Below are 57671 nucleotides of genomic sequence, written 5' to 3'. Positions count from 1 at the left end.
TGCGTTCCATCAGGTCGCGCACCATCTCCGCGATCCGCTCGGGATCCTCCAGCGCGAACAGGAAACCGAAGGTCAGCTCCGGAGAGGAGATATAGGCGGGCACGAGCCGTAGGTTAGCCCATGGGTAACCGCTCGGTGTGACTTGTCCCACCGAGCGGTTTTGCGGATTGGATCAGTGGCGTTTGCCGGAGGGATCGGGCTCGGCGGTCTCGGCGTCGATGACATCGGCGTCCAGCACGACGCCGGTCTCCTGAGCCGGTGCAGTACCGGCCCCGTCCCGGCTCTCCCCCGGCGCACGCAGGTCCTCGTCCCCTCGCCCCTCGGCAGCGGCGTCACGCCGGGCCGCGGCGGCGGCCTCGTTCATCTCGATGGCGTCGGTAATCCATTCCCCGATCTCCCGGGTCACCTCCGAGACCGTGCCGGTGATGATGCTCGCGATATTGCCGACCCGGCGCGCCCCCGACGTGGTGAGTTCCTGGATGAGATCCTTGTTGGCCTCGAATTTGCCGATCATCACACGCCCGCTTCGGTAGGACTCTGCTGACGCATCACGATAACACCGGAGGCGGGCTGTTTCCGCAGCACAGCGGGCAGGAAGCGGGCGATCCGGGACTCCGTCAACCGCGGCGGCAGCGCCAGTTGGAAGATCTTGGCCCACACCGAACCGATCTGCTTGCCCAGCGGCCCGGTGTTGTAGGGGAGCCCGAACTTCTCGCACAGTGCGCGCACCTCCGGCGCGATCTCCGGATACCGGTTGGCCGGCAGATCCGGGAACAGGTGGTGCTCGATCTGGTGTGACAAATTGCCGGACATGATGTGGAACAGCGGGCTGCCGGAGATATTGGCCGAGCCGAGCATCTGCCGGACATACCATTCGCCGCGGGTCTCCTCGGCGGTCTCCTCTTCGGTGAACGTCTGCACACCGGACGGGAAGTGCCCGCAGAAGATGATCGAGTACGCCCACAGGTTGCGCACCAGGTTCGCCGTCGCGTTTCCGGCGAGCGTGGACAGGAACAGCGGACCGGTCAGCAACGGAAAGGCCACGTAGTCCTTGAGGACCTGCCGGCCCGATTTACGGAGCTGCCCCTTGATCAGCGGTTTGAGGTCGGACCAGCTGCGCTTGCCCTTGACGATGTTGTCCGCCTCCAGGTCGTGCAGCATCACGCCCCATTCGAAGAAGACCATCAGCAGGAACGCGTAGAGCGGGTTGCCCAGGTAGTACGGGTGCCAGTCCTGCCCCTCGTCGATCCGCAGCACGCCGTAACCGATATCGCGGTCACGACCGTGGATGTTGGTGTAGGTGTGGTGCATGTAGTTGTGCGAATGCTTCCACTGGTCCGCCGGGCAGACGTTATCCCATTCGAAGACCCGCGAGTTCAGGCCCGGCTCGCGCATCCAGTCGTACTGGCCGTGCATGACGTTGTGGCCGATCTCCATATTGTCGAGGATCTTCGACACGCTGAGCGCGGCCACGCCGGCCAGCCAGAACGGGGGCAGGAAGCCCAGGTACATCAGGCCACGCCCGGCGATCTCGAATCCGCGCTGCGCCTTGATGATGTCGTAGATGTACTGGCGGTCACGTTCGCCCAGATCGGCGACGATCCGGTCGCGCAGCGCGTCGAGCGTACGGCCGATCTCCTCGACCTGGTCGGGCGAGAGGACCAGCGGTCCGTCCTTGGTCTCGGTGAGGATGGTCATCTGTTTCTCCCCTTCGTCTCAGATTTCGATATCCACGTCGCCGACGGCGGCCTGGACGCAGAGCTGGATCGGCTGGTCGGGATCGGATTCGAGCTCCCCGGTGCGCAGGTTGCGGGTGCATCCGCTGCGCCGGACCGAGGTGCAGGAGAAGCAGATCCCCATTCGGCAGCCGAATTCCGGGCGCAGGCCGGCGCCCTCGGCCTGCTCCAGCAACGACGACCCGGTGTTCTCGGCAGTGACCCCGCTGGCGGAAAAAGTGGTGGCCCCCGCGACGTCCGCGCTGTCCACCGGCGCGGTGGTGGCCACGAACTCTTCGGTGTGCAGGCGTTCACTCAGCTCCGCGGCCGCGTAGACCTCGCGAACCGAGTCCATCAGCGGCGGCGGACCACACAGGTAGGTCTCCGCGCCGGCGAACCACGGCGCCACCCGTACGAGTTCGTCGCGGTCGAATCCGCGGCCGTCCTGTTCCGGGTACCGCAGCTCGACCGCGATATTCGGATGGGCGGCAGCGATTTCGGCGAGTTCGCCGCGATGGGGCACCAGTTCCGGCGACCGCGCGTAGTGCAGGAAGACCACCTCGCCGGAGTATCGCTCGTCGACGAGGGTGCGCAGCATGGACAGCACCGGCGTGATCCCGCTACCGCCACTGATCAGCAGCACCCGCTCGGGCCGCAGGTCCGGGAGGTGGAAGACCCCGGACGCCGGTTCGAGATCCACGATCATGCCGGGGCGCGCGTATTCGTGCAGGTAGCGCGATACCAGCCCGTGCGGGTGCACCCGCAGGGTGAGGTCGAGACGGCGGCGGCGATCGTGCTGGGAGTTCACCGGCGAATAGCAGCGCAGGTGCCGTACTCCGTCGATCACCACACCCAGCTGCAGGAACTGACCGGCTCGCAGGCCGCCCCACTGCCGGGTCGGGCGCAGGCTCAGCGAGATCGTCCCCGGCACCGAGCGGTCCACGGCGACGATCCGGGCCCGCATATCGCGAACGGTCAGCATCGGGCGTACCAGTTCCAGGTACCGGTCCACCGGATGCGGAGTGGTCAAGGTCTGCACCAGATCGAGGAGGGCCACCATGGGAGTTCTCCGTCCCTGTCTGTCGGTCACGTCACGAGGTCGAACTACTTTCGGTGTACGTCTGTACACTCAACTAGTGTGCCGGATACCCCGCTGGAGCTGTCAACCAGGAATCGGTGTGACGCGGACGACAAGAAAGAGATGAGGGAATGGTGAACGTCTGTATGCTCACTGAAATGACCGATCAGGGAGCGAGCCGCGTCGAGCGCAAAGAGCGCACCCGGCAGGCTCTGCTCGTCGGCACGCTGGCGCTGGCCGCCGAACGCGGTTTCGGCGCGCTCAGCCTGCGCGAGATCGCCCGGTCGGCCGGTATCGTCCCCACCGCCTTCTACCGGCATTTCGACTCACTCGACGACCTCGGCGCCACCCTGGTGGATGAGGGCGTACAAGCGCTGCGCCTGGCGCTGCGGCAGCTACGCCGCACCCCCGATGCCCGGCTCTCGGAAACGGTGCGGTTCGTTTTCGGTGAAGTCGCCCTGAAGCGAGAGCTGTACGGCTTCCTGATCCGGGAGCAGCGCGGCGGCAGCCCGGCGCTGCGGTCGGCCATCGCGCTCGAACTACAACTGATCGTGCGTGAGCTGGTGGCGGACCTATCCCGCGTCCCGGCCCTGGACGACTGGTCGCCGGGTGATCTCGAGGTCGCCGCCGACCTGCTGGTGTCCACCGTGATCGACGGGATCGCCGACTATGTGGGCGCCACCGCGCGCGCGGAACAACCGGTGATCGACCGCACCATCCAGCAGATCCGGCTCATCGCCCTCGGTATGGGCGCCTGGAAACCCTGAGCGTGCGGCCGCCGGGCCGGTGTCAGGCGACAGGTGCCTGCGCCGGCTCTTTGCTGCCCGAAGCGTCCGGAGCCGGTACGAACAGCAGGGCGGCGAGCCCGGCGCCCAGCACCACCAGCAGACCGCCGATACCGGCCCGGTCCGCCCCGAACCCCCAGACGAACAGGCCGAACAGGGTGGGTGCGAGGAACGAGGCGGCGCGCCCGGTCGTGGTGTAGAGGCCGAACAGCTGCCCCTCCCGCCCGGGTGGTGTCAGCCGGGCGAGGAATGACCGCGCCGACGCCTGCGCCGGGCCGACGAAGAGAGTCAGCGCCAGGCCGAAGATCCAGAACATCACGGAGCCCGACACCACCAGCAGCACCGCACCGCACACCACCGCGGACAGCAGCGATACCGCGATCACCCGTTTCGGCCCGACCGTATCGTCGAACCGGCCGGCCACGACCGCCCCGAGTGCCGCGACGACATTGGCCGCGATACCGAAGAGCAGCACATCGGACTCGCTGATCCCGTAGACCTGCACGGCCAGCACCGCGCCGAACGCGAAGACACCGGCCAGGCCGTCCCGGAAGATCGCGCTGGCCAGCAGGAACCAGATGATGGTGCGATCGAGCGCCCACAGTTCTTTCAGGTCGCGCCACAGCACCCGGTAGGAGCCGAGCAATCCCGCGCTCGCCGCCCCGGGATCGGCACGGGTGCGCGGCACCTCTGGCACCGCGAACAGCACCGGCAGCGCGAACACGCCGAACCAGACGGCGGCGAGCAGGACGACCACCCGGATGTTCAGCCCGTCCTCGGTGCTCACACCGAACAGCCCTCGTTCCGGGCCGTCGCCGGCGATGAACCCGAAATAGCAGATCAACAGCAGGAAGATGCCCCCGAAGTAGCCCATGGCCCAGCCGAATCCGGACACCCGGCCCAGCGTCGCCGGGGTGGACACCTGGCGCAGCATCGCGTTGTAGGGCACGGTCGCGAGCTCGAGGAACACCGACCCCAGCGCGAGCAACAGCAGCCCGAGCCACAGGTAGGAGTACTGGTCCCGGACGAAGAACATCGCCGCCGTCAGGACCACGACGACGGCGGTCATGATGCCGAGCGAACGTTTGCGATTCGCGGTCGCGTCGAAACGCTGGCCGGTGACCGGCGCGGTCAGCGCGACGACCAGTCCGGCGAGTCCGAGCGCCCACCCCAGCCAGGCGCTGGCGGAGACAGCACCCGGCAGATCCTCCCCGACGCTGTCGGTGAGGTACACCGCGAAGACGAAGGTGGTGATCACGGCGTTGAACGCGGCCGACCCCCAGTCCCACAACCCCCATGCGACCACCTGCCCGCGCCCCACCCGCGTGTCCGCCTCGCTCATACCGCGCACCCTAATGGATCCACGGCGCACGGGGCCGGGCTACTGCCGCCGGGCCGGTGACCGGGCCGCAGCCACGGTCGAAATACGGCGAGATAGCGGGTTGATCACGTCTGGGTCCGTCGAATGTACGGGCGCGGAACACAAACCCTATAGTCGGAGAATGTCTTTCGACTCGAAGTGCGCCATCAGGGACTCGAACCCCGAACCCGCTGATTAAGAGTCAGCTGCTCTGCCAATTGAGCTAATGGCGCGTGCTCCGCTGTGCGGTGCGGGACAGACATTAACAGGCTCGGGCCGCAGAAGTGAAATCGATATCCCGTCGGGCGGGTGTGAGCCGGCCGACACCGTAACGACCGGCGCCCGGAACCCTATGTGTAGGGGGCCGGTGACGCCGGAAGTGATCGTGGCGGTTGGGATCACCTCGGTACGGCTGGCAGAATGATGAACGTGGTCTCGACCGATCCCGCTGCCGTGGGTCGAGGTGAGCAGGTGATCGGTCGGATCCAAAGCCGTCGGTGCGTAGCGGGTGCACCGAGACTTGAAACGGGGTTGATATGCATATTCGTGATCGGCGCAGGCCGGTCCGCCGGCTCTTCGGACCGCTGGCGCTCGTCGCGCTGGTCGTACTGGCGCTGACCGGTTGTTCCTCGTCGGAGGCGTCGGACGGAACCGTCGCCATCGACCGCAACCCCCTCACGGAGCTCATCAAGCCCAAGCTCGTGGCGCCGGTCAAGGACGGGGACATCGGCATCTCGCCGGCCGCGGGGATGAAGTTCGAGATCACCGACGGTCTGTTCACCGACGTCGCCCTGCTCAACCCCGACGATCAGCCGGTGGCCGGGCAGCTGGCAGCCGACGGTCGCAGCTGGTCCACCACCGAACCCCTCGGCTACAGCAAGACCTACCGCCTGCAGGCCCGGGCCAACGGCCTGGGTGGCGCGTCGACCGCCGGTATGAGTTTCACCACAACCGCGCCCGGCAATGTCACCAAGCCGTACCTGGTGCCCGGCGAGGGTGAAGTGGTCGGCATCGGCCAGCCGGTGGCAGTCCAGTTCGACGAGAACATCCCCGATCGCAAGGCCGCCCAGGACGCCATCACCATCAAGACCGATCCACCGGTCGAGGGCGCCTTCTACTGGGTGAACAACCGTGAGGTCCGGTGGCGGCCCGAGCATTTCTGGACCCCGGGCACCAAGGTGACGATCGATGTGAACGTCTACGGCAAGGACCTGGGCAACGGGCTCTACGGCCAGGACGATATCCACTCCAACTTCGTCATCGGCGACGCGGTGGTCTTCAAGGCCGACGACAATACGAAGATGGTCACCGTCGAGAAGAACGGCCAGGTCGTCCGCACCATGCCGACCTCGATGGGTAAGGACGACACGCCCACCAACAACGGGGTGTACATCCTGGCGGACCGGCACGAGCACATCGTCATGGACTCCTCCACCTACGGTGTCGCGGTGAACTCGCCGGCCGGGTACCGCACCGATGTGGACTGGGCCACCCGGATGTCCTACAGCGGGATCTTCTTCCACTCGGCGCCGTGGTCGCTGGGTGCGCAGGGCAATACCAACACCAGCCACGGATGCCTCAATCTCAGTCCCGAGGACGCCCGGTGGGTCTACAACACCGCCAAACGCGGCGATATCGCCATTGTGACGAACACGGTCGGCCCGGTCCTGCCCGGAACGGACGGGCTCGGCGACTGGAACATTCCGTGGGCGGAATGGAAAGCGGGCAACGCCGCAATGTGACGGCCGTACCTGACGAGCCGGGTGCCGGGTCCCACTGGGGCCCGGCACCCGGCTTTTCAGCGGGCGGTTTCGTACAGCCGTCGCACGATGTCCTCGATATCGGGTTCCTCGATCGAGAGGTCGCGCACCTCCGCCCGGGCCGACACCTCGGCCAGCAACTGCGCGGCGGTGGTCGTCTCGGCGTCGAAGGCCAGCCGCTGCCGCATACCCTCCGCTTCGACCGAGACCAGTTCGGCACCCGCGAGTCCGTCGAAGGCCGGCGCGGGTACGGCGAGGTCGACGACCAGCACCCGCTGCGCGCCCACCGTAGCCCCGAGGCCGGGCAACGAGCCGTCGTAGGCCAATCGCCCGTGATCCACCACCAGCACTCGGTCGCAGAGTCGCTCGATATCGCCCATATCGTGGGTGGTCAGCACGAGGGTGGTGCCGCGTTCGGCGCGTTCGGTCCGCAGGAATTCGCGCAGGCGCTGTTTGGAGAGCACATCCAAGCCGATGGTGGGCTCGTCGAGAATGATCAACTCCGGAGAGTGCAGCAGCGCCGCGGCCACCTCGGCGCGCATCCGCTGTCCCAGCGACAACTGCCGGACCGGCGTATCGAGCGTATCGGCCATTTCCAGCTGTTCGACCAGTTCCGCGGTGCGCACCCGTCCGGCCGCGGGGTCGAGCCGGTGGATCGCGGCCAGGATCGTGAACGATTCCCGCAGCGGCAGATCCCACCACAGCTGAGAACGCTGTCCGAAGACGACGCCGATCCGGCTCGCCAGCTCCCGGCGCTGCCGGATGGGTTCCAGACCGCAGGTGCGCACCGAGCCGGAGGTCGGCACCAGGATGCCGGTGAGCATCTTGATCGTGGTCGACTTCCCGGCACCGTTGGCGCCGATATAGCCGACCGCCGCGCCGCGCTCGACCCGGAAGGTCATGGCGTCGACCGCGGTGACCACCTCGCGCCGCGAACGCAACCCCTTCCCGGTCCGGCGGGTGAAACACCTGGTCAGCCGGTCGACCTCAATGATCGTATCGCCATTTGTACCGCCGTACCCCATCTCAGCCACCGCCGCTCTGATAGTGCCTCGTCCCGATCCGCCACATCGCCCACGCCAGCACCCACACCCACGCCGCCGCGACCGGCGCGCACCAGGCGAGCCAGGACGGCATTCCGGCGGGGCCGGGCAGATCCAGTAGTGCCAGTGTCGGGAGGTAGGCGGTGAACGCCACCGGTATCGCGACGCAGAACAGCAATTTCAAGGGTGTGGGGAAGATCGACGCGGGTTGCGTCGCCGCGAAGGATCCACCGTAGGTGAAGCTGTTGGTCATCTCCGCCCCGTCGATGAGGAAGAACTGGCAGCCCGCGGCCACTACGAACAGACCGCCGAACAGGACGGTGCCGCTCACCACCGTCAACGCGATCAGCGCCACGGCCCCGGCCGACCAATCGATCTCGTTGCGTACCAGTCCGACGGTCAGCACCACCAGCGCGACCGTGGCCCGGGCCAGGCGGCGCAGGGAGAAATCGCTGGTGATCAATTGCAGCAGTACCGGCTGCGGGCGCAGATGGTAGATATCGAGCTGCCCGAGGCGGAGGAGATTCGGCAGCTTGTCCAGGTGCCCGAACACCAGCTGGGCCAGCGCGAAGGCCAGATTGCTCAGACCGAACAGCAGCAGCGCGGCGTCCAGGTCCAGCCCGCCCAGCACCTTCGCCTGATGGAAGATCACCCATACCTCGGCGAATTCGGCCAGCCCGACCAGGGTCGCCCCCGCCATATCGCTGGCGAAGGACAGCCGGTAGGTGCGCTGCGCCCGGATCCGGGACCGCAGCACCGCCGCATAGGGTGCGAATCGGTCACCGGCGGGAACGCGCCGGCTCGCCGGTGGATGCACAGCGGTCTCAACCACCCTGCACCTCCAGTTTCCGCCGGCCCGCGGCCAGCAGGACCCGGCCCGCCGCCAGGACGACCAGTAGCCAGCAGACCTGCGTGCCCACCAGTTCCGCCGCGTCCCAGCCCGCGACCCGGCCGGATAGCACATCCACCGGTACCTGCAGCATCGACGGGAACGGCGTGCACTCGGCGATACCGCGCAGCCGGTCCGGGAAGACGTGCACCGGGACGAACAATCCGGCGAGGAACGGGCCGCCGACCTGATAGAGCGTCCGCAGCCCCCGGGTCTCCACGACCCAGAATCCGGCGGTGGTGAGCACGAACAGGGACAGGAACGAAAGGGCTACGGCGAGAACGACACTGAACAGCCCGAGTAGATAGGACTCGGGAGTGCTGGGGAACACCAGCCCGAAGGTGAGTGCACCGACCAGCAGGCTCGGTATCCCGCGCGGGAGCAACGTGCACAGCGCCCGGCCGAGATCGGCGGCGAGATTACCCAGTTGCACATCGACCGGCCGCAAGAAATCGATCGCGATATCACCGGTGCGGATCCGTTCGGCCAATTCCAGTTCGGGGGCCATGAACTGCAGCGCGCCGAGCAGCCCCTGGGAGATCCAGACGTAGGCACCGATACTGCCCGCGTCGTATCCGCCGAACCCGCCGGTGGCGTCGATCGCGGCGACCATCACCGACGCGCGGACGAAACCGAACACGCAGTTGGTGAACAACCCACCGAACATGGCCAGCTTGTACCGCCATTGCCGGCGGAACCCGGCTACCAGGAGCCGCCGGTAGACACCGGCCGTGCCCCGGAGATCGACCGCAGTGGCCGACACGGTCACCCCCTACTTCGCGCGGACACAAAGGCCGCCAGCCTACCGCGCCGCTCCGGGCCGGAAAAGCGATTATCGAGTGGCCCTCACAATCGCGCGGCCAGCCGGGTGCCCTGCTCGATGGCCCGTTTCGCGTCGAGCTCGGCGGCAAGTTCGGCGCCACCGATCAGATGCGTCGGCACACCCGCGGTGTCGAGTTCCGATTCGAGCTCACGTACCGATTCCTGGCCGGCGCAGAGGATCACATTGTCGACCGGGATCGTCCGGGGCCGCTCACGCTTCGGGCCGAAGCTGATGTGCAGCCCCTCGTCGTCGATCCGCTCGTAGTTCACCCCGCCGATCTGCTCGACCCTTTTGGCCTTCAGCGCCGCCCGATGGACCCAGCCGCTCGTTTTCCCGAGCCCTTTTCCGAAGGCCGTGTCCTTGCGCTGCAACAGGACGACCTCGCGGGCCGCGGGCGCCGGGCGGGCGGCGCGTAACTGGCCGCGTAGTTGTTCGTCGTCGGTATCGACACCCCACTCCTCGCGCCACTCGGCCGGTTTCAGCGCCGGATGCCCGTCCACGACCAGGTATTCGCTCACATCGAAACCGATTCCACCGGCGCCGATCACCGCGACCCGCTTGCCCACCGGTCTGCCGTCCCGCACCAGTTCCGCATACGAGAGCACCATCGGATGGTCGACACCCGGGATATCGGGGATACGCGGCCGGACCCCTGTCGCCAGGACGACCTCGTCGTACCGCCGGTCGATCAGTTCGGCCGCGGTGACGCGGGTGTTCAGATGCACCTGTACACCGGTGAGATCCAATTTGCGGGTGAAATAGCGGATCGACTCGTCGAACTCCTCTTTGCCCGGAATCCGGCGCGCGATATCGAACTGCCCGCCGATCCGGTCGAGTGCCTCGAACAGGTCCACCCGGTGGCCGCGCTCGGCCAGATTCACCGCCGCCGAGAGCCCGGCCGGCCCGGCCCCGACCACCGCGATGCTCTTCACGCGCCGGGTGGGCAGCAGGGTCAGCTCGGTTTCCCGGCCGGCCCGCGGGTTCAGCAGGCACGACACCGTACGGTGCTGGAAGGCGTGGTCGAGGCAGGCCTGGTTGCAGGCGATACAGGTATTGATCTCGTCGGTGCGGCCGGTAGCTGCCTTGTCGGCCCATTCCGGGTCGGCCAGCAGCGGTCTGGCCATGGAGATGAGCTGGGCGTCGCCGCGGGTCAGGATCTCCTCGGCGATCTCGGGCATATTGATGCGGTTCGAGGCGCATACCGGGATCCCGACCGCCGCGGTGATCTTCGCGGTGAACTCGACGAAGGCCGCGCGCGGCACGGAGGTCACGATGGTGGGCACTCGCGCCTCGTGCCAGCCGATATCCGTATTGAGAATATCGACGCCCGCACTCTCCAATTCCCGGGCGAGCGCGATGATCTCATCGAAGGTCTGCCCGTTCTCCACCAATTCCGCCATCGACAAACGGAATAAGATCAGAAAATCCGCCCCGACCGCCGCCCGAGTGCGCCGCACGATTTCCACCGCGAGCCGCCGGCGATTCTCGGCGGAACCACCCCAGCGATCGGTTCGTTTATTCGTACGTGGTGCGAGGAATTGGTTTATGAAATAACCCTCCCCGCCCATGATTTCGACCCCGTCGTATCCCGCGAAGCGGGCGAGTTCGGCGCACCGGACGTAATCGTCGATGGTCCGTCGAATTCCACGGCCGGAAAGAGCGCGGGGGCGGAACGGATTGATCGGCGCCTTGATCGAGGAAGCGGACACACTGCCGGGGATGTAGGCGTAGCGCCCGGCGTGCAGGATCTGCAGCGCGATCCTGCCTCCGGCCTCGTGCACCGCGCGCGTGATCGCCCGATGGCGGTAGGCCTCGGCCCGGTTGGTCAGTTTCGCGCCGAACGGCAGCAGCCATCCGGTGCGATTAGGGGCATAACCACCGGTGATGATCAGGCCGACCCCACCGCGGGCGCGTTCGGCGAAATAGGCGGCCAGCCGGTTGGTATCCCAGGCCCGGTCTTCCAGACCGGTGTGCATGGACCCCATGACCACCCTGTTGCGCAGTGTGGTGTGCCCGACCTCGAGCGGGGTGAACAGCTGCGGATAACTCGGCGTCGAGTACATCGCGGGCCCTCTTTCCGATATCGGTCCGGCCCCGCGGCGACCCGGCCGCCGGGCCTCCATGACCTCATCACACCATTTCGCCGCGGCGCCGTTCCACCCCCGGAGCACACCACCGCGGGAAAGCCGGTCACCGACGGGGTCGGCGCACCCCGGTGCCACCCACCCGACCACCCCGTTTTCCCATCACGGAACCATCACGAGCACCTGAATCCACCGTTACCGATCAGAAATTTTGTGGCCTGCGCCACAAGAGTTTTAGAACCATTTCCCCAGGTCGTCGCGAAGATGCAACGTGTTCATTTCCCACTTCAAGATCGCACTTAAGATTTTCTCAGGCTGCATTTACCTTCTGTTCACCTACTGTGACCATTCTGAGATCCGGTCATAAACGACCTGAAGTTCGGCTAGTCCGCGATGTTGTGGACACAGGGTTGGAAACAACCGCGAAAACGCGCCGGCGCGACAACCACATACGGTATCGCGATAGTCGAACTCGAGTCCACTCGACTTCACCACAGCGTGGAGTTCCTGCGGGCGCGGCGGACCGGGAAACCACCCGGTAACCGCGATATGCGCCATCCGGACCCGGACCAGCCTGCGTTCGGTGTCACACAAAAGAACCCGACAACAGCACAGTCATGTTTTCCGGTCGCGGGCCACCTGCCCGCACCGAAGATCCGTGCTGCCCGAACCGGGCCGGATCCCGAGACCGAACAAGGAACCGAATCCGATCATGCCTTCCCACAGTTTCACCAGCCTGCGCCGTCGTACCAAGCGTGAAGCCTTCGGCTTCGCCCTCGCCACGGCCGGTATCGTCGCCGTCACCGCCTCCTCCGCGGTCTCCATGGCCGACGACAGCTCCCCCAGCCGAGTTGCCATGGTCGCCGAGCAGGCGCCCGCCCCCGTGACCAACGAAGCGGCCGCTATCGCCGCGCCCGCGGCCGAGGCCGAGGCCGAGATCATCCCGGCTCCGGCGCCCGCCCCCGAGGCGCTTTTCGCCCCGGCCCCCGCCCCAGAGGCGGCACCCGTACCGGCGCCCGCCCCGGTCTACCCCAACAACCTGGACGGCTGGATCCAGGAGGCCATGGACATCATGGCCGCGAACGGCATCCCCGGCAGCTTCGACGGCATCAAGCGCAACATCCTGCGGGAGTCCTCGGGTGACCCGGGCGCCATCAACCTGTGGGACTCCAACGCCATGATGGGCATCCCCTCCAAGGGCCTGCTCCAGGTGATCGACCCCACCTTCGCCGCGTACCACGTGCCCGGCACCCCGTTCGATGTGTGGAACCCGGTCTCCAACATCGCTGCGGCCTGCAACTATGCCGCCCACCGGTACGGCTCCATGGACAACGTCAACAGCGCGTACTGAGTTGTCCGCCCGCCTCCGGCGGGGCGGGACGGGGCCCCCGTGATCCCGGCCACGATGTACACCCTCCGCAGCGACGGTGAGGTGAACGGGGCCGGTACGGACCCGGAGAAAATTCCATGATCGGCGGGGTGGCGCAACGGAGCGCCGGCCGCGGCGGATCCCCGGATGACGGGACCACGGTGAGGGTCCCGGACAGTCCGGCCCGGGACAACGTTGTCCCAGGCCACGGCCGCTACCCCCGCAGATCGTCCGCGCCGCGCAACGACGCACGGTCGCGGCGACCCGCCGAATCGGCGGGGAACCACAATGAAGTGGGTGCGCGATGCCGTCCGATCCGGGCGGCATCGCGCATTTCCGTCTCGGGCCCCGGCCCCGCGGCGGGCGGCGGAGGCGAACACCGTTCTCCTGATACCGGATTCCGCGGACCTTCTACACTTGCTCATGGCCGATTACGCGCATTCCCCGGCCGCGGAGGCCGGCCGGGCCGCCAAGGCGCGGCAGCTGGCCGGCTATCTGTGGGAACGGGACATCTCGGGTTCCGAACTGCTCGGTATCTCCGCCGCGGTGCGGCGCAAGCTCGCCCGGGCGGCGGGCGCCAATCCACCCGGTACCGAGGAGACCTGGCGTTCGGTGGCGCGTCTGCTGGACGAGAAGGCCGCCTGGGCGGCGCGGCATCCCGGCCATCCGGCGGCCGCGCGACACCATACCGACGAGAAGTTGCTCTGGGTGAAGCCACCGGTCACCCCCTGGTGACCACCGCCCACTCTCCCGCAGACGCCGCGGCCCCACGTGACCGTGCAGGTCACGTGGGGCGCGTGCCGGACGAGCCGGGGGGAGCAGTGCACCGGCGCCCGGGTCTCACCACCAGCCGGTGGCCGTCCCGATCTGCCGCTCCAACTCCGGAGCCAGAGTCCGGGCATAACTCGCGCTGAGATGGTGTTCGTCGTGGTAGACGAGCACATTGCCCTCCACCACCCGGCAGATCTCGGGTCCGCACACCGAATCGGTGAGATCCAGCACTCGCATATTCGGGAACGCCGCGGCATGCACCAGTGCCGGGTTCACCGGTGCCAGCGCGGTCGCACGCTGCATACCGCAGGTGGCGCTGTCACCCCCGGCGGCCAGGCAGTCCACGGCGCTGTAGCGGATACCGGTCGGGCTGCGCAGCCACGGGGTGTCGCGGATGGCGAGCACGTTCAGGTGGCGTTCGGCCAGCGCCGCCCACACATCCAGGTACTCGGCCGGGACCACATCGCCGCCGCTGGGCCAGACGGGCGCGGTGGCGGTGGTGAACACCCAATCCGGCGGGTCGGACGCGAGCAGATCGATCACCTGCCGGGACCAGTCGCGGCAATCGGAGATGTCCAGGCCGCGGTACTGGGCGTCGTCGCGGATGTTCAGCGAACAACCCATTTTCAGATAGACGACGACCTTGATGTCGTGTACCTGGGCCAACGCGTCCATGGCGGGCATCCAGTGCTCGGCGTGGGAGTTACCGACCATGGCGATGGTGCGCGACCCGTTGGGGTCACCGTAGGTACAGGCGACGACCTCTTTGTTGAACCAGTCGGAGATACAGCCGTCGCGGGTGGGGGCCGGTAGATCGTTGGACGCCTCCAGGATGGACGGACGCAGTTTCGCCAGGGGCACCGCCGCCCCGGCGAACAGCGCCTCCGCACCCGGGTACTCGTTCACCGGTAGCGCTTCCACCGGTTCGGTGGGTGTGCGGGCCATCACCACCTGCCACGAAATGCAGGAGCCGAGGACGAGCGCGCCCACCAGGCTCACCGCCACGGCGGGGATACGACGCTGCCAGGCCGGGGTCACCGTGGTCCGCCCGGAACGCAACCGCAGCGGCTCCTCGACGAATTTGTTGGTCAGCACCGCCAGCACCAGCGACGCCGAGATGACCAGCAGGCCACCACCGAGACCGGCATGCGGTTTCCCGGTCTGTACCAGGTAATAGATGAGGAGCGGCCAATGCCACAGGTACAGCGAATAGGCGATCGAACCCAGCTCCACCATCGGGCGGGAGGCGAGCAGCCGGGAGACGACCGACCGCCAGCCGCTCTCGGTACGGACACCGGCGACGATCAGCGCCACCGCCGCGCCCACCGGGAACAGCGCGGCCGGCCCCGGGAACTGGCGGGCGCCGTCGAAGAGCACCCCGCAGACGAGAACCGCCGTGAGTCCGGCGGCGGCGACGAGTGTCAGCAGGACGCGCGCTGCCCGGACCCCGGCGATCCGCACCCAGGGCAGCACGGCGGCCAGCAGCGCACCGGTCAGCAGCTCCCAGGCCCGGGCGCCGCTGTCGTAGTAGGTCCATTCCTGCGACCTGGTCATCCATACGGCCGCGTAGACGAAGGAGCCGGTACCGAGCACCAGCGCCGATACCGCGATCGTCGGGCGCACCGCCGAGGCCCGGCCCAGCCGTACGCATACCCAGCCGATCACCGCCAGCAGCACCGCGATGGCGAGATAGAACTGACCCTGTACCGCCATCGACCACATGTGCTGCAGCGGGCTGACCGAGGGATCCGCGGCCAGATAGCTTTCGGAGGCCTGCGCCAGATACCAGTTCTGGTAATAGAAGGCGGTGGCGATGGTCTGACCGGACATATTGCCCCAGGTCGAGTACGGCCGGTACAGCACGGTGACGACCGCCACCAGGGCCAGCACCACCATCAGGGCGGGGAGCAGCCGGCGCGCGGTACGCACCGCCGTCTGCCGCAGTCCCACCGCGCCGGTCCGTTCCACCTGGCGCAGCAGCATGCCGGTGTAGAAGAAGCCCGAGAGGACCAGGAAGATATCGACGCCGCCGGAGACTTTGCCGTACCACACGTGGAACGCGACGACCAGGGCGATCGCTATCCCGCGCAGGCCGTCCAGATCCAGCCGGTAATCGGCGGGGCGGGCCGCGGCGGCGGGAGGTGGCGCGGACGGGCCACCGGTGACGTCACTGTCCTTGATTCGCAACAACTGCTTTCTCCGACCTATCTCTTTCTCCGGCCGACCCGGGAGGAGTCGAGTAACAGCAGCGGAGTACGAGCCTCGGACATAGCAGAATCCCTATCACAATGTGTCGTCCACGGCGAAACCTCCCCGTACGGCGCGAGAACTTCGCCACTGCGGCGCGGTACGCCACAGCATCCGGGGAGTACCCAACCCGGTGTCCGTTTTCCCCTGTCTTATCCAGGCCATACGAGTTGACAATCGACCCGCCCCTCACAACAGTGGAAGCCGCGCGTTCTCGTCGAACGCAGATCCACTCCCCAGCAGACATAGAGGAATTCATGAACGTACGCCAGCTCTATGTCAGCGCCGCCGCCGCGGGGCTGACTCTTCTGGCCGCTCCCGCCGCGAGCGCCGCCGGCCCGATCGGACTGCCTTCGCTGGCAGGCACCGGTTCCTCCGCGGCCGACGCCGTGCTGGGCGCGACCGGGTCGGCCCAGCTGACGCAGACCGGTTCGGCCGGCGGCGCCTTCAAGAACTGTGACGAAGCACGCGCCGCGGGCCGGGCGCCGATCTTCCGCGGCGAGCCCGGTTTCGCCCCTCACCTGGATCCCGACGGCGACGGGTTCGCTTGCCCCACCGTCTGATCCGCGGGCACTGCGCACGAACACCCGGTGACAGAGCTGCTGTCACCGGGTGTTCTGTATTCCGGGCCGATACCCGGATCAGCGCAGGATCTTGAACAGCAGCGCACCGGCCACCAGCACGCCGACACCGATCAGGGTGTATTTCACCTTCGGCTCGTTCACCTTCGCCAGCGCCAACTGCTTGGTCCCCTCCGCGATCCGCTGCGGATCGGCCCGCACGGCGATCTCGTCGAGAGTGCTGGCCAACCGCTCCCGCGCGGCCTCGATCTCCTGCTCGATCCGCTCGGTATCCTTTGCCACCTTCACGCCTCCTGTAACTGGTCTGCCGCGCTCGTAGGCGGCCGATGTTCCACCCCTGGGCCGCTGTCGTCCGCGGATCGGCCGGGGCCCGGGCTCGAGTGTATCCGCGCCCAGCACACTCGCCGGTTGTTCATCCCCGCCCGCGATCCGCCCGGTGCGCGGTCTCCGGACACGGCCGGGCGGCACGCCGCAGGCGGCGGGTACCCGCCGGATCGCCGCGACGAGTACGCGGCCGGGAACCCGGCGAGTCGATTACGGTAGCGAGGGTGACCGACAACCAGCGACTCTCCCCCGGCGACCCGGCACCCGATTTCACCCTCCCCGATGCCGACGGTAACGCGGTATCGCTCGCCGACTACCGCGGCCGCAAGGTCGTGGTGTACTTCTACCCCGCCGCGAGCACCCCCGGCTGCACGAAACAGGCCTGCGATTTCCGGGACAGCCTCGGCGAACTGAACTCCGCCGGTCTCGAGGTGATCGGTATCTCTCCCGACAAACCGGCCAAGCTCGCCAAGTTCCGGGACACCGAGAAGTTGAACTTCCCGCTGCTGTCCGACCCCGATCGCAGTGTGCTCACCGAATGGGGCGCCTTCGGCGAGAAGACCATGTACGGCAAGACGGTGACCGGCGTCATCCGCTCGACCTTCCTCGTCGACGCCGAGGGGAAGATCGAAGTGGCGCAGTACAACGTCCGCGCGACCGGGCACGTCGCCAAACTGCGCCGCGATCTCTCGGTCTGATCCGCGACCACCCGGGCACGGCCCCGGGTGGTCACTCGTAGGAGGCGATCAGCTGCTCGTAGCCGTCGAGCAGTAGCCCCAGCCCGGTATCGAAGAACAGTGTCGCCCACTGCTGATCGTCCTGTTCGAAGGCCTGGGCCCGCACAGCCGCGGTGAGGGCGGGGAACCGGCCGGGGTCCAGCCGATCGATGATCCCCCAGTCACCTTCGGACCCTTCTTCTTCCGCCTTGATCTCCGCGGCGAGCCGGGCCCGGCCGATGATGTACAGCGACAGATTCATCACCAGCTGTAGTTTCAGCGCCTCGGGTATCCGGGTCTGTCCCAGCGCGGCCAGACCCGCCTCCAGCCAGGCCATATTGTTGGGCCCCAGCGGCGGCGCGCCCATCCGTACGTGCAGCCAGGCGGTGTGCCGGCTGATAACCCGGTACTCCTCGCGCGCCCACAACTCCAGCGCTTCGCGCCAGGGGGTTCCCGGGGGAATCTCCGGCGGCCTGCCGATCACCCGGTCCAATGCGACCTCGAGCAGTGTCGCCTTGCTGTCCACATAGCGGTACAGCGACATCGCTGTGAAGCCGAGCCGCTCGGCGACCTTGTTCATCGAGAGGGCTTCGAACCCTTCTTCGTCGGCGAGTTCGATGGCGGTGTCGACGATCTGTTCAAGGCTCAGTCCGCGCCGGGGCCCGCGGGTGCCGGCCGGCGCCAGCCCCCACATCAGTGCGACGGCCCTGGACAGCGGCGGGCTGTCGGGGCCCACGGCCCATGGCCCCCCGGTGCTCTTCCCGCGTGGTGTCTCCGACGGGTGCGGCCCGTCCTCGCCTGCGCCGACTCTCGCCATCGACTTCCTTCCCATTGCGGTCCGCGGCAGCGGGCACCGTCACCCGCGCACCGCCCTCGGCCGGCCCGACCGGTGGCGGCGTCCTCGAGCACCTACTACACCACCCGGAGCACCGCGCCTTGCGCTCCGCCCTGAACTGTGTACCCTTTAAACAGAATTTATGCCGTATACAGTTTATGCGACATACAGTTTTCGGAACGGAGTCCGCCAATGACCGCCCCACCCGCCATCTCGCTCGCCGGCCTCACCAAAACCTTCGGCGACCATCACGTCCTCGCCGGTATCGACCTCGATATCGCTCCCGGATCGGTGTTCTCCCTGCTCGGTCCCAACGGTGCCGGGAAGACCACGATGGTGCGCATCCTCGCCACCCTGTCCGCCCCGGACACCGGAACGATCCGGGTGGCCGGCCACGATGTGGTCCGCGAACCCGACCGCGTCCGCGCGGCCATCGGAGTCACCGGCCAGTACGCCGCCCTGGACAAAGTGCTCACCGGCACCGAGAACATGTATATGGTCGGGCGCCTGCTGCACCTGGGCAGATCCGCTACCCGGGCCCGCACCGCCGAACTACTCGAGCGCTTCGACCTCACCGACGCCGCGGACCGTCCCGCGAACACCTACTCCGGCGGTATGGGCCGGCGTCTCGACCTGGCCATGAGCCTGATGGGACGCCCGGAGGTGGTCTTCCTGGACGAGCCCACCACCGGCCTCGACCCTCGCAGCCGCCGCGAGCTGTGGACGGTGATCCGGGAACTGGTGGACGACGGCGTCACCGTCTTCCTCACCACCCAGTACCTCGAGGAGGCCGACCGGCTCGCCGACCGAATCGCGGTCCTGCACGAGGGCCGCATCGTCGCGGACGGCACTCCGGCCGAACTCAAACGGCTCACCCCCGGCGGGCATATCCGCTTCCGCTTCGCCGGCCTCACGGACCTGACGGCCGCCGCCCGGGCCACCGGCCATCCCGAAATCGACCCCGCCGAACTGACCCTGCAGATCCCCTCGGACGGCTCGGTCGCCCACCTCAAACATCTACTCGACCGGTTCACCGAACTCGACCTCACCGTCGAAGAACTCAGCGTGCACATGCCCGACCTCGACGATGTGTTCTTCGCACTCACCAACCGGCCCGCCGCACCGCTCCCGGCCGTCTCCTGACCTTCCCGTATCGCACAGAAAGCCACGCTCGTGACCACTCTCGCCCACTCCGCGCAGGACGCGGCCACCATGACCGCCCGCAATATGCGCCATACGCTGCGCAGTCCGGACTCGCTGATCAGCACACTGGCGCTGCCGATCATGATCCTGCTGATGTTCGTCTACGTTTTCGGCGGCGCCATGAACGTCGGCGACAGCACCTTCGTCGACTACGTGGTTCCCGGGATTATTCTGTTGTGCGCCAGTTTCGGCGCGTCCACCACCGCGGTCGGTGTTTCGGTCGACATCACCGAAGGGATCGTCGACCGGTTCTCCACCATGGCCATCAGCCGTTCCGCGTTCCTCACCGGGCACATCACCGAGAGCCTGCTGCGCAATATGGCCGCCACCACGGTCGTGGTCGGCGTCGCACTGGCCATCGGTTTCCGGCCCACCGCCGACCCGCTGCGCTGGCTCGCCGCCGCCGGGGTACTCGCCCTCGTAGTCCTGGCGCTGTCCTGGACGTCGGCCTGCTTCGGGTTGATCGCCAGTAGCCCGGAAGCCGCCAACGGATTCACCATCTTCGCGATGTTCATCCCCTACATCAGCAGTGCGTTCGTGCCGCCGGAGACCATGCCGAGCTGGCTGCGCGGGTTCGCCGAACACCAGCCCGTCACACCGGTCATCGAAACCCTGCGGGGGCTCCTCGTCGGCACCCCGATCGGCAACAGCGCGGTACTCGCGCTCGTCTGGTGGGGCGCGATCGCGGCGGTGTCCTATATCGCGGCCCTGGTCCTGTACCGCAGGCGCACCCGGAGTTGATCGTTCTTCCCGCCGGTCCGGGCGGCCGGGACAAGTGTTGCGCGGCCCGGATCGGCGGTGTTGCGGGTGTGAGACATGACAGACTCGCCGTCACAGTTCCATACTCTGCACCATGGTGCTCCCGCTACCGCTAGCCTGGGACAGGTGAACGTACGGACGGAGGCCAGGGCCAAACGGCGTCCGGACCCTGCGCTGGAGCTCCAGGACGACCCGCAAGAGCTGATGCCACGCCGGCGTCCGACCCAGGAACGCAGCAAGCGGAAATTCGACGCGCTGCTGCAGGCATCGCGCGAATTACTGGTGGAAGTGGGTTTCGAATCGTTCACCTGCGAAGAAGTCGCGGCCCGGGCCGAAGTCCCCATCGGCACGCTCTACCAGTTCTTCGCCAATAAATATGTGATCGTCTGCGAACTGAACCGGCAGGACCTGGTGGCGGTATCGCAGGAGCTGGCCGATTTCCACGGCGAGATCCCGTCCCTGGACTGGCTGCGGCATATGAACCAGTTCGTCGATCATCTGGCCAACCTCTGGATGACCGACCCGTCCCGGCGTGAAGTGTGGCTGGCCATGCAGTCCACGCCGTCCACCCGGGCCACCGGCGCCATCCACGAGAAGGAATTCGCCGAGGTCGTCTCGCAGATGCTGCGCCCGCTCACTCCGCGCACGCCGCGGGCCCGGCGCACCATGATGGCCGAGGTGCTGGTGCACGTGGTCTATTCGATGATGAATTTCTCGGTGCAGGACGAGCAGAGCCACGCCGACGCGGTGGCCGAGCTCAAACGGCTCATGGTCGCCTATCTCCTGGTCGCGGAGAAGGAATCCCGCACCGCCAGCCAGCGCTGAGCCCGACCCGTAGAGCATTTCACCGCCGAAGCCGACGTTGTCGCGATACCGTCCGGCTCCGGCACTGCGCCGCGGTAGAACCGGCCGGGGCGCGGGGTCTTCACGGTCCGGTCACCGATGCGGGGACACGAACAACCCGGAGCCAGGGGCGGGGCCGAGGGCCGATGAGACTACCGCCACCCGATCATCGTCCGGGAATAACCCGGCGCGGATCGTCCCGGTAGTTCTCCTCGTCGAACAACACCCACTCAGTGACGGCGATCTCGTACAAGCGCGACGCGCCCTCCGGCATAGCCTCGAGAACAGGAGCTGCATTCGGCCAGCGAACCCCGAAGGCCCGCGCCCAGTCCTCGATCCCTTCGCCGCGCAGCTCCTCCGCACGCCCCGAAAACGACACACCGCGCGCAGTCTGCCCGAGTTCGTGCAATGGAATATCGACGATGGCACCGGCCACAAGGGCGTTGCGGCGGATATTCCGGGAGTGTTCGCGGTCCCTGCGCGATAGAAACCACAACCTGTCCGGGCGGAACGCGGCGAGATACCAGACGCTGCACATGCGAGGCGTCCTGTCTTCGTCGACAGTGGACAGCTGCATCAGCTTTCCACTGGCGACGTACTGCTCCAGCAGTTCCCGTTCGTTCACTACGCCTTCACCGCTTCCAGTGCTGGCCGCGCCTGCTCCCGCCACACGGAAACGGCCCGACTGCTTACCCCCCGTAGGTCCGCATCGAACCGACGTGCTCGACCGATGACGCTGGTCGCCAGATAGGTTCGGTCGCTGGTGACAGCGTGCGTCGCGACCGCGCATGCCTCGTCCACCTCACCGGCTGTGAGCAGGGCAGATGCGTATTCCAGGCGAACCAGGCAAGGTTCGGTGGTCTCTGAGGGGTCGTACATGGACAGCGCCCGGTGTGCTGCGACGGATGTCTGATCGGCGCGTCCGAAAAGGGAATGGCCGATCGCCTCGTAAAACGCCAACTTCTCCGGCCGGAAGGAAAAGATCCCGAACTCGATCTCGTCAGGACTCGCGCTGTCGAGAGCGGTCGCAGCAGTGGCAATACACCGCCGGAACTCGTCCTCGTCACCCGTCACTGCATGCGCTCGGGCAGCCATACCCCACAACCACGCCGCCGCAGCGCCTGACATCGGTTTCTGATCCAGCCGAGGCGACAGCACAGCCAGGGCACCGATCGGGTCGGCGCTGTAGGTCGGCAGGTACGCCAGCCCAGCCAGGGCGATGTCCTCCGAATAGCGGTCACCGATGTCTTGGAAGGCATGTATCGCGGTCATGTACCAGTGACGTGCCTCGTCAAAATGACCCTCGTTGAATAGGATCTCGCCCACCACATTGGACAGCCGTCCTGCCACACGCACAAGCCGTATCTGGTTGTAGGTGGCCTGCCGCTCCGACAGACACGTCCGTACAGCGCGGAAATTGTCTACTGCCGACGCAAGGAGAGTCCGCGGCGGAACCTGCACAACCCGTCTCCCGAGATCCGATGCCAGTGTGTCGAAATAGTCGAGTCGCCGTTCACTGACCGATGTCACATCGAGAGCCGCAGTCATCCGGCCGGGCTCGTGCATCAACGAATCCGTAACCTGGCCGGCCACCCCGACCCGATGTACGCAAGAAGATCGCGCCGCCGCATATCGTCCTCAACCTCCGGCTCAGCTGAATCCAGGTACTGGCCTCTACCTGTCGCGTCTTCGAACCGCTCGACAGCGCGAGGCTCGGCCTGCGTCAGCGCCTCGTCGAGCAGTCGGCGGCTGGAAGCGTGAAGCGTTTTCGTTCGCCCCTGCTCCCAAAGCAGAACAGTTCGCTTCGTTACGCCCACCACTCGGGCGAACTCTGTCGGGCTCAGCCGCAGAGACTCACGGAGGGCGCGTATGTCCTGCGCTGTCCAGTCGATCCCCACCATAGCCCCGCTCCTTGCACCCCAGACGGCTTGAACCGAAATTACCCGTTTCTAACCATTACAGGGCTGTTATTCCCCAATCCGCAACCAGCACTCTGAATTGCATGACAGAGATCCCGACGCTACCGGCCAGGGCTCCGACCAACCGGGCCATGGCCGCCACCCTGCGGCTGTGGCGCGAAAGCGAACGCTACGACCATGCCACCGTCGAAGAAGTTCTGGAGGGGCTACGAGCTCTCTGTTCGCCGTTGACTGTCGAGCAAGAAGCCACGGCGCACGGCGAGGTGTGGCATGCCCGCTGACCTTACGACGCTTCGGCGCATCGCCGGGAAACTGCACGGAGACAACGAGCGGATGGTGCGGCTGCGGCGCGAATTCGCTACCACGATCAAGGCCCTGCGGTCGGCGCCGACCGAGGAGGTGCGTCATGTCTGCTGAACCGAAGCGCGCGATCGTGCTACGCCACGCCGACGCCGACCGTCAGGATATCGAGCGACTTACTCAGCGGCACCGCCTCCATGTTGTCTACACCGCGGTCACTGACACGGCAGTGCCGCGGCTGGCCGTGATGATCGCGGTCGAGCATGTGCTCGACCATCGCGCACAGGTAGTGGTTGTGCCGCACCTCACCGCCAAGGACGCATGGGCCGACCGGGAGTGGCGCGCGCTTGCCGAGCTCGTCGACATCATCGGCGCCGATGGCGTGATCTTGGACGGCGATGCTGGTGTCACTCACCCATGAGGAGCGACGCGAATAGATCTGGAGCAACGAAAACTTCTTGCCGCCAACGGCTTTCGTGGCGCGCGGGAAAAGCTGGCGGGTATGTGGCCCGTCGTCAAGGCCCTGGCCAGGGGATCAAGAAATCGAAAGTGGAAGGAATGCCATGAGCAATCTCGAGAATGATTCGATCGTCGGTGACGCCGTGCAGCGGGCCGCGGAGGACTCCGAAGCGGCCGATGCGGCTGTGCGGGAGCGCATCGCCCGGTTCCGTAGCGACGACAACGCGGCGATGATGGGCGGCTGGACCTGATAGGTCTGCTGACCGAAATCTGAGGGCGGGCGGCGGGTACTCCGCCGCCCGCCCGCTTTCGTCTCACACATCTTCTGATTGGACTTTCGCAATGCATTTCCTGAATGTCGGCCACGCCTACGAGAATGTTGCCAGGTACACACGGGCGGTGATCGGGGAAGCTTCCGACCCCTCGGTGCTGCCCTCGTCCTACCGGGAGGCCGTCAGTCGGCACCGGCCGATCGCCGCGCCGCTGCACGGTTCAGCGATCCACTACGAGGACGGCGATTGGGGTGATTATCTGCACGAAGCCGACGTCTTCAACGGGATTTTCAAGGGCCTGCGGCCGTCGACGGCGGAGGAGCGCGACGTGTGGCCCGGCCGTGTCTCGCAAGCCGTCGAGTATGTCCGCGACTTGAACACAGATCTCGGGCGCCTCGTGGATCTCCTGGTCACCGATGTCATCCTGCTGCCCTCCGATAGCACCGGTGGCGGATCGGCTGCGCACCTGCCCGGCCTGGTGGCCCTGAGCCCGGGGCCGGAATGGAGCGTGTACGACTTCGCCGAATCTGTCGTCCATGAGGCAACTCACCTGAACTTGTTCGTCGGCGATATGGTGCACGGGCTCTATACGAAGCCTGTCGCCGAACTCGCCGCCGACCGGTATCGCGTTCTGTCTGCGGTGAAGTTCGGTCAGCTCCGCCCCCTCGACCGTGCCTTCCATTCCGCTGTTGTCGCTGTGCCGCTGATGTGGATGCAGCATCAACGTGGCGAGACGGAACTGGTCGATAAGTTCACAGGCTCACTGCGGGATTGCTGCGACGGTTTGAACAACAAGCGAGACCTGTTCACGCCTTACGGGCAGCTGCTCGTGCACCAGCTCGCCGAGTTCGCATTCACCCTCGATTGGGATTACGTCGAGGAGTCGATTTCCGGCGACAGGTTCTCTACCTACGCGGTTGCGGCCTGAGTCACCAGTCCACGTCGATCCCGACCTCTCGGGCCAGGCTTCCCGCCAGCCCGAGTAGGTCGTCACCGCGTACCTGGGCACCTTCCAGTCCACGCACCCCGCGTACGTCGATCAGTCGGCAGTCTACGAACGTGGTGTTGTGCTCGATATTCGCCTGCGAGAACTGCGCGCCGGTGAGGTCGCATCCCTCGAACCGGACGCTGCGGAACCTGACCCTCTGGAAGTCCGCGCCCGCCAGGTTGCAGCCGGTGAACACCACCTTCTGGAACTTGCTGCCGCGAAACGATGCCAGATCCGCGCGGGTGTCGTCTATGGACACATCTCGCAGTACACCGTGGCTCAGTGAAAGTCCCGTCAATCTGGACTGGGTAATCTCCGATTCCAGAAACGAAGTCTCGTCCGCGCGCAGGTTCGACAGGTCGCACGAGGTGAACATGCAGTTGTCGAACGTGGTCCGAGCGAGCGTGCCGACGATCCTCGCGGTGGAGAATTCCGACGCGCTCACCGCGATGGCTTCTCCACCGTCGAAACCGGTGTCGGTCCCCGTGTACCGGATACCGCTCACCGTCAACTCGTCGGCGAACTCCGCACCGGGTCCGGCGTCACGTAAGACACTCGCAGTCCGCGGTTTCGCCGGTGCGACCTGTACGCGCGTGACGCCCATGACTCCCCTATCCGACGCGGAATTGGCACCGAACCTAGCACGGCGCTGCTGTTCCGCTGCGGAGGGTGGGAGCGGCCTCTGAAAACGACACGATCGCCGCAACCTCTCATCGAGAGTGTTGCGACGATCGCGCGAACTCGCCAGGGCTCCGGGTCGTCCGTCGTTGCGTTCAGTTCTCCGGTGACCGGCCCTCGATCAGGTCGGCCAGTTCACCCGGGTCCTCCAGTACCACCATCGCGGCCGCCGTGTCACCGTCGTGGGTGAGCGACAGGTGCACCCGCACCCGCGGCAGGAATTCCGCGGCCAAGCCGTGCAGTTTGATGCTCGGCCGGCCCCAGGCGTCGTTGACGACCTCGATCAACGGGTACGGGTTGTCCCCGATCTGCGGGCGGCGGGCGAAGCGCGACGATGCCCAGGCCTTGAGCACCGCCTCCTTCGCCGCCCACCGCGCCGCGTAACTACGGGCCGGATCGGTGGCCTTGCTCTGGCAGTAGCGCCGCTCACCGGCGGTGAAACTCTCCCTGAGCATGGTCGTTCCGGCACGGTCCAACTGTTCGGCGAACTCGGAGATGGTCACCAGGTCCAAGCCGATTCCGAGGATGGTCACAGTGGCGCAGCCTACGGTGTACCGGCGTTGTCGGCACCGGAACCGCCACCGACGAACCGTCCGGTCTCGCAACCGGCTCCATCGACCTGGTAGACCCCGCCGGTACCGAGCCGCGCGTCCTCGGACAGCAGTACCTCGGCCTCGAGACCGCGGATCTTCGCCGCCGGGGTGCCGTCACCGCCGAGGCGCCGGTCGGCCGGACGCTCGTAGAGCGCCGCCCCACCGCACATCGCCTCGACGATCCGCTGCCGGCCCGCCAGCAGGCGTGCCTGCGCCCGGCGCTGGTACTCCGCCCGCCGCGCCGGTTCGATCGCCTGGACGAACGCCTCCGGGTGGACGACCGCCAGCAAGCCGGACACATGACCGAAGCCGAGCGAGGTCACCAGACCCGCCTTGAGCGGGAACCGGTCACCGAAGCGCAGTGCCTCGCGCACCCAGACCAGATGCGGGTACTCCGCCATCTTGTCGTCGACGCAGTCCAGACTCCGGTTCGGCGGCACCACACCGTTTTCCAGCACCTGGCACAGGCCGATCAGCTGGAACGCGGCCGCGCCACCCTTGGCGTGCCCGGTGAGGCTCTTCTGCGAGACCACGAACAACGGCGCCCCGTCGGACCGGCCGATGGCCGCCGCCAGCCGCTCGTGCAGTTCGGACTCGTTGGGATCGTTGGCCGCGGTGGAGGTGTCGTGCTTGGAGACCACCGCGATATCGTCCGGGCCCACACCGAGTTTGCGCAGTTCGGCGGCGAACCGGGATTCCCGGCCGCCCCGGCCCGCACCCAGCGCGCCCAGGCCGGGCGCCGGGATCGAGGTGTGCACACCGTCGGCGTAGGACTGGGCGTAGGCGACCACACCGAGGACCGGCAGGCCCAGTTCCAGCGCCACGTCACCGCGGGCCAGCAGCACGGTGCCGCCACCCTGCGATTCCACGAACCCGCCGCGACGCCGGTCGTTGGCCCGGGAGAAGTAGCGGTCGCTGATGCCCTTGGCGCTCATGGCCGCCGAATCCGCGGTGGCCGACATATCGCCGAAGCCGACGATGCCCTCGATACCCAGATCGTCGAAGCCACCGGCCACGACCACCTCGGCCTTACCGAGCTTGATCTTGTCGACACCCTCCTCCACCGACACCGCGGCGGTGGCGCAGGCCGCGACCGGATGCACCATGGCGCCGTAGCTGCCGACGTAGGACTGCACGACATGCGCCAGGGCCACGTTGGGCAGCGCCTCCTGCAGGATGTCGTTGGGCCGCGGTTCGCCGAGCAGGTTGTCGACGTAGAGCGAACGCATCGACGACATACCGCCCATACCGGTGCCCTGGGTGTTGGCCACCAGGCTCGGGTGGACCCAGCTCATCAGCTCCGACGGGCTGAACCCGGAACCGACGAACGCGTCGACGGTGCAGGCGATGTTCCACAGCGCCACCCGGTCGATCGAGGACGCCATATCCGCGGAGATACCCCAGACGGTGGGATCCCAGCCGGTCGGGATCTGGCCGCCCACCGTCCGCGACAGGTTCGCCCGGCGCGGCACCCGGATCTCGGTGCCGGCCTTGCGGGTCACGGTCCAGTCGCCGGAATCGGCGACCGGAGTGATGACCGTGTGCTCGGGAGCGGCCGCGTAGAAGGCACGCGCCTCGGCTTCGCCGCCGACCGTGAACGACAGATCCTGGTCCAGGAACACCGAGGTCATCAGCGGGCTGCTGTTGTCGACCATGGCACCGTCGTCGGCGTAGCGGCGGATACCGCACCGCTCGACCACGGCGTCGTGATACCGCTCGGCCAGTTCGTGTTCCGGCACGTAGTCACCGGATTGGGTGTCGTACCAGCCCGGCTTCGGATCGTTCTCCCAGGCCACCATGCCGGTGGTCCAAGCCAGTTCCAGCACACCGCCGGCCGACAGCTCGTCGGAGACCTCCATCTCGAACCGGGTCCGCGCCGAACCGTACGGGCCGAGCTCACCGGCGCCGACGATGACAACCATATCGGCGAGATCGGCGGTTACCGCGCCCCATTCGGGGACGGGCAGCGCGGAGGTCAGCGCCGGCGGCGCGGGCAGCGCGGAGATCCGCGGCGCGTCCGAGATCGGCACCTCATCGGCCTCCTCGGCGTCCGCGGCTTCCTGCGCCTGCTTGGCCAGCGCCGCCAGGTCCAGATCGGCACCGGCCAGCCCGCCGGTCAGGTCGATCTGCTGCGGATCGGCCGCGGCGGCCGCGCGGGCCTGCTCGGTCGCCCACTTCAGCAGTTCGTCGGCGATCTCGTCGGTCGACCAGGTCTGCACCCCGGCCTGTTCGACGGCATCCACCATCGGGTCGTTGTGGCCCATGAGCCCGGTGCCCCGGACCCAGCCGATCAGCGCGTGCACCAGGGTGACCCGGGCCGCCCACGTCTTCTCGGCCCGCCACCTGGCGACCACGGCGTCGAGCGCGGCCTTGGCCTCGCCGTAGGCGCCGTCACCGCCGAAGAGACCGCGGTTGGGCGAACCCGGCAGCACCACGTGGAGTTTCGCGTCGACATCGTGGTCGGCGCCCAGCGTGGACAGACCGCCGATGAGCCGCTCGACCGACCACAGCAGCACCCGCATCTCCATTTCGGCGCGGGCACCCGCGTCGGAGAGGTAGCCGGAGACCCGTGGCGCCGCGAACGGCAGCAGCAGGGTGGGGGTCAGCGCGTCCTTGGTCTTGATCTTGGCGCCACCGGCATTGTCGACCTGCTCGGTACCGACCCAGTCGATGAGGGCGTCGATATCGGTGTAGGAGGCCATATTCGCCGGCACCACCCACAGCACCGCACCATGGCGGGCGTGGGCGCGGTAGAGGTCACGGTAGAAGCCGAGCCGGGTGTCGTCGAGACGCGAGGTGGTGACCACCACGGTCGCCCCGCCACCGAGCAGGCGCCCGGCAAGCGCGGCGGCGATGGAGCCCTTGCTCGCGCCGGTGACCACCGCGACCTCGTCGGACCACACACCGGCTTCGGTGGTGTTCCGCGCCGCCTCGGCGATCCGCTCATAGTGACCGGCCAGCACCGAACGCGCCTCGCCTACGGCCCGCTGCCGCCACCAATCGGCCTGCGCGGCAACCGCTGCACCGGCACCGGTGAACCCGGCGACCGGCAGCTGTGCGGTCACGGCGTCCGCGCCCAGCCACAGCCGGGCCAGGTCCTCACGCGCGGTGGCCCACCGGTCGTCGATGAGCACCGCCTTGCGGGCGTCGAACGCCGGGGCCACCAGCCGCGGCCAGTCCGAACCCAGTTCCGCCGACACCAGGTCGACGAGTCCGTCGTCGGTGGCCTCCGCCGCGGAGGTCTGCTCACTCAGTCCGAGCTGCTCGAGCACCAGCCGGGCCGCCGAGGCCAGCACACCGTCCTTGCCGGTGATCTGCTCGGTGAACTCACCCAGGGCCGCCGCGTCCACGGTGCCGCCGCCGGAGCCACCGGCCGCGGGCAGCGAGACGGCCACACCGCGCCGCGCCGCCACCGACTGGACCGCGGCGTCGATCGCGGCGTCCACGGACGCGCCGTCGGAGAGCGCCCCGGAGACCAGGCCGCCCAGGTCGCCGCCGCGCACGCTGGTGCCCTCGCGGGTGCCGAGCGAGACCTCGGCGGTGATGTGGCTGACCCAGCCCTCACCGAGTTCCCAGACCTTCTTCACGCGTTCGGCGATCGCGGCCGGCCGCTTACCGGACGGCCCGAACACCTTGCGCAGATGATCGTTGATCGCGTCGCCGAGCACCGAGCCGAACGGCTTGTAGGTGCGGGCGAGGCGTTCCACGGTGGCGGACAGCGCACCCATATCGGCATCGGCGGCACCGTCGATCGCGCCCAGCGACAGTTCCGACCCGAGGTCGACCAGCAGCTGGTTACGTCGCGAGGACACCCCGTCGCAGAGACCCTCGATCGTATCGACCGGGCCGATCTGGTCGATCCGGAGCTTGGTCCACAGCGCGATCAGCACACGGGTGGCGTCGGCGGCGGTGAAGGCGATGTCGTCGGGCCGCGGACCGCCGGTCGCGGCCGGAGCCGCGGGGGCGGGTGCGGCGGCCGGAGCGGCCGCGGCGGCGGGCGCCTCGGCGGCCTCATCCACAGGCTCGTCCACCGGAGCCGGGTCGGTATCGGTGGAGTACACCACCGCCGCCTCGCGCTCGATATTGAGCACCTCCACCGTGGTGGTGGCGAAATCGGGCAGCTTCAGGGTCTGGCTCGCCAGGTTCGCCACTGTCGGGGTGGCGCCCAGGCCGACCTCCACGAAACGTTCCACGCCCAGCTCACCGAACAGCAGGTCCTGGGTCTCGATCCAGCGCACCGGGCTGGCGAACTGCCAGGCCAGCAGTTCGATGAGCACCACGCGGCACAGTTCGCTCGGGCGCTGCGACCAGGAGTCGAAATCGGCGAGGACCGCGGCGAGCGGCTCCGAGGGCACCAGGTCGGCGATCTCGGCGACGAACTCCCGCGCCAGCGAGAACGGCTTCGGCACCAGGTTCGGGATATAGCGCCCGACCAGCACCTCCGGCTGCAGCTCCTCGGGCAGCAGCTGCTCGAGCTTGCCCCGGAACTCCGGCACACCCTTGCGCAGCACCGTGGAATGGAACGGCACATCGATACCGGGCACCAGGATGAAGGCGCGCTTACCGCCGAATTCCGCTCGGCGGCGTTCGATCTCGGCCTCCAGGGCGTCGAGACCGGCGACGGTGCCCGCGATGGCGTACTGCGAACCCCGCAGGTTCAGGTTCACCACTTCCAGGAATTCCCCGACCTGCTCGCCGACACCGGCGACGAAGCCGATGACGTCGTCGTCGGGCAGTCCGATCTGCGAGGGCCGGATGGCGGCCATCCGGTAGTCGCTGCGCCCCTGCGCGTCCCGCGGCACCAGCTCGTGCATGGCCGAACCACGCTGGAACACCACCTCGAGCACGGCCTCGAGCGGCAGCACACCGGCCACGGCGGCCAGGGCGTTGTATTCACCGACCGAATGCCCGGCCAGCAGCGCGCCCTCCACGAACGCACCGGCCTCGCGGAGTTCCGCGACCTGGGCGACACCGAGGGTGGCCATGGCGACCTGGGTGAACTGGGTCAGGTGCAGGACACCGTCCGGGTGCCGGTGCTCGACCCCGCGCGCCTTCAGATAGGTCGGGTTGTCCCGCACCACGGCCAGGATCGAGAAGCCCAGCGCCTCCCGGGTGTGCTTATCGGCCCGGTCCCAGATGGCCTTGGCGGCCTTGGAGCGGGACCGCGCGTCCAGGCCCATCCCCTTGCGCTGGATGCCCTGGCCCGGGAACGCGTAAACGGTCTTCGGCGCGGCGGTGCGACCGGTCGCGGTCATCACCAGATCGCCGGCGGCGCGGCAGGAGACCTCGACGATCTCGTCGCCGCCGTCGACCGCGATCCGCTCCACCCGCACATCGATATCGGAGCCCGGCCGCACCATGCCCAGGAACCGGGTGGTCCACCCGGTCAGCGTGCGCGCCGGCACCGAGGCCTGCGGGTCCACCGCCGACACCGCGTGCTGCGCCGCGGCCGACAGCCACATACCGTGCACGATCGGGCTGCCCAGGCCGGCGAGTTTCGCGGCGGCGTCGCTGGTGTGAATGGGGTTGTGGTCACCCGAGACCGAGGCGAACGCGGCCATGCTCCGGGGGGCCACCATGGTGACGTCCCGGCGCCGGCGGCGCGGGGTCTCGGTGGCATCGGCGCGCACGGTGCCCGCGGCCCGCGGCGGATCGGTCAGTTCGCCCGCGCCGGTGCGGCCGCGGATGGCGAAACGTTCGGTCAGGCGGGCCAGCGGCACCACGTCCAGGCCTTGATCCCGCATCTCACCGACGGTGACATCCACCTCGACGACCCGGCCGAGGTCGGTATCGACGACCGTTCCGGATTCGGCCCGCACCACGAGGATGCTGGTCTCGCCGGGAAGTTCGCGCAGCAGCTCGATCCGGTGGTCGAGATGCACCAGATCCAGCATGCCCTCGATCACACTGGCATCGGCCGCGGTCCGCGCCGCGCCCAGCACCCCGAACACCGCCGGCCAGCAGGCACCCACCAGCACATCGGGCACGGTCCGGCCCAGCGTGCTCAGCTCCGCCGGCAGCCCTGCGCCGGTGACGCCGGCGTGATCGGCGACCAGATCCGGCGACCAGGCAAGATTCAGGTGCGCGACATTGCCCTTCACCTCGGGCAGTGCCTGTCCGGCGGCCACCCCGAGCAGCGCGGACATGGCCGCGTCGGCATCGGCTTCGGTCACCACCGGCGCGCCGCCGTTGTACACGGTCACCGGCACCGTGATGCGGATGCGCACCACATGTGCGGCGGACAGCGGGACAGTCAGCTCCACGTACGCGTGTTCGGCCTCGGGACCCTCGACCTCGACCAGAGTGGCTCCGGTCGGCGGGTGCACCGCGCCCTTCTCGTCCACGGTCCACTCGTGCAGATCGCCGAGCCGGTGCACCGGGTTCACGGTGGCCCGGCCCGACCAGTTCACGTCCGGCGCGGCCAGCACCACATCGATCGCTCCGCTGGTCACCGCGGCGACCCGGCGGGCGTCGACCGCGGTCGGCGCCAGGCCGTCGCGGACCAGCTTGTAGGCGGTGTCCTGCTCGAACCGGTCCAGCAGTTCGCCGACGGGCTCGTCCACCCGGGTGATCCCGGCGACCGCGACGGTGCCCGGGATCACGCAGACCTGATCGGCGGAGTAGCGCGGATCATGGGCCTGCCACAGCGAATCCGAGCGCCACCAGCGCCGTACGTCCTGATCGACCACCGGGACGAAGTTGACCGGTTTACCCGGCGTCTTGCACAGGGTGATGAAGAACGGCACATCCGCCGGATGCAGCAGGCTCTGGGCCGCCGCGGGGTAGCGCTCGCGCAGCGTGGCGAGCGCGGCGGCGGGGTCTTCCAGATCCTCGTCGCGGAATAGCGAGTCGATCTCGCCGCGGTCGGCCGGGGCGAGCCGGGCCTCGGCGCGGCGCAGCATTTCGGCGAATCGGTCGCGCCAGCTGATATCCAGCCACACCGACCGGGTCGCCGCGGTGATCGCGTCACCGAGGTCGGTGCCGCAGTCGAAGTCCTGGCGGCGCTCCTGTCCGATCGCCAGGTCCACGTAGCGTTCGAGCCAGGCGAGGTAGGTCATGGCCGCGATATCGCCGAAGTAGGGCTTGGCGGTCGCGTTCAGCGCCTCGATGATCTCGGCACGGCGCTGCGCCACCGCCTCGGCGTCCCCGGCCACCTCGTCCAGCAGACGACCGGTGCGCGAGGCGGCATTGTCGATTTCGTGGATATCGGCGCCCAGCTGGCTACGGCCCGAGGCCATCCCACCGCTCGCGGTGCCCGCGCCCACCCAGTCCGGGGTGCCGGGGGTATCGACCAGCAGCTGTTTCACCTCGGGCGCGGTGGTGGCCTCCAGCGTCGCCATCGCCGCGGTACCCACCAGCACACCGTCCAGCGGCATGGCCGGGTAACCGTGCGGCGCCGACCAGGCGCCGGTCAGGTATTCGGTGGCCCGCTCCGGGGTCCCGATGCCGCCGCCGACGCAGACCACGACGTTTCCGTGGGCACGCAGTTCGGCATAGGTTTCGAGGAGGAGATCGTCCAGGTCCTCCCAGGAGTGGTGCCCACCGGCCTTACCACCCTCGATGTGCATGATCACCGGGTAGTCCGGCACGGCGTCGGCGATCCGCAGTACCGCGCGGATCTGCGCGACCGTGCCCGGTTTGAAGGCGACGTGGCTGATCCCCGCCTCGGTCAGTTCCTCGATCAGCGCGACGGCTTCCTCGAGCTCCGGGATACCGGCGGTCACGATCACACCGTCGAACGGAGCGCCCGCCGCGCGGGACCGCTGAACCAGCCGTTTTCCGCCCAGCTGCAGCTTCCACAGGTACGGATCCAGGAACAGCGAGTTGAACTGCACCTGCCGGCCCGGGTGCAGCAGTTCCTGCAGTTCCGTCACCCGCTCGGCGAAGATCTGCTCGGTCACCTGACCGCCGCCGGCCAGTTCCGCCCAGTGCCCGGCGTTGGCCGCGGCCGCGACGATCTTCGCGTCCACCGTGGTCGGGGTCATACCCGCCAGCAGGATGGGCGAACGCCCGGTGAGCTTGGTGAACGCGGTTTCCACCACGATGCGCCCGTTCGGCAGTCGCACCGGGCGCGGCGCGAACGCGGTCCACGGCTGCGCGACCTCCGGTGTGGCGCCCGGGGTCAGCAGGTTCCGCTGACCGGCCCGGGTGGCCGCGGCGATCATGCCGACACCGCTGCCCTTGAGTGAACCACCGCTGACGCGGGAGAGCAGGTCGCCGGGGCCGAGGTCCAGGATCCATTCGGCACCGGAACCGACCACTTCGTCCACGGTCGCGACCCAGTCGACCGGCTCGACCAGGATGTCGCGGGCCAGCTCGCCGGCGAGTTCGATATCGAGCCCGCACTGCCCGGCCCACCCGGCCACCAGTTCGACGGTGTCGGCGAGGGCCGGATGGTGGAACGCGACATCGACGTCGAGGTCCTCGAAGACCGGTGCGAAGACCGCACCGCCGCGCTGTTTGGCCGACCGCTCACGGTCCTGTTCGGCGTGCAGCTGCGCGCAACGCTGCTGCACCCGGCGCAGCTGATCGGGGGTACCGGACAGCACCACGCGGCGCCGGCCGTTGCGGATCGACAGCACCGCGGCCGCCATCGGGTCCACACCCACGGAGACCTCGGCGAGTACGGCCCGCAGTTCGTCGGGGTCGACATTGGAGACCGCGACCATCGAGGACCGCTCACCCACCGGCATCAGGCCGCGCCGCCGCGCGACCAGCCCGGCCGCCGCGCCGACCAGCTGGGCGATGGCGAGGATCTCCGCGTCCCGCTCCCCGGCGGCCCGCACCGCGGCGGCCGCCAGCAGCCCCTGCGAGTGCCCCACCACGGCGACCGGTGCGATCTCGGCCGGGTCCAGTCCCTGTAGGCGCAGTGCCCGCAGCGCGGCGAGCTGGGTCAGCAGTACACCCGGCATCGATACCGCGGCCGAACGCAGCACCCGCTCCGGCGGCGCGTCCGAGGTGTCGGTCTCCTCGTCGGCGAGATCGTCCTCCAGCATCCAGGCGACGGGGTCGAAGCCCACCGGGCGCACCACCAGCAACTGATCCGCGACGGGGCCCAGCAGCGCGGCCGCCTCGTTGACCAGTGCGGTGAGTTCGGGCTCCAGGGCGGCGTCGCGGCCGATCTCGGCCAGTTCGCCCAGCCAGCTGGCACCCTGCCCACCGAAGGCGAGCGCGTACGGGGTTCCTTCACGCAACCGGTCCAGCAACGGCGTGCGATTCGTCTCGGTCACGGTCCTGCCAGCGGCGGCGTCCACCCGGTGTCCGGCCCCGGACGCAGTGCTCTCGTTGATCGTCAAGACGCTTCGACTTTCTCTCGTGGCGACAAGTTCTCGGAGACTTCCCCGGCTCCCAGTCCGCACACGGGCGGTCCACGCCCGTCGGTCTGCTCTCAGCGAGAATGGCACAAAATCATGAGGGAATCCTCACGTTTGCCTGCCCGTGCGTCGGCTACCGATGAGTATTCGTGCACCCATGTACCAGAATCGGTGGAAACATGAACCTCCCTCATATTTGAACCCGCTGGTGGGAGCCGGTCCTTACCCCCGCGAAATGTGAGTACTCCTCATATTGCTGGTTATCGAATCGTTATAATCCCAGGTGGGGTTACCGGCGAGTACAAAACACCGGCCCACGTCTTCGCGATCCGCCAACGGACCGGTAGAGTTTGGACGGTCGTACCACCAAGCGCGAGTGGCGAAATTGGCAGACGCGCCAGATTTAGGTTCTGGTGTCCACGGACGTGGGGGTTCAAGTCCCCCCTCGCGCACAGATTCACGTCAGATCGGCCGCATTCGCGTGCCGGGTGTTCGAGCGCACTCGAACACCCGAAGGTGATCTGAGAAATGCGCACCCACCTGCAAGAACTCTGGGATATCGGTGGACATCCCGGAAGCCGCCGGACCGGAGGCGGTCCTCGGGGTGGGGCCGAATCAGCCATGCAAGCCGAGGTGACTGCGCGCGACCTACCACCGCGACCACGGAGTATGCCATCTACTCGGTGCATTGGACCTGACCACCGGTCGTATGCACTACCGGATCCGGGACCGGAAACGATGGATCGAGTTCCTGGCCTTCCTGCTATTCTGCGGGCCCGCCGGCCCGCAGACAAGCTCTACGTCATCGCCGACAAGGCTCATCACACGTAGTCGCACCTGGGACGCTTCGGATGCCGCCCACCGTATGGTGCCTGCTCAGATCTGGTTCTCGCCTCCGTCGACGTAGATGTTCGCGCCATCGACGTAGCTGCTCTGTTCCGAGGCCAGAAAGGCCACGACTGCGGCGGCCTCCTCCGGCCGGCCCATGCGGCCCCTGGGCACGGTCGCGGCGACATTCTCTTTGACGGCCCGAGCGGTTTCCTCGTCGCCGAAAGCGGCGGTGCCCCCGGGAGTCTCGATCCATGCCGGCGAGACCACGTTGACCCGGATGCCGCGGCCCTTGAGCTCGTTGGACCACGTTCGTGCGAAGGACCGGACGGCCGCCTTCGACGCCGCGTAGGCGCCGAAGGCCTCTACTCCGCGGTCGGCGGCAGTCGAACCGATCAGGACGATCGAGGCGCCGTCATTGAGCAGCGGCAACGCCTTACGCACGGTGAACAGGGTGCCTCGAACGTTGACCGCGAAGGTCTGGTCGAAGTGCTCCTCGGTGGTCTGCTCCAGCGTCAGGAACGCACCGACCGCCGCGTTCGCCACGAGCACGTCCACACCCTTGCCTCGCGCCCGGACCGTGTCGTAGAGCCGGTCCAGGTCCTCCGACTTGGAGATGTCGCCGACTACCGCGGTGGCCCGGTCTGCTCCGATGGTTTCGACGGCAGCCTCCAGTTCGGCCGCGCGCCGGCCGGTGACGAACACGTACGCGCCCTCGTCCGCCAGCCGTATCGCGGTGGCCAGACCGATCCCGCTGCTTCCTCCGGTGACCACCGACGTCTTGCCATCCAGCTGTCCCATGTGCGTGTCTCCATCACTCGCTGTGTCGATCGTTCGATATCGCGACGCTTTGTTGCCGTGCTTGCATAGCCCGACCCGACCGTCCCGGGTCAGGATGTGGTCGAAGACCGGCCGCCGAGGTGCCGGGCCAGGAAGTGTTCGAGCGTGCCGTACAGCTCGATGTTGCTGTCGGGGTTGATGAACCAGTGGCCCTCGGTCTCGTTCAGCAGATATTCGACGTCGGCGCCGCGGGAACGCAGCGCCTCGGCGATGTGATCGGAGTGGCAGGTGGCACCGGGGTCGCGGTCGGGGGTGAAGTCCACCACCCAGCGTTGTGCCGTGGCGTCGCAGCACATCTGGGCCGGATCTCCGTCGGACAGCTCGGTCAGCCGCGGCGGTACCGTCGCGAAGTGCGGATCGAGCGCGTGGATCTCCTGACAGGCGCCGAGGTAGCGGGCGCCGAGTAATTCCCCGGTGCTCGGATGCAGGATCAACGAGGACGGGAAGCGCGGGTCGGCCTCCGGGCGAGGTGTGTCCAGGTCGAACACCGGATGACTGTCCACGTCGAGCTTCTCGCCGTTCGCCAGGTCGAGCCAAACCAGGCGGGTGCGGTCCGAGCCGTGCGACGAACCGATCCACAGTCCGTTCCTCGGCGTACGCCGGACCCGCCTGCGGCTCGGCAGTCGGCGACGCTAGCGAGCAGCAACATCGGCGACGGGCGTCGCCAGCAACTGCAACTCCCAGGCGAGCGCTACCCCGCTACCGCCACCGTGCTCGGCCATGACCTCCCCGGCCCCGCCGGTCGTCGACTCGCGAGCCCAGTCGCGCTGCCATTCGCCGGCCACGGCCATCCAGGTGATGGGCGCCACGCCGGCCTGCACCATCCGGCGCACCGCCATATCGTGTGCCTCCACGGTCACCCCGCCACAGGCATCCGTGACAACGAAAACGTCGTACCCCTCGTCCAGCGCCTGGATGGCGGGCATGGCGACACAGATCTCGGTCCACAGTCCGGCAATGATCAGCTTCTTGCGGCCCGTCTTCTCCACGACGTCGACGACGCGACGGTCCTGCCAGGTGTTGATGAACGTGCGGTTGATCGGCTTCTGGTCCGGGAAGACGTCCTGGATGCCCCTGATGAGGTTGCCACCACGTTCTTCGATCACCGTCGTCAGCACCGTGGGGACGTCGAACACCTTGGCCAACTTGGCCAGGCCGACGACATTGTTGACGATCATGGTCGGTTCATGACTGTGGAGATTGGCGAACTGGTAGGGCTGGTGGTCGATCAGCACCAGAACGCTTTCCTCCGGGGTGAGCAGTGCCTCGAGTCCGACCTTTGCGGTGCGCGTCACGCTGTTTCCTTTTGTGCGATGGGTTGAACGTTCGATGGAAAAAGTCAGAGTTCTCGGGGTGATGCCATCCGGTAGACGAACTGGCCGAGCCCGGACTGCGCGATCGCGAACATCGTTCCGGCCAGGCCTTCCTGAGTGGCGGCCATGCTCAGATCGCCCAGACGAACCGCGTCGAATCCGGCGTCGAGACTGAGCCGGTCTACAACGCTTCGGGTTTCGTCGTCACCGGACCACAGGTTGCTCGGCCGAACCCGGGCCTCGGCAACTTGCCCGAAGAGAGAAGCGAAGTTGGTGTTGAACGCCTTCGCCGTCGGCCCGCCCGTCACCGATGCGACGTACTCGGCATTGGAGAAGAACCCGCCCGGCGGACGGGCATCGCCGTAGCGGTTCGTGGCGTCGAGCACGGTCTTGCCCTCGAGCCCGGTGACAGATGACAGAGCCGCCTCCACGACGGTTCCCGGGACGGCGAGCAGCACCACCTCCGATGCACCGGCATCGCCGCCGCCATGCCCCAGCCGAGTCACCTGATGCCCGGCCCGTTCCCACAGGTCGGCCAGCCCACCGCCGATGTTGCCGCGTCCGATCACAGTGATGTTCACGCTTGTCTCCTTACCGGGCGAATATGCGGTGGCAGTCGGCCACACGAACAGAGACCAGCTCCGACCAGGTTCGACGGGGCCGGTCGGAACATCTCTGACGGCCTGAAACGACCGTACGGCGGCCACTCGGTGGGCGTCCAAGACCTGTTCGGATGCCGATCGGTAGGATTTGTCTATCGATATCAGCCCCCGCCTGCTCCGCTACTTCCTCGCCGTCGCCGAGGAACTCCACTTCGGCCGCGCAGCCACACGTCTCTACATCGCCCAGCCCTCCCTGAGCCACCAGATCCGCAAACTCGAAGAAACCCTCCGCACCCCACTGTTCACACGTACAAGCCGCCAGGTGCAGCTCACCGCCGCCGGCCGGACACTGGCTCGCGAGGCACCGAAAGCACTGGCCGCGCTGGAACAAGCCATACAGCTCACCCGGCTGGCCGACTCCGGGATCGCCACGACGATCCGGCTGGGCTACACCCCGGTCACCGGCTTCGACACACTGACCACACTTCTGGACGCGCTCCGGGAGGACCACCCCGATCTCCTGATCGACCCCCGAGAGTTCTACAGCGCCGAGATCCCCGAACGGCTCCGGACCGGCGACCTCGACATCGGTCTCGCCCTCTCCCCACAGCCGGTCGACGGGGTAGCCGGTGAGATTCTCCGCGAAGAGCCCGTTTCCGCACTCCTCAGCCTTCGCCACCCCCTCGCCGACACACCGCGGATCCCGGTGACCGCCCTCCGCGGCCAGACACTGCTGCTGTTCCCCCGCCACCTCGCGCCCACCTACTACGACAGCATCGTCGCCGCATTCCACGAAGCAGGCTTCGCACCCGAGATCTGCGCATTCGATGATCCGCCGGTGTATGCCATGCTCGCCCGGCTCGCCGGCGGACGCGAAATCGGCCTGGCTCCCGCATCATTTGCCGAACACGCCGCCAAGACCGGCACCGGCATCATTCTCCGCGAGATCGTCGATCCGCCGATCCTGGCAGAACTCTCGGTGCTCTGGCCCACTAACGATCCCTCACCCGCCATCACCAGCGTCCTCGCCACCGCCCGGCGAAGCGCTGAACACAACAAATGGCTACGCAACCCCGCCACGTAATTCCCGATCCAGCGGCCCCCGATCCAGCGGCCCCCGGTCTCGCGCATCGAACTGCTCCGCCCGCAGCCAGGCGCCGCGACCGCGGAAACAGCTGAGGCTTCAGAGTGGCACCTGCGACGTGTGCTCCGAACTGCGAGATTCCGACAGTTACGCCTGCAACGACTGTCGGTCGTACCATCCACCGACCACCTTCGGGTATGTCGATGATCCCACCCCCTCGTCCCGCCGCAGCGGCTGCTCGAACAACTGATCGGCAGAGCACTCACCGGCCCGCCCGTCAAGCCCCGATCGCCGATGACGACATCTTCTTCGGCGTCTGCACAATCGGCGAGGCAGGGAGGGTCCTGGACCGATGCGTATTCAAGACACTCGATTGGCAACCGGGCACATGTTTGCAGGACGACCCCGCTGACAATATCGCCGAGCCCGGCGCTCCAGGTCGAGACCCGCTTCAGCGATCCCGAACTCGCGGCGATACTGTCCCTGGGACGCTCGAATGACGTGCGGGCTGCGGCAGCGATGATCTCCGGATTGATGCTCGTGGTCTCGTCGGCGTCGAGGGAGCGGGCTTCCTGGTTCACCCGATCGAAATTGCTCGACCTCTCGCTGATGCACTCCTGATTTACTACTCGTTCTGGACAGCATCGCGCGTAGGTCAGATCGTTCGCCGAAAGGACTGAGGGACTGTGCACTACATCGATTCGAGCTCGGCCACCTTTTCGCCCGATGGTCGGCGGTGACCGGCGCGATGGAAATCCTCGAGCTGACCGACGACTTCTACCAGGATCCGCATGCGACCTACCGGGCGCTGCGGGAGCGCGGTCCCCTGCACCGAATTCGATTGGACGGTGTGCTCGGCTGGCTGATCGTCGGTCACGACGTAGCCAAACAGGCCTTCGCGGAGCCGACCATCAGCAAACGCATCGGATCACCCGAGGGACAGGCTGTGCTGGCCAAAAACGGCGCAGCCGAGATGTTCAACACCGCCATCAGCGACAACATGTTGTTCGCCGATCCGCCCCAGCACACCCGGCTGCGCCGTCTCGTGGCCAAGGCATTCGCCGGTCCCGCCATCCGCGATCTCCAGCCGAGAATCGGCTCGATCGCCGACACCCTGCTCGACGACATCAGCGCGCGAACGACCGTCGACCTCATCGACAGCTATGCGTTCCGGCTGCCGATCGCGGTGATCTGTGAACTGCTCGGAGTCCCCGACGACGACAAGGAAGAGTTCCGCTCGTGGACCGCCGTCGTCGTCAGCGACTCGGCCACGATCGAGGAACGCGCCACCGCCGGGGTCAGCTTCATCACCTACCTGACGAAGTTGATCGCCAAACGCACCGACGACCCCCGCGACGACCTGCTCTCCCAACTGATCATCGCGAAAGACCAGGAAGACCGTCTGGACGAGCACGAACTCATCGCCATGCTGCTCCTGCTGCTGATAGCCGGGCATGAGACCACCGTCAACCTCATCGGCAACTCGGTAATGGAGCTGCTACGCGATCCGACATCGGCCGAGCGGTTACGCACCGATCCCGAAGCGATACCCGCCTACCTCGAGGAGATCCTGCGCTGTCAGGGGTCGTTGCACGTGGCGACGGCTCGCTACACCACCGCTCCGATCACGTTGGGCGGTAAGGACATCGACGCGGGCGAATTCATCCTGATCTCGCTCGCCGCTGCCAACCGCGACCCCGCGCAGTTCGCCGCCCCGGACCGGATCGACCTCGAAAGATCCGAGAGCCGGCACCTCGCCTTCGGGCACGGCATCCATCACTGTCTCGGCGCCGCCCTGGCCCGCGTGGAAGCCACCACCGCGATCTCGCGACTGCTGGCCACGTTCCCGGAGATATCGCTCGACGGGGAATTCAGTGATCTGACGTGGCGAAAAAGCCTCCTGATCCATGGCCTGACCAGCCTGCCGGTTCGACTGGCCGCACCCACTGAATCTCATCCGGTGTCCAGCGCTGACGGGGACCACTTCTCGCTGTTGGTCTGACCCCAGTCGTCACGAATTCCGATCGAAACCTATGGCACCGGGATCATTTCAAGGTGCAGAAGGGTGGTCGGAGCTTGGCCGAGATCCTCATATCGACCGAATGCCGTGTCGAAGAAGGTGCGCAGGTAACCGCGCTACAGGACGAGTGAGTCGCGCGGATCGTTGGTGCCGACCAGTTGAGAGACGATCGCGGAGGGCGGGCCGGCTGCGGCGGCGAGCGCGGGCACGCCGTGGCGTCAGCAGCGACTGGAAGCGCCCGTGAGCCAGATCGACGCGGCTGAGCAGACCATCCATCGCGGGCCGGGTGCCGGACTCCGCCGGCCGGTCGCGGTAGTGGGTGGGACTGTCGCCGAGTGCGACTCCGATGGCGAACCATCGTGGAACCGTCTCCGATGTAGCAGCACCTTTCGGTGGCGTGAAAGAGTCCGGCTTGGGGCGAGAGGCCGGCATCGAAGGCATCGACGAATACCTCGAAACAAAGTACATTGCTCTGCCCTGAGCAGGCGGTTACCGTGCAAAATGTGAGCGCGCGGTTCCTCGTGATCCGACGGGTTGTTGTGCTGCTTCGTTGCGGAGGTCGGCAATCAGGAGATGCGCCACGGTGGTCCCGGCCGGAGCCGAGCCCAGTGTTTCCCGATATTGCTCGCGGACAGGAACCTGGATTCGGCGAGTGAGTCGACGGGTACGGCCGGTTGCGGATCATCGTACGAAGAGCGCAGAACATCGCTTACCCGCCCGAGCAGATTGCCTCGCCCTGGAGCCAGCTGGGTGCTGTACGTCTCATGCGCGAGCTCGGGTATCCGTTGGGCGCGCTCGGCCGGTGGCAGTTCAGCGTGCCGGGCAGCGAGTTCGTCGTACAGCCGATGGATCACTTCGGCGGTCTCGTCGAGTACCTCGTGGTGGGGGAAGCGCTCGGCGAGTTCGGTCAGCAACTCGTCCGTCCGGCGCAAATAGTCCAGGCCTGCGGTGTAGTCGCTGGTGGTCAGCAGATGAAACGCGATGTCGGTGACGCTGCCGAGCAGAGCTCCCGCAGCGAATGCGTATTCTCGATCCGACCGATCACGTGCCTCGACGTATGCTGCTTCGAGCTCCGGCAGCAGGCGGAAGGCGTGATGGCCGCCGACGTGTGGACCACGGCCCGCACCTCCGCCGTCCATGCGGACAACACCGAGTTCGCTCAGCTGTTTCCGCTGCTGTTGCCGCAGCCCCTGCCAGTCGTCCACGCGATTTTCACCGCTGACGACCCTGAGCGGTATTCCGCTGTCGCCGAGCAGTTGCCCACCGGCCCGGCCGCCGGATGCGACCTCACGGGAAGAATTCGTGGCCGACGTGGTTTCGCTACCGGAGCTGTCGTGCACCTCGGCCCACTTCCCTCCCGGCTGCTCGGATCCTCGGTTCCAGGGATTGCGAAGGTCGACGTCGTCTTTTCGGGCGGGCTGGTTCGGCGGCACCGGCTGAATCGGGCCGACCGGCGTGCCCACGGGCGGCGTTGCCGCAGGCTGCTGCTCCGTCGACCGCCGCGCCTTCCTGCGGCGGTTCCAGGGTGTGAATCCGGCCTTGCCGCTCGCGTTCTCTCGGCCGCCGGGATCGGGGCGTTCGGCCCGTAACGCGTCTACCGCCCGCAGGTCCGCCATCGGCACGGCGGGCCCCGGCCGCCCCCGGTCGGTGCGGGGCTTGCCCTGGGGCCCCGGGTACACGCGATCTGCCGTGCGATCTGCCGCACCTCGTAGCAGCGTTCCCATCCAGCCGGTGACCGCGGAGACCGGCCCTGCGGCCTCGCGCAGTCTCCGCTGGGCTGCCTCTGGAAGAAGCCCGATGCCACCCTCGAGGATGTCCTTTCCGGTGCCCAACACCAGATCCGGGGACTCCCGTAAGACCGTACTGGCCAGGTAACGGTCGACGACCTTCATCATGTATTCCTCGGCCGCTCGACTACCCATCCGCGACCAGATGAAGGCAGCCAGATACCTTGCCCGCAGATACTCGGGGCTCTGGGCCGCGAGCCCCCGGCACCCCGGGAAGTGCAGCGCCGACCACAGGTCATCTTTCAGGAATCGGTCCCATAACACGTACTCCCCGGACGTGAGGACATCGCGCATCAGCTCGTGGTCGTGGCCCAGCAGCGGCCTTCCCGAGAAGTACTGCATCTTGCCGAACAGAATCGATACCAGCTGCGGCAACTCGTCGAGCGAGGTCGCCCGCAGGAATCTCGCCCACCTGGAGATCCGGTCGTTGACATCCCGGGTGCTGGCTCGCTGCGGCTCATTCGCCGGCAGCGTGCGCAGCTTCCAGACGGTGATGGTCCTACCATCGCTCGTAATCTTCTGCTGCTTGACGAACAGTGACTGCCAGTTGATTGCTTCGCCCAGTAGCGCCGCCGTAACCGCCGACTGTGTATCCGGCACCCCCAATTCTTCGGCCCGCCGGTCCGCCATGGACAGCAACTGCCGGATCTGCCCGGCCACCTCGTCCTCGGTCTTCGGTGGGTCCGCGAGCTGCGCCAATTCCTCGAGCGCCGCCCGGCGGTGTTCGACGCGCAGCTTCGCCGCCGCCGCCAGATGTTCCGGCACCTCGTCGCCGAGCAGTTCCAATGCCCGATCCACCCGCGCGGACTCCGCTACCGCATCGCGGTTGCGTATCAATGTATCGATCGACAAGCCGGTTACGGCCAGCAAGGCGAGTGCCGAGTAGACGGGGGCCCGTTTCATGATCCGGTTCAGCTCGAGAAAGTCCTTGTCTGTGAACTCTTCCTCGAGATTCGTCTCGCGCACCTTATCGGCACCCCAGGAGACCAGCGTGGAGATAATCGAACCCAGCTCGCGTGGGCCCATCTTGCCGAATTGCTTGTCGGGTATCGCCAGTTCCTTCAGCTTCTCGACTACTTCCGCGTGCACGGCATCGAACCATTGCCCTCGTCGGCTGACCCATTCGGCGCCGAACGGCTCCCCTGGCTCGGGCCTCGGCAGGTGCTTCAGATACCAGTACGCCGCGGGGTTGATCGCGATCAGCTCGTCGATGGCGGCGTCGGTCTCCGCCCAGTATCGAGTCCAGTATTCGGACTCGTCCTCCGCTGAGTGGCCGGCCCGTGCATCGGTGTCGGCGCCTGATGATGGCGAGGCCGGGGGTTCGGCGTCGGGATCGAGGTCGATGGCGACGGTATCGGGCCCGCGGGACGTGGGCTGCGCGGTGTCCTCGGGAGTCGGGGACACTACCGTCGCGTCGAACGCCCGGGCCGGACCGTCGAGTGCTGCGGCCCGATCGGCCGGCGGACCGGGTACCGAGTCCGGGTCGATCGGTTCACTTCTGCGATCGGCCGATGGGACGGCTCGTTCCGGCTCGGTGCCGGGTTCGGGCGGGGGGCCGGATTCCGGTTCTTGTCCGGCCAGGAGCCGGCGGTAGCCGGCGGGACCCCTGGCCGATGCGGTGCGGTCCGCCTCGGGGTCGACGAGTCGGGAGCCGACCGTCCGGTGCAGCCAGCTCGGCTGCTGCGGTCCCGGCCGGTGCGGGGCGCGTAGTACCTCGTTGCCCCGGCCTACTGCGATCAGAGCGAAGTGGCCCAGCGGCTCGGTGGGAATTCCGGCGATGAAGTCGATGTACTGGAAGTACTGGCGATGACTGCGTAGCGCAGTGGCGAACCGCGGCATATCCGGAAACTGCGATTGTATTCGCACCGCACCGAACAGCTCTGCCGCCGGATCCATCCCCTGCCCGCGCCCGGCTATCCTTCCGGCCGGCCCCGGTATATCCGCCCCGAGTGCGGTCACCGGATCCGCATCGTGCGCGGCGGCGTACACCTCTGCGACGCGGAACTCGTTCGCCTGCTGCAGCGGTCCCATGCCGGGAGAACCCAGCACAGCGACCGATTCGACTACGGATTTCGACTCGGTGGGATCGACGAATCGATCGCCATACGCGGCCCATGCCGTCGTGGTGGAGCCGTAACTGTGGGCAAAGAGCCGGTTCAGCGGCACAGGAGACCCACCGGTACGTTCGCTGTGCAGCCGGCGAGTCGTATCGAAGCCCCAGAGGTCTCGCACCAACAACCGGCCACCCTCGACCGCGGATCGGGACGAGATGGTTTCGGTCATCATCTTTGCGCCGCTGGGCGCGTCATAGCCGAGCCACGCCATCGAAAAGATCCCGAGATGCGGATCCAACCTCGCCGCTGCACTGTAGAGGTTCCACGAATTGGTCGATCTGCTGTTGAGATGTTGCAACGTTGTGGTGATCCCGGGAATCTGCCACAGCGTGACCGCCGCGGTATCGGCATTCCCGAAGCCGACGAGCGCCCGTCCACATCCGCCGAACTCCACTGCGTCGTAGCCGATCACCTGGACCGGAGGTGCGGGCACGATAAGTTCCATCGACCGTGCTTTGAGCTCCGCTCTCCCCACGGCGTGATGGCTGTACACCAGGTTCTCGAGATGCCGCTGTTCTCGGGCATCGAGCTGGGCTTTCATCCACTGCTCGATATCGGCGCCTTCGGGACACCTGGCCCGATAGGCCGCCAGTTCGCGGGCGATCGACAACCGATTGACCTGATCTCGTACCTCGAAGGGAATACCGTCGGCGTTGCCCAGCTCGGGAACCGTCCGCCGCACGGCTTCCCGCTGCTCCGAGGTCAGTTGATGCCACCATTGGAAGTTCACTTCGGTCCGCTGCACCGACCGTTCTCTCACTTCGTCATCGGCGTACTCGCCGTGCAGCAGATCGGCCGGAGAACGAACTGGACTCGCCGCACCGAATGCGCTCCGCGCCAGCTCTTCCTCAGCGGGCGTGGGCTCGGACGCCTCGGGCAGTAGGTCGGCGTACAGATGTGAACGGCTGCGCAGCGATCCGCTGCCAGGGCCGAAGTCTCGTCTTCCGATGCCGTCCTCGACCATCGCGAAGCTGTCGGCGACATCCTGCGCAGTCACCACTTGCGACACCAGCAATGGCCGCCTGTTCGGGTTCTTCCGGCGAGTCCACGGGTTGGCAGACGACGGGAGGATCCCCGGCCGACGCCTACGCGCGGTCTCGGTGAGCGGGGAATACCCCGGCAGCGCCTCTCCTGGTTCTTCCGAACGACCGGAAGCGTCCAGTGCGCGCTGTCCGAGCATGGCATCGGCCGAATCAGGAGCCAGGGCAGTACCGTTGGCTGCGATATCGGCGAAGACTGTCAGTGACGACGAGGGAACCCTGGTGGCCGGGTCGGCAGAAAGGTAACGTCCGAGCACCGACTTCCCGGAATCGGGAGCGGGGTCCACGGTGATCCGCTGCCCACCGAATTCCATGCCCACCCCGCGGCGGCGAATTCGCCGGACGCCTGTGCCCAGCGCGAGGGACCGCCGCGATACGACGTCCACGATATTCACTGTTTCGACACCGAATTCCGCCGCGTCCGCGACCAGCAGAGCGCCACGCGGATCCGCCAGCGTCACTGTGGTGACCTCGCCACTCAACCTACCGTGTGCGCCGGCGGCGCCGACTATGGCTGCGCCGGCACCGTAAGCGAATAGATGAGTCACCGGTGCTGGAGAGCCACCGGGCAGCTGAGCTGCGTACGCACGGCTCGCATTGAAACCCGCTATACCTGCGCTGATCTGCCGACCGTGCTGCACCCCGGCCTTCGCTCTCCTCGGCGCAGCGTGCCGGTGCGAGATCTTGGAAGCTGTCCCGGCGTCCGCGGTCCGTCGGGCAGTCGCTTCGTAATGGTTGCCCACGTAGACGACATCGTCGGCGAGGGACGAAAGATCGTCGCTGTAGACGACGTGCTCGGAAATCGAGAGCGCAGCATCGAAATCGCCGAACCCGATCGCGAACTCGTCGTCGTGGTAGGCCAGCAGCTGCACCGGCGGCGGAACATCCGAATGCATCGCCTTCGCTCGCAGCTCGGCCTGCACCAGCGCTTTCCGTGCGTCGAGGATACGGCGTAGCCGCCGGGGCTCACCGGGCCCGAACTCCGAGTTGATCGTCTGCCCGATCCCGAGTCGTTCGGGGCGGCGAGCGAGGAAGTCCGCGAGGTCGCGCTCGAGCTTCCGCCGGTTCGCGACGTCCCTGTCCGCTGCCGGGATACCACCGACATTGCCGATCTCGGTGTGTACGAACAATATTGCCTCTCGCCGGACTTCATCCAGCGAGTGCCACCACTGGGCCACGGCCGTCGCTCGATCCCCGGCCGTCGCGACGACAGCCCCGTCGGGCCGTTCCTCGGGAAACAAATCCGCCACGGTCGCACCCGGTGCCAACCTTCGCAGCGCGTCCTCGGCGTATGCCAGATCGATATCGGTGATGGGCCCGCCGGCGAGCGATGCGTACTGGCCGCGCACTTCCTCGGCCGCGGCGAGAAGGCTCGACTTCTCGCTGTATTCCTCGACCAGCGGAAGTGCTCGCGCCTGGCTCGGGTTCAGCTTGTTCTGCCGGCTCGAACTCAGCAACGCCCCTAACATCGTCGACACCGCTGCCGGGGTCGACAGGTCGGCGCGTCCTTTGCCGAGTTCGAAAAGCCGCTGTTGCAGCGCGTCACATTGCTGCCGCAACCGCCGCAATTTCTCTGGATCGGCCACCAGGTCTTGAACGCTGGGTAGTGGCCCCGCGTCGTCGGCGGGGCCCTCCTCATCGTCGAGGTCGATGCTGGGATCGCCGAGGTCGGCGGGGACCGGAACGGGTTCCCGCGTGCGGGACTCGTCGCGCTGCGGATCGAACACCCGCTGATCGCCCGAGGGCGCGGCAGGCTCGGCAGTGGCGCGCCCCGGCTGCGAGGCGAGGTCGGCACGCTGCTTCTCCTCCAGCCGGACCAATTCGTCGAGTACGAAACCGGGTTCACCACCCCTGTCGGGGTTCAGGTACGCGACCTGTTGTTTCACATATCGGGCCCGTTCGGCCGGGGTCTTCGAGCGCCAGGCCTCGGCTACGGACGCAGTCGAGCCCTTCGGCGCAATGCTCGCGCCGGCCTCGGACGCAGCCGGGACCGGTCCGCGATAGCCGACCTGCACCAGAGCATTGCGCTGTTCGGCGTCTTTCAACACCTGCGCATAAGAAACGCCCCGGAGCAGGGCCTGCAAGGCGTAGACAGGGTGTGTGGGGTCCGCCGGTGCCGTCCTGCCGAAGGCGTTGTTCGCCTCGGCCAGCGCTTCTGCCGGATTGAATACTTCGAGAGCGCCCAAGCGGAGTTTCGCTGCGTCCAGCCCGAGTCTCGCGGCATCCGGGTCCAGGCGCGTGGGAGGCCGGCCGTACTCTTGACCGTCACGTATTCGCTGGTGCGTGTTCTCATCGAGCTTGTTCAGCCACGTCTTGTATACGGTCTCCAGATCGACCCAGCCCGATCCGTCGTCGCTTTCGGCAAGCTCGGGGCCGGAGTGGCGCCGGTCATCTATTCCTCCCCGCGCGACCCCGGATTCACGCAGCCATCTGTCGAAATCCGCGCGACTGCCGAATCGGCCCAGCCACGATTCGAAGGCCTCGAACAGGCGATCTTCCTCCGGGTTCGCCGATCTCTTTCTGCCGCTGCTGTACGCATCGAGCCGACCCAGCCAATCGTCGAACCTGGTCCCGGGCGGCAGCGAACCGAACTTCTCGAGTTCAGTGAAGTGTGCGAACAGGTACCCGAAAGCACGTGCCTCTTTCGAGTCCTGGCTGCTCTCTTCTCGGACGGGACCGATTCGCGAATGGTCCATCGGGAACTTGTCGTAGAGGCCCTTACGGGCGTTCTTGTCTTGCAGATGGCCCATCTCATGGCTGACGGCGTCGTAGGCAGGATCGCCGGTCGGGGCCATGAGACGGCCCGCCCGCACCGCCCCGCGCATGGTCTCCTGGAATTTCTCCGGGTTACCGAAGAGGTCCTCGTTGAGGACCATGAAGGTCGGGGAAGCCCCCTCGCCGACATCGGGACTCCAGATACAGGCACCGATATTGCCGACCATAGGAGCGATGAGTACGACGTCGAGCTGGATGTCGTCGATGTCTTTTCGCGCGGCGTAGCCATCGACTATCGCATTCCTGATCGACAGTGCCGTATCGACGGAGACTCCCGGCTTGTCCAGCCCGAGCACCTCGACCCCGTACGTTTCGAACAGCTGCCGGGCGATGGCCTGCTTGGTATTTCGTTCCGAATCGGCTGCGGTCGCAGCGTTTGCTCGGGTCACCCGATCCTCGGTCGAGGCCTGCCGTCGCCGGGCTGCCGATTGGGCCGCCCGTACCGAAGTCTGCTGTCGCCGGGCTGCCGAATCGACTGCCCGTACTCCGATCTCCTGCGCAACCCAACCGAACGACGCGACCTGAGCATCGGCGAGGTCACCGCTGGACGGCGGATTCACCGCATCGGTGACGAGCCGGCGCATGGCGGGATTCAATAGATTGAGGCTGTCGAGCCACGTATCCCGCGCTTCACCGATCAGCCACTCACCGATGTCGACACCTGGGGGGGCCTGCCACCCATCGGCTTCGGCGGCGGCGAGCGTGGCACGGGCGACTGCGTGCGCCAGGACTTGGATCCGTGTGGGCGGGGTGCCGCGCTCCGCATCCCAGCCGAGTACGACACATATGCCCTGGGCGGTGGCGGGGCCGAAATAGCGGTCCAACGCCTGGCCGGCGGACCGGTCGCCCTGCTGCGCCCGTTGCAGCGTCTCGGTGCGATCGCGGGCGGACAACTGATCGAACGGGACGGCGGAATCCGGAGCATCAGCGAGGATGGGCGAGGCGATCCGCACTTGCTCGACCAGCCGGCCGACGGCCGCGGCCCGCGCCTCGGCGTCGGTGCCGGCCTCGGCCTGAGCCGGCGCGGGAACAAGTCCTTGCTGCAGTGCCGGCCCGAATGCGGTGACGAGCCGGCGCTGGGCCGGATCGAGTTGATCCAAATTAGCGGCCAGAAGATGTCGTGCGGTCTCGCGCATATGGTCGGCGACATCGGTCCCCATGGGAACCCCTCGCGTCTCGACCAGCGCGAATGTTGCGTCCCGCACGGCCTGCGCCACCGGCAGCAACGGTGCGGCCGCCTGTCCACCCGGTGCGTCCAGCAATTGCAGTAGGTGGCGGAGGGTGCTGTCGCCGTGTTCGTCACGCAAGGTGGGCGCGGCGGGCGGATTGCCGGAATCCGTGTGAGACGCTCCACCGAGAGCCAGGCCCGCAACAGTCGGCACAGGGCTGCCGTTCTGGTCGGCAGCAATCGACACGGGGCCGGCGCTGTGGGCGGTAGGGGTGTGCTGTGCCTGCCGGGTCGCGTGTGGACCGGTCCCGTCCGCGAGCGGAGCCACCGTACCCGCGGTCCGGGGAGGGGGATGCCGGGGTTGCTGGATCGCAGTGCCGTGTGCGTCGGCGGGTGGGGCATTGGCCTGGTTGGCATTCGCGTACTTGGCGGCGAGCTGATCTTTCTCGACAGCGTCCTTCATCGCCGGGACGGCCTTCTCCAAGAGGTTTGTCCGGGCCTGCTCCAAGAACAATTCGGCGTCGTTCAACTCGATTTCGGTGCTCTCGGTGTGGAGCTGCTCGTGCCGCTCTTGCGCAACATGTTGCGCCTCGACTGCCCTGGTGTACTGCACGATTTGTTGCGTGACGCCGTGGTCGGTGACCCGGCCCCGGAAGTCCTCGGGCGAGATGTAGTGCACGGTCCGCCCTGGCGTGCCGCCGTTCTCGCGGTCGTCGCCCGATCCACCGCGGGCGACGCGGCCGTCGACCTGGTCGTTGACCCGCTCCGAGAATGCCGGCCCACCGCTGGTCTTGCCCAGCACACCGTCGAGCGCAATCGATTCCTTGGTCGGTGTGGGGTCGGCGCCTCGGCCGCCCTCCTTGTTGATGATGAAGATATCGCCGGGTTTTCCGAACTCCTCGATCATCCGGCGAACGAGCGCCTCGGAATGGACGTTGCTCCCGCCGTGCTCGGCGTAGAACTCCGCATCGACTATGACGAATCTCAGCTCGAAATCGTCACCGTACCGGTCCCGCGCCACCATGTGGAGATGGTCGACCAGACCGAGCCGACCTGCCTCCGGGTCACCCCGGCCTTCGCCGTTGTCCATCAGCGTGATCCACTGCGGCCGGCCGCTCTGCACGCCGTCGACAATGTCGGCATCCGTGACGATGTCGTCGGCCAGGTGCATGAGTTTGTCCTGCGTGTTCGCGAAGTCCAGCGGCTTGTCGATAACTCGGTTCGATGTGTAGAAGGTCGGCAGCTCCGGCACCGGACCGACACCGTACAGGTCGTAGGTGATGCCTTCGACGCCCTTCAGGGTCCCCGACAAACCTGACGGATCGAACAGCAACTCACTGCCGATCAATTGCTGATCCGACATCCGCAACGAATGCTCCTGATTCGCCCGGACCGGCAATCCTTCCTTGAGATCCACGAACTGCCCGACATCCTGCCACCGGACCTCGGTCGACTTCGTTTTGTCCCACATCGCCTTGTCGTTGGTTTCGTGAGCGAGGATGCCGATCTTTGCGCCCTCACCCTCATCCGCTCTCGTGATGTAATGGGTTCCCTTTTCCAAGCCCCAGCGCGCGTTGGCGGCGTCGGCGAAAAGCGTCAGCTCCGCGACGGTGACAGGTGCACCCGCCACCTTCTCGAGCTTGGCGACAGCCTCCGGGGTCGTTTCCGCGGCCCACATTCCCCGGGTGTTCTCGGGTCTTCTGAAATCTGCCGCCGTCAAGCCGTGTTCACGTTCCGCGGTCGCCAGCCGATCCCAGACACTCTGTAGTTCGGCCACCACCTCGGGCGTGGCCTCCGCCGCCGCACCGGGCGAGAGTACGCATTCGGAATTGCCGTCGAAGACGGTATCGAATTCGTCGATGGTGAGTTTGCCTACCGGGAAGGGATCGAACCGAATGTCCAGACCGTGATCGGATGCGGCGGTATCCAGCCTTTCTTTGATCAGATCGATAGACGGTTTCGTGTTGAGGAAATCCCGCAGTGCCGTCACCTCATGGTGCGGCATGCCGCCGGCCGCGAGATCGTTCATCATCGAATCCGCGACCTTCAACGCGCGGAACAGGTAGTCCTCCTTGGTACCCACGACGATGCGCCCGCGGCCGGGCCCCGGATCCGGCAGCGGACCGTCCTGATCCATCCGGATCACATCGGTCCCCGTATCCGACTCCGGCCGCACCACGAACGCCTGCAACTCACCGGCCAGCTCACCGGCGAGCAGATCACTGCTGGTCCAGGCGTGCGCCGTCCCGTGGTCGACGGCATCGGTCACCATCTTCATCACCATGACGATGGTCTTGCCCTCGCCGGTCTTCATATCGACCGGACCGTGCTCCAGCAGCAGGAACGCCGCGGCCTGCGTCTCTCGCACCAGACGATGCCGATCGTCCCCCCGGCGAATCCACTCCGTCATCGCCGCGATCCGCTCCTCCCTGGAGCCCCTCACCATCGTGTCGACCATCGACTCCGGTGATGCGTTCGCCATCGGGCTGATTCCATCGGCCATGCTGCCCGGGGTTCGCAACTCCCCGACCGCGCGACCGGCCGCCAAGGCCGCGCGGACCCGCTCCTGGGCAACCACGTCGAACACTGCGTCGCGATCGGTGAGGACCCCCGCCTCGAAATCGTGCATCAGCGAAACACCCGCCCGGTCCGACATCTTCACCAGGTCACTGGCTCTCGCCCGGGTTGCGGCCTCATGCCCGGCCACCGCTGCCTCGTACACCTCCTGGGACTCGGCCAACTTCGCCTGGGCCTGCCGGAGCTGTTCCTGGGCCGCCCGCGAGGCATCGACAGCCACTCGATCCGCTGCCGTGCCCTGCCCGGACAGATCGCGCATTCGGTCGCCGGGGCCGATCCGGGTGGCCCGCTCGTGCGCCTCCGCCACGCGCACGGTCTTCTCCTGCCGCTTCAGCTCCGCATGGGCGGCCCGTTCGCGCTCGGCCGCCTCTGCGACACGTTGCCGGTGGTGTTCCCGCACCAGCTCGTTCTGCTGCCGCTCTCCCGCACTACGCTGTTCTACTTCAGCGCGCGCCTTCGCACGTGCGGCCGCGGCGGGATCCTCGTTACGAGCGGCAGGCGACACCTCCGAATCTCGCTGTGCGCGAGCGGTCTCCGATTCGGGCCGCGGTGGTGCGCCGTTGTGGTCGGCGGTACCCGGTTCGGCCGCTGCTCGCTGCCGGGTCGTACTGTCATCGCCCGCACGCCCCGACTTCGGTTCCGGTTCGTCGGCGCCCGTGGGCTTCTGCCGGGCGGAACCATCTTCGGCACGTCCATACTCGGACTTGCCCGAATTCACCGCCGGGGGATGCTCCGACGCAGCGATTTTCGGAGCGGACACAGCGGGCGGTTGTTTACCTCCACCGGCCGCGGGCGCCTCACCGCGCCCAGCGGGGGCGGGCGGTGTGTCTCCGCTCCTCGGCTGCGGTGTCGCCCGTTGCCCGGCACCGGCGCCGTCTCCGGTGCTGGTGGGTTGACCAGCTGCGTTGCGGGAGGGGGCGGGGGATTCGGGACTGACGACCGTTATGACCGGCCCGGCGTTCCGGTCCGCCGATTCGGGGACCGAACCGCTGCGCCGCCCGGCCGGGGTCGGCTCGGGAACGAGGCCGGGCGCGGGCTCGGGCACCGTCGTGGGATCCGGCTGCCCGCGACCGGCCTCGGCCGGCGCTGCCTTCGGAACCGGTGGCTCCGATTCGCCGTTCGCTACCGGCCGCGCCGGATCGTCCCCCGAAGCGGCAGCAACGCCGGGTCGGCCGTCCGGCGCCGGCTCGCCGACCACCTGCCTGCCGGGGTGGGGAAGCCCCCTGGCCGGTTCGCCGTCGGCGGGATGCGCTCGCTCCGGCCCGGCGCCGGCGCCGCCCTGTCCCGCCGGTACCGCCGCGGCAGACTTTGTTGCCGCGGCGCGAGAACCGGCCTGGTCATCGCCGTCCGCGGCCGATTTCGACGATGTCGATCGGGCGCCTCCCACCTCGTTGTCCGCGGGATGCGGCTGCTTCGCACCGGCCGCGGATTCCGGCGGGCCGGTAACCTGCTCAGGCCCGTCGGGGATGCCGGGCTGTGCTGGCGCAGTGCCTGAATCGGCGTCTGCCGGCGGCGGTGCCGTCCGCGCAGGCCCGGCGGATGCGTTGTGATCCCCCGCCCGGGGTGGCCCGCCACCGGCACCGCTGCCGACCGCCGGCTGTGCACTGCTTGCCGGCTTGGAATTGTGCTGTGCGGAAGACGCATCCCCCGGGTCGGTCGAAGACCTGACCGGACTCGGCTGCCCATCGACGGAGTTGGTGTTCTGCTGGCTAGCGGGCTCTTGACGCAGCGCATCGAGTTTCTGCTGCGGAGACTCGGGCTGCGTGCTCGGATCCGCAGCAGTGGGCGAACGGCGCGCGTGAACTGCGTCCGTAGGCGGTCGGCCGGCACGGTGTGCCGAGCCACCCGGGGGACCTCCGTCCGGACCGAGAGCGGAAGTCGCGGCGGTCGCCGGCTCCGGCGACGCGGCACGCAGGCTCGCCAGACTGTGGCCTGCCGCGCCCAGAAACCCGCCGGTCACAGCAGGCAGAAAACCCTCGGTGAAGCTGTCCATCGTGAACTTCTCCCCGGACAGGCCGATCGCCACACCGGTCCCGAAAAAGCCGCCGACCAACCCACCGATACCGCCCGTGACCAGCGCGCCACCGATCTGGAACAGCACCTGCTGCCCGGTGCTCGTGGCCTTTCGCGCGCGGGCGAGGGTGACCGGGGTGACCCAGCGGTCGCCGGCCCGTTTCCCCGCTACCAGGCCGGCGGCGCCACCGAACCCACCGGCGAGGGTCGTGACCAGGACTTCCTTCCCGTCCACCGCGTCGCGCTGATCGTAGGCCACCTGCTTCAGCTGCACAGCCAGGTTGATACCGCCACCTTGGATGGCCCCGATAGCCGCGGCTTTACCGGTCAGCGCAAGAGTTCCGCGTTGCGCGGCCGCCCGCGCGCTCGAGCCCGCTAAATATTCCAGCAGTTTGCGTGAGGCGATTTCCAGCGCCGTCCGAGTTTGAACCGTTTTGAGGCGCTGTACGATCGCGCCGCCGTAGGCGAACATGATCGCGGCGTGCAGCAGCGTCCACGCCAGGATCACCGCGAACGAGATGACCGTCCACTTCTGCACCTCGAAGGCATTCGCGCCCTCGTAGAGGTGCTCGGCCTCCTTGTCGAATTCATCGGCTTGCCGGCGGTACCTCTCCGCCAGCTCCCGAGAAGGCTCTTCGTGCGCATCGCCGGACCGTCCGCCTTCGACGGCATAGCTGCGGGCCGCGGTTTTCTGATCGAGGTACTCCGCCTGTCCGCGGCACCACTCGGCTTTTTCCGACAGGCTGTCGGCCCGGCGACGCATCGCGTCTTCCCTGGCTTCGGGGAAATGTCCGGCAACGACTTCGAGCACGCCGGGCGGCAACCAAGGTGGCAGCTGCAGAGTCAAAATTCACCCTGCCCGTCGACCCGTTCCCGGTAGGGAACCCGGATCTCGACGCCCGGACCGGTCGATCGAAAGCCCGCAAAACTCAGTCATAACAATGGAATCGGTAGAAACGGCCCGGAACCCCTTATTCCGCGGGGCGCTCGGCACCGCGTAAGTAGGCGCGGATATCACCCAGTTCCGGCGCCTCGGGCACGATGTCCCCGAAATCACCGAACTCCGCGAGTTCGGCTGCGACGGAGGAGGTCATCTCGTGCTTCCACCGGTCCATGGCAAACACCCTTCCAGGATCATCGGTCATCGTGGGTCGGGCAGCGCAGCATGCGCCAGCGCCACCAGCAGACGATGCAATGTTCTGGCCGAGGCGGGCGCGGCGACGCTGTCCACTTCGACCGCCACGAAGCCGGCGGCCAAGGCCCGCCCGGGTGAGAACGCGCCGTCGTCGAAGCAATAGTCGCCGAGCTCGGCGCGCCACGATTTGTAGCCGCTGACGATCCGGCCCAGGCGGTCCCCCTGGGCACCGCTGATACGGAGATATTCGGTGATCAACGCGCGCTGCGCCTCCGCCCGGGCGCACAGTCCACCGGTCAGGTCGAGCACATGGCCGAGTTCCAGCAGTACGGTCACGTACATCGGGCGTTGCCGCAACACCTCATGCACAGCGGCGGCGTACCCGGCCCGGCCGTTTCCGCCGAGTACACCTGGATCCGCGGCGGCGGTATCGCTCAGCACAATCCACGGTTGCGGCGACAGCGACGAATTCGCCGCAGAATCCGCCGCGGCTTCGTTCCGATTCTCCACCCGTGAAGGCGGGCCGCCGGCGGCCACCTCGAGCCCACGCAGGATTATCGGATACGCGGTGACCCCCGTGTCGACCGCGTCAGCGATCTCCTGCGCGGTGTGTTCGGCGATACCCGCCGTTTCGAATCCGACGATCTCGAGATCGTGCCGAAGCGCC

At 67.3% G+C, this 57671-nt stretch carries 41 protein-coding genes, 2 tRNA genes and 1 pseudogene (2 of these 44 cut by a window edge); 18 read left to right on the top strand and 26 right to left on the bottom strand.

Annotation, left to right across the window (positions count from 1 at the left end; all coding sequences use genetic code 11):
• The 4 genes from AB0H42_RS15255 to AB0H42_RS15240 form a co-directional block, all read right to left on the bottom strand.
• Nucleotides 1-103 carry the start of a hypothetical protein gene (locus tag AB0H42_RS15255; RefSeq protein ID WP_357055541.1) on the bottom strand. Its footprint begins 215 nt before the window's first position, so only the first 103 of its 318 coding nucleotides appear in the window; its start codon is at nt 101-103; the stop codon falls past the left edge of the window.
• A 69-nt stretch (nt 104-172) separates the two neighbouring features.
• Entirely contained in the window at nt 173-514 is a 342-nt protein-coding gene (locus AB0H42_RS15250; RefSeq protein WP_357055538.1) for a hypothetical protein, read from the bottom strand.
• Nucleotides 514-1698 (bottom strand): acyl-CoA desaturase, encoded by a 1185-nt coding sequence (locus AB0H42_RS15245; RefSeq protein ID WP_357055536.1) that lies wholly within the window; start codon nt 1696-1698, stop codon nt 514-516. The genes AB0H42_RS15250 and AB0H42_RS15245 overlap by 1 nt, the downstream gene beginning before the upstream one ends.
• Nucleotides 1699-1716: 18 nt before the next feature.
• On the bottom strand, nt 1717-2775 hold the full coding sequence (locus AB0H42_RS15240) for an FAD-binding oxidoreductase (protein WP_357055533.1): 1059 nt from the start codon (nt 2773-2775) through the stop codon (nt 1717-1719).
• A 176-nt stretch (nt 2776-2951) separates the two neighbouring features.
• On the opposite strand from AB0H42_RS15240, the gene AB0H42_RS15235 reads away from it, so the two are divergent.
• Entirely contained in the window at nt 2952-3560 is a 609-nt protein-coding gene (locus AB0H42_RS15235) for a TetR family transcriptional regulator (RefSeq protein ID WP_357055530.1), read from the top strand.
• A gap of 22 nt (nt 3561-3582) precedes the next feature.
• On the opposite strand, the gene AB0H42_RS15230 is transcribed toward AB0H42_RS15235, so the two are convergent.
• Together AB0H42_RS15230 and AB0H42_RS15225 are read right to left on the bottom strand one after the other, a co-directional pair.
• On the bottom strand, nt 3583-4920 hold the full coding sequence (locus tag AB0H42_RS15230; protein ID WP_357055527.1) for an MFS transporter: 1338 nt from the start codon (nt 4918-4920) through the stop codon (nt 3583-3585).
• Between the two features lie 178 nt (nt 4921-5098).
• Nucleotides 5099-5171, bottom strand: a tRNA-Lys gene (locus tag AB0H42_RS15225).
• A gap of 303 nt (nt 5172-5474) precedes the next feature.
• On the opposite strand from AB0H42_RS15225, the gene AB0H42_RS15220 reads away from it, so the two are divergent.
• Nucleotides 5475-6680: an Ig-like domain-containing protein gene (locus tag AB0H42_RS15220; protein WP_357055524.1), complete on the top strand. Its 1206-nt coding sequence runs from the start codon at nt 5475-5477 to the stop codon at nt 6678-6680.
• A gap of 56 nt (nt 6681-6736) precedes the next feature.
• Here AB0H42_RS15220 and AB0H42_RS15215 read toward each other — a convergent pair whose 3' ends face one another.
• The 4 genes from AB0H42_RS15215 to AB0H42_RS15200 all read right to left on the bottom strand — a co-directional run bounded on the left by AB0H42_RS15215 (nt 6737) and on the right by AB0H42_RS15200 (nt 11516).
• Nucleotides 6737-7723, bottom strand: a complete 987-nt coding sequence (locus tag AB0H42_RS15215) for an ATP-binding cassette domain-containing protein (protein WP_357055585.1) — start codon at nt 7721-7723, stop codon at nt 6737-6739.
• A 1-nt stretch (nt 7724) separates the two neighbouring features.
• Nucleotides 7725-8573, bottom strand: a complete 849-nt coding sequence (locus AB0H42_RS15210; RefSeq protein WP_357055521.1) for an ABC-2 family transporter protein — start codon at nt 8571-8573, stop codon at nt 7725-7727.
• Nucleotides 8566-9393, bottom strand: coding sequence for an ABC-2 family transporter protein (locus AB0H42_RS15205; RefSeq protein WP_357055518.1), 828 nt, complete (start codon nt 9391-9393; stop codon nt 8566-8568). Before AB0H42_RS15205 ends, AB0H42_RS15210 begins: the two co-directional genes overlap by 8 nt.
• A gap of 83 nt (nt 9394-9476) precedes the next feature.
• Nucleotides 9477-11516, bottom strand: coding sequence for an NADPH-dependent 2,4-dienoyl-CoA reductase (locus AB0H42_RS15200; RefSeq protein ID WP_357055515.1), 2040 nt, complete (start codon nt 11514-11516; stop codon nt 9477-9479).
• Between the two features lie 733 nt (nt 11517-12249).
• Between AB0H42_RS15200 and AB0H42_RS15195 the strand changes: the two genes are divergently transcribed.
• Together AB0H42_RS15195 and AB0H42_RS15190 are read left to right on the top strand one after the other, a co-directional pair.
• Nucleotides 12250-12888, top strand: a complete 639-nt coding sequence (locus AB0H42_RS15195; RefSeq protein WP_357055512.1) for a transglycosylase SLT domain-containing protein — start codon at nt 12250-12252, stop codon at nt 12886-12888.
• A gap of 441 nt (nt 12889-13329) precedes the next feature.
• Complete coding sequence (locus AB0H42_RS15190; RefSeq protein ID WP_357055509.1) at nt 13330-13641, top strand: hypothetical protein; 312 nt, start codon at nt 13330-13332, stop codon at nt 13639-13641.
• A gap of 105 nt (nt 13642-13746) precedes the next feature.
• Here the strand turns inward: AB0H42_RS15190 and AB0H42_RS15185 are convergent, their stop codons facing one another.
• Nucleotides 13747-15864, bottom strand: coding sequence for an acyltransferase family protein (locus AB0H42_RS15185; protein ID WP_357055506.1), 2118 nt, complete (start codon nt 15862-15864; stop codon nt 13747-13749).
• 317 nt (nt 15865-16181) lie between these two features.
• Here AB0H42_RS15185 and AB0H42_RS15180 point away from each other — a divergent pair, with 317 nt between their 5' ends.
• Nucleotides 16182-16487, top strand: a complete 306-nt coding sequence (locus tag AB0H42_RS15180) for an excalibur calcium-binding domain-containing protein (protein WP_039823171.1) — start codon at nt 16182-16184, stop codon at nt 16485-16487.
• A gap of 78 nt (nt 16488-16565) precedes the next feature.
• Here AB0H42_RS15180 and AB0H42_RS15175 read toward each other — a convergent pair whose 3' ends face one another.
• A complete protein-coding gene (locus AB0H42_RS15175; protein WP_357055503.1) occupies nt 16566-16787 on the bottom strand; it encodes a DUF3618 domain-containing protein in 222 nt (73 codons plus the stop codon).
• A 266-nt stretch (nt 16788-17053) separates the two neighbouring features.
• On the opposite strand from AB0H42_RS15175, the gene bcp reads away from it, so the two are divergent.
• Entirely contained in the window at nt 17054-17527 is a 474-nt protein-coding gene (gene bcp, locus AB0H42_RS15170) for a thioredoxin-dependent thiol peroxidase (protein ID WP_357055500.1), read from the top strand.
• A gap of 31 nt (nt 17528-17558) precedes the next feature.
• On the opposite strand, the gene AB0H42_RS15165 is transcribed toward bcp, so the two are convergent.
• Complete coding sequence (locus tag AB0H42_RS15165; RefSeq protein ID WP_357055497.1) at nt 17559-18362, bottom strand: TetR/AcrR family transcriptional regulator; 804 nt, start codon at nt 18360-18362, stop codon at nt 17559-17561.
• A 210-nt stretch (nt 18363-18572) separates the two neighbouring features.
• On the opposite strand from AB0H42_RS15165, the gene AB0H42_RS15160 reads away from it, so the two are divergent.
• From AB0H42_RS15160 to AB0H42_RS15150, 3 genes are all read left to right on the top strand, one after another.
• Nucleotides 18573-19523, top strand: a complete 951-nt coding sequence (locus AB0H42_RS15160) for an ATP-binding cassette domain-containing protein (protein WP_357055494.1) — start codon at nt 18573-18575, stop codon at nt 19521-19523.
• A gap of 69 nt (nt 19524-19592) precedes the next feature.
• Complete coding sequence (locus AB0H42_RS15155; RefSeq protein WP_357055582.1) at nt 19593-20324, top strand: ABC transporter permease; 732 nt, start codon at nt 19593-19595, stop codon at nt 20322-20324.
• 222 nt (nt 20325-20546) lie between these two features.
• Nucleotides 20547-21167, top strand: a complete 621-nt coding sequence (locus AB0H42_RS15150; protein WP_051715520.1) for a TetR/AcrR family transcriptional regulator — start codon at nt 20547-20549, stop codon at nt 21165-21167.
• A gap of 184 nt (nt 21168-21351) precedes the next feature.
• Here AB0H42_RS15150 and AB0H42_RS15145 read toward each other — a convergent pair whose 3' ends face one another.
• The 3 genes from AB0H42_RS15145 to AB0H42_RS15135 are packed head-to-tail and all read right to left on the bottom strand — an operon-like array spanning nt 21352 to nt 23086.
• A complete protein-coding gene (locus tag AB0H42_RS15145) occupies nt 21352-21810 on the bottom strand; it encodes a pyridoxamine 5'-phosphate oxidase family protein (RefSeq protein ID WP_357055491.1) in 459 nt (152 codons plus the stop codon).
• Nucleotides 21810-22751, bottom strand: a complete 942-nt coding sequence (locus AB0H42_RS15140; RefSeq protein WP_357055488.1) for a hypothetical protein — start codon at nt 22749-22751, stop codon at nt 21810-21812. Before AB0H42_RS15140 ends, AB0H42_RS15145 begins: the two co-directional genes overlap by 1 nt.
• Nucleotides 22751-23086, bottom strand: coding sequence for a helix-turn-helix domain-containing protein (locus AB0H42_RS15135; RefSeq protein ID WP_357055485.1), 336 nt, complete (start codon nt 23084-23086; stop codon nt 22751-22753). The genes AB0H42_RS15140 and AB0H42_RS15135 overlap by 1 nt, the downstream gene beginning before the upstream one ends.
• A 101-nt stretch (nt 23087-23187) precedes the next feature.
• Here AB0H42_RS15135 and AB0H42_RS15130 point away from each other — a divergent pair, with 101 nt between their 5' ends.
• From AB0H42_RS15130 to AB0H42_RS15110, 5 genes are all read left to right on the top strand, one after another.
• On the top strand, nt 23188-23385 hold the full coding sequence (locus AB0H42_RS15130) for a hypothetical protein (protein ID WP_357055482.1): 198 nt from the start codon (nt 23188-23190) through the stop codon (nt 23383-23385).
• Entirely contained in the window at nt 23375-23521 is a 147-nt protein-coding gene (locus AB0H42_RS15125; RefSeq protein WP_357055479.1) for a hypothetical protein, read from the top strand. The genes AB0H42_RS15130 and AB0H42_RS15125 overlap by 11 nt, the downstream gene beginning before the upstream one ends.
• A complete protein-coding gene (locus AB0H42_RS15120) occupies nt 23511-23825 on the top strand; it encodes a hypothetical protein (protein ID WP_357055476.1) in 315 nt (104 codons plus the stop codon). The genes AB0H42_RS15125 and AB0H42_RS15120 overlap by 11 nt, the downstream gene beginning before the upstream one ends.
• Before the next feature lie 142 nt (nt 23826-23967).
• Nucleotides 23968-24114: a hypothetical protein gene (locus AB0H42_RS15115; RefSeq protein WP_357055473.1), complete on the top strand. Its 147-nt coding sequence runs from the start codon at nt 23968-23970 to the stop codon at nt 24112-24114.
• Between the two features lie 91 nt (nt 24115-24205).
• The gene (locus AB0H42_RS15110) at nt 24206-25063 is read left to right on the top strand and encodes an HEXXH motif-containing putative peptide modification protein (protein WP_357055470.1); all 858 of its coding nucleotides are present in this window, start codon (nt 24206-24208) and stop codon (nt 25061-25063) included.
• A gap of 1 nt (nt 25064) precedes the next feature.
• On the opposite strand, the gene AB0H42_RS15105 is transcribed toward AB0H42_RS15110, so the two are convergent.
• From AB0H42_RS15105 to AB0H42_RS15095, 3 genes are all read right to left on the bottom strand, one after another.
• Nucleotides 25065-25727, bottom strand: a complete 663-nt coding sequence (locus AB0H42_RS15105) for a pentapeptide repeat-containing protein (protein WP_357055467.1) — start codon at nt 25725-25727, stop codon at nt 25065-25067.
• 169 nt (nt 25728-25896) lie between these two features.
• Nucleotides 25897-26334, bottom strand: coding sequence for a holo-ACP synthase (locus tag AB0H42_RS15100; protein WP_030525523.1), 438 nt, complete (start codon nt 26332-26334; stop codon nt 25897-25899).
• 11 nt (nt 26335-26345) lie between these two features.
• Nucleotides 26346-35648: a fatty acid synthase subunit beta domain-containing protein gene (locus AB0H42_RS15095; protein ID WP_357055580.1), complete on the bottom strand. Its 9303-nt coding sequence runs from the start codon at nt 35646-35648 to the stop codon at nt 26346-26348.
• Nucleotides 35649-36078: 430 nt separating this feature from the next.
• On the opposite strand from AB0H42_RS15095, the gene AB0H42_RS15090 reads away from it, so the two are divergent.
• Nucleotides 36079-36160 (top strand) — tRNA-Leu (locus tag AB0H42_RS15090).
• Between the two features lie 424 nt (nt 36161-36584).
• Here the strand turns inward: AB0H42_RS15090 and AB0H42_RS15085 are convergent.
• From AB0H42_RS15085 to AB0H42_RS15070, 4 genes are all read right to left on the bottom strand, one after another.
• Entirely contained in the window at nt 36585-37337 is a 753-nt protein-coding gene (locus AB0H42_RS15085) for an SDR family oxidoreductase (protein ID WP_357055464.1), read from the bottom strand.
• Nucleotides 37338-37426: 89 nt separating this feature from the next.
• Nucleotides 37427-37879 carry a hypothetical protein gene (locus AB0H42_RS15080; protein WP_357055461.1) on the bottom strand — a complete coding sequence of 151 codons (453 nt, stop codon included), beginning with the start codon at nt 37877-37879 and terminating at the stop codon, nt 37427-37429.
• Between the two features lie 129 nt (nt 37880-38008).
• A complete protein-coding gene (locus tag AB0H42_RS15075; protein ID WP_357055458.1) occupies nt 38009-38671 on the bottom strand; it encodes a hydrolase in 663 nt (220 codons plus the stop codon).
• Nucleotides 38672-38715: 44 nt separating this feature from the next.
• Nucleotides 38716-39270 carry a dinucleotide-binding protein gene (locus AB0H42_RS15070; RefSeq protein ID WP_357055455.1) on the bottom strand — a complete coding sequence of 185 codons (555 nt, stop codon included), beginning with the start codon at nt 39268-39270 and terminating at the stop codon, nt 38716-38718.
• Nucleotides 39271-39439: 169 nt separating this feature from the next.
• Here AB0H42_RS15070 and AB0H42_RS15065 point away from each other — a divergent pair, with 169 nt between their 5' ends.
• The 3 genes and pseudogenes from AB0H42_RS15065 to AB0H42_RS15055 all read left to right on the top strand — a co-directional run.
• Nucleotides 39440-40375 carry a LysR substrate-binding domain-containing protein gene (locus AB0H42_RS15065; protein ID WP_357055452.1) on the top strand — a complete coding sequence of 312 codons (936 nt, stop codon included), beginning with the start codon at nt 39440-39442 and terminating at the stop codon, nt 40373-40375.
• Nucleotides 40376-41123: 748 nt separating this feature from the next.
• Nucleotides 41124-42377: a cytochrome P450 gene (locus AB0H42_RS15060; RefSeq protein ID WP_357055450.1), complete on the top strand. Its 1254-nt coding sequence runs from the start codon at nt 41124-41126 to the stop codon at nt 42375-42377.
• Between the two features lie 373 nt (nt 42378-42750).
• Nucleotides 42751-42876 (top strand): annotated as a pseudogene (locus AB0H42_RS15055) (aldehyde dehydrogenase family protein); the annotation flags it as partial.
• An 85-nt stretch (nt 42877-42961) separates the two neighbouring features.
• Here the strand turns inward: AB0H42_RS15055 and AB0H42_RS15050 are convergent.
• From AB0H42_RS15050 to AB0H42_RS15040, 3 genes are all read right to left on the bottom strand, one after another.
• Nucleotides 42962-56716: a sugar transferase gene (locus AB0H42_RS15050; RefSeq protein ID WP_357055591.1), complete on the bottom strand. Its 13755-nt coding sequence runs from the start codon at nt 56714-56716 to the stop codon at nt 42962-42964.
• A gap of 124 nt (nt 56717-56840) precedes the next feature.
• The gene (locus AB0H42_RS15045; RefSeq protein WP_357055447.1) at nt 56841-56984 is read right to left on the bottom strand and encodes a hypothetical protein; all 144 of its coding nucleotides are present in this window, start codon (nt 56982-56984) and stop codon (nt 56841-56843) included.
• Nucleotides 56985-57010: 26 nt separating this feature from the next.
• A protein-coding gene (locus AB0H42_RS15040; protein ID WP_357055444.1) for a hypothetical protein crosses the window boundary here: on the bottom strand, nt 57011-57671 show its 3' portion. The gene runs 1028 nt beyond the window's last position; only the last 661 of its 1689 coding nucleotides appear in the window; its start codon lies beyond the right edge, outside the window; it ends in the stop codon at nt 57011-57013.

The sequence above is a fragment of the Nocardia sp. NPDC050799 genome (genome assembly GCF_040654015.1).
Taxonomy (GTDB): domain Bacteria; phylum Actinomycetota; class Actinomycetes; order Mycobacteriales; family Mycobacteriaceae; genus Nocardia.
Note: the sequence above shows the minus strand (reverse complement) of the source record. Positions and strands in the feature narration are given on the sequence as shown.

Coding starts and splice junctions, on each gene's coding strand:
- AB0H42_RS15200 (WP_357055515.1), bottom strand. CDS start 11,516: ATGTACTCGACGCCGAGTTATCCGCAGCTGTTCACCCCGCTCGAGGTC.
- AB0H42_RS15060 (WP_357055450.1), top strand. CDS start 41,124: ATGGAAATCCTCGAGCTGACCGACGACTTCTACCAGGATCCGCATGCG.
- AB0H42_RS15230 (WP_357055527.1), bottom strand. CDS start 4,920: ATGAGCGAGGCGGACACGCGGGTGGGGCGCGGGCAGGTGGTCGCATGG.
- AB0H42_RS15105 (WP_357055467.1), bottom strand. CDS start 25,727: ATGGGCGTCACGCGCGTACAGGTCGCACCGGCGAAACCGCGGACTGCG.
- AB0H42_RS15150 (WP_051715520.1), top strand. CDS start 20,547: ATGCCACGCCGGCGTCCGACCCAGGAACGCAGCAAGCGGAAATTCGAC.
- AB0H42_RS15125 (WP_357055479.1), top strand. CDS start 23,375: ATGCCCGCTGACCTTACGACGCTTCGGCGCATCGCCGGGAAACTGCAC.
- AB0H42_RS15240 (WP_357055533.1), bottom strand. CDS start 2,775: ATGGTGGCCCTCCTCGATCTGGTGCAGACCTTGACCACTCCGCATCCG.
- AB0H42_RS15250 (WP_357055538.1), bottom strand. CDS start 514: ATGATCGGCAAATTCGAGGCCAACAAGGATCTCATCCAGGAACTCACC.
- AB0H42_RS15190 (WP_357055509.1), top strand. CDS start 13,330: ATGGCCGATTACGCGCATTCCCCGGCCGCGGAGGCCGGCCGGGCCGCC.
- AB0H42_RS15180 (WP_039823171.1), top strand. CDS start 16,182: ATGAACGTACGCCAGCTCTATGTCAGCGCCGCCGCCGCGGGGCTGACT.
- AB0H42_RS15135 (WP_357055485.1), bottom strand. CDS start 23,086: ATGGTGGGGATCGACTGGACAGCGCAGGACATACGCGCCCTCCGTGAG.
- AB0H42_RS15215 (WP_357055585.1), bottom strand. CDS start 7,723: ATGGGGTACGGCGGTACAAATGGCGATACGATCATTGAGGTCGACCGG.
- AB0H42_RS15130 (WP_357055482.1), top strand. CDS start 23,188: ATGACAGAGATCCCGACGCTACCGGCCAGGGCTCCGACCAACCGGGCC.
- AB0H42_RS15160 (WP_357055494.1), top strand. CDS start 18,573: ATGACCGCCCCACCCGCCATCTCGCTCGCCGGCCTCACCAAAACCTTC.
- AB0H42_RS15195 (WP_357055512.1), top strand. CDS start 12,250: ATGCCTTCCCACAGTTTCACCAGCCTGCGCCGTCGTACCAAGCGTGAA.
- AB0H42_RS15245 (WP_357055536.1), bottom strand. CDS start 1,698: ATGACCATCCTCACCGAGACCAAGGACGGACCGCTGGTCCTCTCGCCC.
- AB0H42_RS15110 (WP_357055470.1), top strand. CDS start 24,206: ATGCATTTCCTGAATGTCGGCCACGCCTACGAGAATGTTGCCAGGTAC.
- AB0H42_RS15165 (WP_357055497.1), bottom strand. CDS start 18,362: ATGGCGAGAGTCGGCGCAGGCGAGGACGGGCCGCACCCGTCGGAGACA.
- AB0H42_RS15220 (WP_357055524.1), top strand. CDS start 5,475: ATGCATATTCGTGATCGGCGCAGGCCGGTCCGCCGGCTCTTCGGACCG.
- AB0H42_RS15235 (WP_357055530.1), top strand. CDS start 2,952: ATGACCGATCAGGGAGCGAGCCGCGTCGAGCGCAAAGAGCGCACCCGG.
- AB0H42_RS15120 (WP_357055476.1), top strand. CDS start 23,511: ATGTCTGCTGAACCGAAGCGCGCGATCGTGCTACGCCACGCCGACGCC.
- AB0H42_RS15045 (WP_357055447.1), bottom strand. CDS start 56,984: ATGGACCGGTGGAAGCACGAGATGACCTCCTCCGTCGCAGCCGAACTC.
- AB0H42_RS15085 (WP_357055464.1), bottom strand. CDS start 37,337: ATGGGACAGCTGGATGGCAAGACGTCGGTGGTCACCGGAGGAAGCAGC.
- AB0H42_RS15155 (WP_357055582.1), top strand. CDS start 19,593: ATGACCGCCCGCAATATGCGCCATACGCTGCGCAGTCCGGACTCGCTG.
- AB0H42_RS15140 (WP_357055488.1), bottom strand. CDS start 22,751: ATGCACGAGCCCGGCCGGATGACTGCGGCTCTCGATGTGACATCGGTC.
- AB0H42_RS15115 (WP_357055473.1), top strand. CDS start 23,968: ATGAGCAATCTCGAGAATGATTCGATCGTCGGTGACGCCGTGCAGCGG.